We start from the raw sequence: 57671 nt of genomic DNA on the forward strand, positions 1-57671 counted from the left end.
TTCGGGGAGACCTCGACGACGCTCTTCTACGAAGCCCCCACCCTGCGCGGCATCGCCGAGCGCCTCACGGGCCCGCGGACCGGGGCCGGTCAGGAGACCTCCGCGGTCCCCGGGGCCTCCGAGGCTCCTCGGGCCGCCGGCGGACCGTCCGGCGCGCCCGACCGGGACGACGCCATCGCGATCATCGGGATGAGCGGACGTTATCCGGGTGCGCGGAACACCGACGAGTTCTGGCAGAACCTCACGGCCGGACAGGACCGTATCACCGAGATCCCGCTGGACCGGTGGCCGCTGGACGGCTTCTACGAACCGGACCGCGCCACCGCCGTCGCCGCCGGACTCAGCTACAGCAAGTGGGGCGGATTCCTGGAGGACTTCGACGCGTTCGACCCGCACTTCTTCCGGATCGCGCCGCGGGACGCGTACGCCATGGACCCGCAGGAGCGCCTCTTCCTCCAGGCCGCCTGGGAAGTGGTCGAGGACGCGGGCTACACCCGGGAGGAGCTGGCCCGCCGCCACCAGCGGCGCGTCGGCGTCTTCGCCGGAGTGACCAAGTCCGGACACGCACGGCACAGCGAAGCCATGCTGCCGTCCGGCGAGCGCATCGCGCCCGCGCTCTCGTTCGCCTCGCTCAGCGCCCGCACCTCCTACGTCCTCGACCTCCGGGGCCCCAGCCTGACGATCGACACCATGTGCTCGTCCTCGCTCACGGCGATCCACGAAGCCTGCGAGCATCTGCGCCGGGGCGCCTGCGAGCTGGCCATCGCCGGCGGCGTGAACCTGTATCTGCATCCGTCCGACTACGTCGAACTCTGCCGTTCCGCCATGCTGTCCTCGCAGTCCCGGGTGCGGAGCTTCGGCAGCGGCGCCGACGGCTTCGTCCCCGGCGAGGGCGTCGGCGCGGTGCTGCTGAAACCGCTGGCGCGCGCTCTCGCGGACGGCGACCGGGTGCTGGCCGTGGTCCGGGGGACGAGCGTCAACCACGGTGGCCGGTCCAACGGCTACACGGTGCCCAGCCCGGCCGCCCAGGCGGAACTGATCCAGGACGCGCTGACCCGGGCCGGGCTGTCGGCGCGCGAGGTCGGCTATGTCGAGGCGCACGGCACCGGTACGGAACTCGGAGATCCGATCGAGGTGAAGGGGCTCTCGCTCGCCTTCGAGCAGTTCACCGGGGACCGGCAGTTCTGCGCGATCGGCTCGGTGAAGTCGGTGATCGGGCACCTGGAGGCCGCCGCGGGCATCGCCGGTCTCACCAAGGCGGTCCTCCAGCTCCGGCACCGCACCCTGGTCCCGAGCCTGCACGCCGAGGAACCGAACCCCGGCATCAGGTTCGAGGACACCCCGTTCCGTCTTCAGCGGACCCTCACGCCCTGGGAGTCCGCAGGGCCGCGCGTCGCGGCGGTCTCGTCCTTCGGGGCCGGCGGCTCGAACGCGCACGTGATCATCGAGGAGTACGTGGAGGACACCGTCACCACCGAGCGCGCCGCCGACGAGGACGAGCAGCTCGTCGTCCTGTCGGCACGGACCTCGGAGCAGCTGAGGCACTCCGCCTCGCGCCTGGTGGCGTTCCTCGAACAGGAGGAGGCGCTCGGGCGGGCGGTCCGCCTGGCCGACCTCGCGTTCACCCTGCGGACCGGACGCGAGGCGATGAGGGAGCGCCTGGCGGTGACGGTGCGCTCGATGTCCGAACTCCGGGGGGCGCTGGGCGCGTTCGCGGAGACGAGCGACGGGACGGCGGTTCCGGGTCTGCACCGGGGCAGCGCCGCGCAGGACCGGGGCGCGGCCGCCGGGATCTGGGCCGACGACGACCTCCGGGAACTCCTGGCCGAACGGTGGGGCCGCGAGGGCAAGCACGACAAGCTGGCCGCGCTCTGGGCCGGCGGGATGGACCTGGACTGGCGGGCGCTCCCCGGAGCCACTCGGCCGCCCCGCCGGATCTCCCTGCCGACGTATCCGTTCGCGAGGGACCGGTTCTGGATCGGGGACCTGGAGCCGACGGGGAAGACCCCCCACATCGGCGTCCGCGCGGGTGCGTCCGTCGGCGCTCCCACCGAGGCCGCCGCCGCGCCGCGCGTCGCGTCCGAGGACCCGGCCGCCGTCGCGCCCCGCACCGCCCCCGGGGCGGCGCCCGAGGGCCCGGCCGCCGCGCCCGGCGAACGGGTCGCGCGGCTGGTGCGCGCGAAGATCGCGGACGTCCTGGTCATGTCGCCGGACGAGATCGAGGGCGGGCTCGCGTTCGCCGACTACGGACTCGACTCCATCCTCGCCGTCCGCCTCGTCCATGTGCTCAACGAGGAGCTGGGAGTCGACCTTTCGACCGGTGTCGTCTTCGATCACAGCTCCGCCGACCGGCTCACCGCGCATCTGCTCGCTGAGTACGGGTCCGTCGCGACTCTCAGCCCAGTCCCCCCGGCGCCCGCCTCCCCGGCGCCCGCCTCCCCGGCGCCCGCCTCCCCGGCGCCCGCGGCCTCGGCCTCCGTCCCGGCCTCGCCCCCCGTCGCGGCCCGGCCGCGGTACGGCGCAGCATCCGCCTTGCCGGCTACCGGTGGCGGCTCCATTCCCTCCGGGCCGCCTACCGGCCCCGAGCCGATCGCCGTGGTCGGGATGAGCGGGCGGTTCGCCGGTTCCGACACCCTCGACGAACTCTGGACCCATCTGGCGAACGGCGACGACCTCATCACCGAGGCGACCCGCTGGGACCTTCCGGCCACCGGGCCAGACGGAGCGGCACGCTGCACACAGGGAGGATTCCTCGACGGCATCGACCTGTTCGACCCGCTCTTCTTCGGTATCTCGGGCGTCGAGGCCGCCGTCATGGACCCCCAGCAACGACTGCTCCTGGAAGAGGCGTGGAAGGCCCTGGAGGACGCGGGCCACGCCGGACGGCAGCTGAGCGAGACCCGCTGCGGTGTGTACGTGGGCTGCTGGAACGGTGATTATCACGAGCAGGTCGGGGAGAACGGTCCGCCCCAGGCCTTCTGGGGGAACATGGCGTCCCTGATTCCGGCCCGGGTCTCCTACGTCCTCAACCTGAAGGGCCCCGCGCTGGCGGTCGACACGGCGTGCTCCAGCTCGCTCATCGCGATCGATCTGGCCTGCCGGGGCCTCCGGTCGGGCGAGACGGACATGGCCCTGGCGGGCGGCGTCTTCGTCCAGACCACCCCCCGCCTCTACGAGCTGGCGGGGCGGGCCGGAATGCTCTCGCCCACGGGCCGCTGCCACACCTTCGACCACCGCGCCGACGGCTTCGTCCCCGGTGAGGGCGCCGGCGTCCTCGTACTCAAGCGGCTGTCCGACGCGATCGCCGACGGGGACCACGTCCACGGCGTCATCCGCGCCACGGGCAGCAACCACGACGGGGCGACCAACGGCATCACCGCGCCCAGCTCCGCGTCGCAGGAGGCCCTGCTCCGGGAGGTCCACGCGTCCTGCGGCATCGACGCCGGGTCGATCCAGCTCCTGGAGGCGCACGGAACCGGCACCCCGCTCGGTGACCCCATCGAGTTCTCGGCGCTCAGCCGCGTGTTCCGGACCGGCACGGAGAGGACCGGCTTCTGCGCGCTGGGCTCCATCAAGTCGGATCTCGGGCACACCCAGTTCGCCGCCGGCGTCGCGGGGGTGTTCAAGATCCTCCTCGCGATGAGGCATCAGCGGATCCCGGCCTCACCGCACTTCGAGAAGCCCAACAGCGCCATCGACCTCGACACCAGCCCCTTCTACCTGAGCACGCGCGGCCACGGATGGGAGCCCCCGTCCGGTGGCGGGCCACGCCGGGGCGCTGTCAGCGCCTTCGGCGCGAGCGGCACCAACGCCCACCTGGTCATCGAGGAGGCGCCCGCCCCATCGCGGGCCCGCGCCCGTACACCCGGGGCCATGCGGCTGATCGTCCTCTCGGCGCATTCGCGGGAACAACTGGCTCAGCAGGCGGCCAGGCTGGCCGGACACGTCCGCCACGAGGACGCCCTCGACCTCGGCGACCTCGCGTACACGCTCACAGTCGGAAGGGACCGGTTCCCCCACCGGTTCGCCTGCGTGGCGGAGGATCCCGCCGCGCTCCTGCGGATACTCGACGAAGGGCTCGACGGAACGGAGGCGTTCACCGGCCGGGCGGAGCCCGTCGGCAACGGCCGGCAGGGCGCGGACACGAGCCGGGGCGAGGCCTGCCTGGAGCGCTGTGCGCAGTTCACCGCCGCCGGGGCGGAGCAGGACGGCGCGGAGGCCGGGGACACCGGGGCAGGCCCGGACCCGTACCACGCCGACGTGGCGAAACACCGTGCGGAGGCCGAGGCGCACCGTGCCGACCTCACCGCCCTCGCCGCGTGCTTCGTCCAGGGCGCCGCACTCGACTACGGCGCGCTGTTCCCGGCCGGAGCCCACCGGCGCATCCCCCTGCCCACCTACCCGTTCGCCCGGGAGAGCCACTGGGCCGGTCCGCCGCCCGCCGCGCCCAGGCCCGTCCCCGCCGCCCCCGGGGAACGAACGGCCGCCGGCCATCCGCTGATCCACCGGACGTCGCGGGTAGCGGAGTCTCCCGGCGCACTGCGCGTCTCGACGGTGCTCACGGGCGCCGAACCGGTCCTGCGCGACCACACGGTGCGCGGACAGCACGTCCTCCCCGGCGTCGTCCACCTCGAACTGGCACGGGAGGCCGCCGTCCGGCTCTGGGGCGCGGACGCGTCGGCCCCCCTGCTGATGCGCGACATCACCTGGGTACGGCCGGCCACTGCCGACGGCGCAGAGCCCCTGGACATCGACGTCCTGGTGAAGCCCGGCGACGACGACCGGCTCACCTTCGAGATCACCACGCGGGCGGACCGGGGCGGGGGCGCCGCCGTCCTCTCCACGGGCCGGGTGTCCCGCACCGGCACGTCCCGTCCCGATCGCGTCGACCTCACCTCGCTTCGCGCGGCCTGCACGACGACCGTGTCCGCCGAACGCGTCCGCGAGGCGCTCGCGTCCATGGGCATCGTCCACGGGCCGTCGCTCCGGGCCATCCGCGAGGCGCACGTCGACACCGGTGCCGGGACCGTCCTCGCCGAGCTGGTACTCCCGGCCGGGGCGGACCCCGCCGGCGGCGGGCTCGTTCTTCCCCCGGCGCTGCTGGACTCCGCCATCCAGGCGTCCATCGCGCTGCGCCTCACCGGCGCACCCGGACCGGCCGGCCCGGAGACCGCGGTGCCGTTCGCGCTCGACCGGTTCGAACTCCTCGCCCCGTGCCCGGCCTCGGCGTGGGCCGTCGTCCGCCTCGCGGACGGGGGCGGGCCCGCGACCGCGCTGAGCCGGCTCGACGTGGACGTCACCGACGTCCACGGCCGGGTCTGCGTGCGGATGACCGGCTACACCTCCCGCCGGCTCAAGGAGCCGGTCCCCTCCCTGTTCGCACCCGTCTGGGAACCCGTGGCCACGTACACCCCGGGCGAACACGCCCCGGACCCCACGGACCAGGTGCTCGTGGTGGGAGGCACGGCCGGACAGCGGGCCGCCCTGGCCCACCGGCACCCGGGCGCCACGCCGTGGACCCCCGCGCCGGGCGCGTCCATCGACGAGATCGCCGACCGGCTCCGGTCCGCGGCGCCGGTCGGCCATCTCGTCTGGATCGCGCCCGGTCCCGGGCCGGATGACGGGGCGGCGCTGCTGCCGACCGACACGGCCGGCTTCACCGCGGCCCAGGAAGACGGTGTCGTCGCGGCCTTCCGTACGGCCAAGGCCCTCGTCCGCACCGGACACGACGCGCGCCCGCTCCGCATCACCGTCGTCACGCGACGCGCTCTCGCCACGCACGAAGACGAGCCGACCGCACCCGCCCACAGCGGACTGCACGGCTTCTTCGGGTCGCTCGCACAGGAGTACGCGAACTGGTCCGTCCGCCGGGTCGACCTCGACACCGCTGAGCTGCCCGACGACCTCCTGACGCCCCCCGGCCGTACGGCCGACGACCCCTTGGCACACCGCGCGGGCCAGTGGCTGGCGCGCCGCTGGGCGCCGAACGAGCCCTGCGACGCACAGCCCGCCCCGTACCGGCGGGGCGGCGTCTACGTCGTGATCGGCGGCGCGGGCGGACTCGGCACCCAGTGGACCCGGCATGTCGTACGGAACCACGACGCCCACGTGGTCTGGATCGGACGGCGACCGCGGGACGCGTCGATCGACGCGCGGCTGGCCGAGGCCGGCGGCCGGGTGAGCTACCTGTCGGCCGACGCCGCCGACCCCGCGGCACTGCGCCTCGCCCACAAGGAGATCAAGCGCCGTCATCCGCGCATCCACGGCGTCGTCCACGCTGCGCTCGACCTGCGGGACCAGAGCCTGGCGCGGATGGACGAGGCGACCCTGCGGGCGAGCCTCGCCGCGAAGGTCGACGCCGGGGTGGCCACGGCCGAGGTCTTCGCGGACGAGGCGCTGGACTTCGCCCTGTTCTTCTCCTCCGTCCAGTCGTTCACGACGGCGGCGGGCCAGAGCAACTACGCGGCGGGCTGCACCTTCGGCGACGCCTACGCCCACTTCCTCGACCGGCACTGGACGTGCCCGGTCAAGGTGATGAACTGGGGGTGGTGGGGGAGCGTCGGCAGCGCCTCGACCGAGCGGCACCAGGAGCACATGGCACGCTGGGGCCTCCTCTCGATCGAGGCGCCGGAGGCGATGGACGCGCTCGACACGCTGCTCGGCGGCCCCCAGCGCCAGTTGAGCTTCATCAAGGTGAAGGACCTCGACGCCATCGAGGCGCTCGACCCGACGACGCGGCTCACCGTCCACCCCAGAGCACGGACCCGCGTCGCGCCCGCCCTCGTCTCGTCGGCCGCGACCCTGCCCGCCGGCTGGGAGGCGATGCGCGCGATCGCCGCGTGGCGCGCGGACGAACGGGATCCGCTTCTGGCGAGGTTGGTCCGAGGCCACCTGGAAGCGCTCGGCGGGCTGCGCGGCCCCGGCGCCCCCACGTCCCCCGACGGCATCGACCGGCTCCGCCGCCGCGCCGGGATCCTGGACAGGTACACGAACTGGCTCGACCACGCGCTGCGCGTCGTGCCGGATACGGCCCCCTCGCTGGACGCCCTCGTCCGCGAGTGGGACGAGCGCCGCGCCCGGTGGTCCACCGACCCCGACAAGGCGGCCGAACTCGCCCTCCTCGACGCCACGCTCCGGGCGCTGCCCGGCATCCTGACCGGCGCGACCAGACCGACCGACATCCTGTTCCCGCGCGGCTCCGTCGAGCTCGTCGAAGGCACCTACCGCGACAACCGGGTTGCCGACCTGTACAACCGCGCCATGGCCGACGCAGCGGTCTCCGTCGTCGCGGAACGGCTGCGTCTGGACCCCTCGGCACGCATCCGCATTCTGGAGATCGGCGCCGGCACGGGCGGAACGAGCGTCGGCATGTTCGCCGCGTTGCGCCCCTTCCAGGAACACATCGAGACCTACACGTACACCGATCTGTCGAAGGCGTTCCTGAACCACGCCCGTACCGCGTACGGACCGGACGTGCCGTACCTCGCCTACGCCCGCTTCGACGCCGAGCAGCCGCTGGCGGGGCAGCAGGGGGTGGAGCGCGGGAGCTACGACCTGGTTGTCGCCGCCAACGTGCTGCACGCGACGCGCGACACCCGGAACACGATCCGCAACGCGAAGGCGGCCCTGCGCGACGGAGGGTGGCTCCTGCTCAACGAGCTCGCGGCGTTCGACGTCTCCAGCCACCTCACGTTCGGCCTGCTGGAGGGCTGGTGGCTCTTCGAGGACCACGCGCTGCGCGTACCGGGTTCGCCGGCACTGTCGCCCGAGAATTGGCGGAAGGTGCTGGAGAGCGAAGGGTTCGCGGCGGTCGTTCCCGTACTGCCGGAGGCCCGGGAGCTCGGGCAGCAGATCATCGCCGCCGAGAGCGACGGGATCGCCCGGCAGTCGGTGGCCCGGCGGACCGACTCCGAGCCCGAAGCACGGAAGCCCGGACAGCGGGCACCGGCTGCCCCGGTGCCGGTGGACGTGCCACCCCTGCTCGACGCGGTCGCAGTCCCGCGGAGCCCCGCCCCTGCCTTCGTCCAGGTCCCCGCACAACTCCCGGACGCCGCGGGAGCGCTCGCCCCGCCCGCTGCCGGACGGGGGAGCCGGGCCGAGGCCCTGACCGGATACCTCCGCGACCGGGCCGCGGAGACCCTCGGCATCGAGGCCGACCGGATCGCGCCCGCCACGCCGCTCAGCGACTACGGCATGGACTCCATCCTCGTGCTCCAGCTGACGAACGCCCTGCGGGAGGACCTCGGAGAGGTCTCGTCCACCCTGCTCTTCGACGCCGAGTCCGTCGAGGAGCTCGCCGATCACTTCCTCACGAGCGGCGGACCGCACGTGGACGCCCTCGTGGCGCGCCTGGACCAGGTTGCGGGGGACGGGCCGGTCCCCGGGCCCGGCCCGCTGCCGTCCGCGGACTCCTCCCGCTCCGTCGCCGCCCTGTTCCGTACGGTGGTGGAAACGGGTTCCCCGCAGCAGGCCGGCGATCTGCTGTCGATGGCCGCCCGGCTCCGGCCGGTCTTCGCGGCCGGAGCGGGCGACGAACCGGAGCTGCTGAGGCTGTCGGACGGCCCGGGAGAACCCGACCTGGTCTGCCTGCCGTCCCTTATCGCCCCCACCGGGGCCCACCAGTACGTGAACTTCGCCGGCGCGCTCCGGGACCGCCGCAGGGTCTGGGCGGTCTCCGTACCCGGCTACCGCCCTGGGGAGCCGCTGCCCGTTGACCTGGGAGCGGCGGCGGAGCGGCTGGCCGCAACCCTGCTCCGACGCTTCGGCGGTGGTGAGTTCGCGCTCGCCGGCTACTCCTCCGGCGGCTGGCTGGCGCACGAGGTGGTGCGCAGGCTGGAGGCGGTGGGCGCACCACCCGCCGGGCTGGTGCTGCTCGACACCCCGCGTACGACCGGAGCGGCGATGGTCCGGGGCATGACCGTGATCACCCGGCGGTTGCTCGACCGGTTCCCGCGCCTGCCCCTCGACGACGAACAGGTGACGGCGATGGCCTGGTACGCGCAACTGCTCGACGGCTGGCGCCCGCTGCCGGTGGCCGCCCCGACCCTGCTGGCGGGGGCCGCGCAGGAAGGGCCCCTGCTGGAACTGCTCGGGGGGGACGCGCGGTCCGGCTGGCCGCTGGAACATCTGCGGACCGAGGTGGCGGGGGACCACTTCTCCCTGCTGGAGGAGCACGCGGGGGCGACCGCGTTCACGGTCGACCGATGGCTGGACACCCTGCGGGACCGGGCCGGGGGCGCGCGATGAGCGACGGCCTGGGCTTCAGCCTCGCGCAACTGCGGTACTTCGTCGTCTCCGCCGAAGTGGGCAACATATCGGAGGCGGCGGAGCAGCTGTGCGCCTCGCAGTCAACGGTCTCGTCGGCCGTGATGAGGCTGGAACGGCAACTCGGCGTGCAGCTCCTCCTGCGGCATCACGCCCGGGGGGTCTCCCTCACTCCGAGCGGCCGCCATCTGCTGCTGGAAGCCCAAGACCTGCTGGGGCGGGCCAGGAGCCTCAAGGCACGGGGCGACGCCCTGGCGGAGGACGCGGCCGGCCGGCTCGACGTCGGCTTCCTCTCGTCACTCGCCCCGTTCCTGCTGCCCGGTGTCCACCGGCTCACCCAGCAGCGTTACGCGGAGCTGCGGCTGGCCGTGCACGAGGAGCCGGCCGACCGGCTGGCGGTACTGCTGCGGGAAGGGCGGTGCGAACTGGCGGTCACCTACGACTTCCTGGCTGGGGACGCCCGGTTCCACGCGCTGGCCCAACTGCCCGTCCACGCCGTGCTCGCCGGCGGCGATCCCCTGGGCAGGGACGGACCGGTGGAACTGGCCGAGCTGGCCGCCCGCCCGCTGGTGACCCTCAACGCACCCGACTTCATCCGGCACGGCGAGAAGATGTTCGCCAACGCGGGTGTTCGGCTGCCACGCGTGATCGAGGTGGCGAGTGTCGAGACGATGCGAGGTCTGGTGGCGGCCGGCTCCGGATTCGCCCTGATGTACCAGCGCACCGAGGCGACGACGACCCTCGGCGGGGGGACGGTCCGTACGGTGGAGATCGCCGGAGTCCTGCCTCCCGCGGCCCTCGGGGTGGCCATGATGCCCGGCCTGGCGATGAGCGGCCGCGGCATGGCCTTTCTGGACGTGCTCGGCTCGATGGTGACGGGGTCCCGGAGCGGACCTGCCGAACCGGCGCACCCGGCCTCGGACCGAGTGCGCCCGTGACGGCCGGGGAGCGTTCCGTGGAGACCGCCCACCGCGCGACCGACGGCGCGGAACAGATCGTCGTTCTCTCGGCGAGGACCCCCGGGCAGCTCCGGGCGTCCGCCGACCGGCTGGCCGGATATCTCGACCGCCACCCGGACGCCGACCTTGCCGATGTGGCCTTCACACTCCAGGTCGAACGGGAGGCGATGGCCGCACGGTACGCCGTCGTGGTGTCGTCCGTCGCGGAGCTGAGGGCCCGGCTGCGGGCCGGTCCCTGGCGCCGGGATCCGCCGGCCGCCCCCGGGGGGCCGCTGGCGGAGATCGTGGGCGACCGGGCCCTGAAGGACGAGCTGGTACGGCGGTGGAGCGCCGCGGGCAAACTGCCCCGGCTCGCGAGTCTGTGGGAGTCCGGCGTCGACGTGCGCTGGGAGCACCTGCACCGGGGCGCCTCGCGCCGGGTGGTGCCGCTGCCGGTGCACTCCCTCCCGGGGGACGGGAGGGAGCGGCGCGACGGCCCGCCCCGCCGGTGGAACCTCTCGCGCGGCCAGCTCGCCATGTACCGCGACGAGCGGCGCTGGTCGGAGTCCGGGGCGTACAACCTGCCGCTCCTCTTCGAGATCCACGGGGATCTTGACGAGGCGGCCCTGGAGCGGGCGGTCCGCGCGCAGACGGAGATCCATCCGGTGCTGAGCGCCGTCGTCAGGGAGCGGGACGCCGCGCCGTATCTGGACCTGGACCCGGCCAGAGTGCCGTCGTTCGAACGGGTCGCCGTCCCGGCCGCCTCGCGCGAGGGACTGCTGACCGCGCTGCGGGACCTGGTCGACGCCCCGTTCGACCTGGCGGAGGGCCCGCTCGTCCGGACGCATCTGGTCCTCCTCGCCGGAGGACGGCGCCTGCTGCTGATCACCGCGCACCACATCCTGCTCGACGGTACGTCGACCGCGGTCCTGGTCCGTACGCTGAAGGAGGCGTACCGAGGCGGAGGAGGACGAGAAGGGGCGGCTTCCTACGGCGACTTCGTGGCCTGGGAGGAGGCACTTCTGGCAGGCCCGAGGGGGTGGCGGCACCAGGACCACTGGGTACGGGAGCTGGCCGGACCGCGCCCCGCGCTCGCCCTGCCCTTCGACCGCCCGCCGGACCCGGGGCGGATGCCCCGCGTCGATGTGGTGACGCTGATGGTGCCGCCCGAGCGGGCCGCCGCACTGGCCGGCATCGCGAGGGCGCACCGGGTCAGTGCCGCCAACGTGCTGTTCGCTACGTACGTGCTGTTCCTGCACCGGCTGACCGGGCAGGACGACATGATCCTGGGCATGACCGCCGCCGCCCGCTACGAGCAGCGCTTCCACGATGTCGTCGGCCAGTTCGCGAACTGTCTGCCGCTCCGCTGCCGGGTCATCGGCGGCCTCACCGAACTGCTCGGTTCGCTGCGGCGCGGGATGGTCGCCGGAATCGAGCACGGTGCGTTTCCCCTGCCGGAGATCGCCCGAGCGCTCGGAGCCGAGGAAGAACCGCTGGTCATGACGAACTTCCTCTTCCAGAACTTCGAGGGCGCGGAAATTCTCGCCCAGGAAACCGGGAGCGACCGGGATGCCTGGGAGCTACGGCCTTTCGTCGATCTTCCGTATGCCGGAGAGTTCACCCTCTCCGGCGAGATATATCGGGCGGGCGAGGGGTACAAGGTATTTCTCAAATACGACACGAACGTATTCGACCGGTCCACCGCACGAGACATGGCGGACATCTGGGAGGCGGTCATCCGGGATGTGTCCCGGGGAGACGAGGGGGGACGGGCGCGGTAGCGGCGCCCGCCCTTCTCGCGGCGCCTCGGCACCGGTGGTGCGGCTCGCCGCCGGTGCCCTCGGCTCCACCGTCCCTCAGGCCAGGGTCCGCAGGACGGACGGGTCGTAGGGGATGGCCCGGTCCAGCTCGCCCCGGAGCGCCAGCGCCGCCCAGTCCGGGTTGGCCAGCAGCGACCGGCCCACGGCGACCAGGTCGAACTCGTCGCGTTCCAGGCGGGTCACCAGCTCGCCGATGCCGGTCGCGCCGGACGGTCCGGTGAATCCCTGGGCGAACTCTCCCTCGCCGTACTGCTGGTCCATCCCGACCGAGCCGACCGTCACGGTGGGCCTGCCGGTGAGCTTGCGTATCCAGCCGGCCAGGTTGAGGGTGCTGTCGCTGTCCTCGAACTCCGGCAGCCAGTAGCGCCGGGTCGAGGCGTGGAACACGTCGACACCGGCCGAGGCCAGGGGCTCCAGCAGCAGGCGCAGTTCGTCCGGGTCCGTCGCGGTGCGGGCCCCGTACGAGCCGAGCTTCCACTGGGAGAAGCGGAAGAAGACCGGGAACCCCGGACCGACGGCCGCGCGGACCGCCCGCACGATCTCGGCGCCGAACCGGGCCCGGGAAGCCGGGTCACCGCCGTAGCCGTCGGTGCGCCGGTTGGTCCCGGTCCACAGGAAGTCGTCGATCAGATAGCCGTGCGCGCCGTGCAGTTCGACCCCGTCGAACCCCAGCCGCGCGGCGTTCGCGGCGGCGTCCGCGAACGCCGCGACCGCGGCGTCGATGTCCTTCCCCGTCATGGGCCGTCCCGCCGGGGCGCCGTCCAGGCCGATCCCGGACGGGCCCTCGGCGGGCGGATCGGTCGCGGTGCGCGCCGCCCCCGTGTGCCACAGCTGCGGAATGATCCGGCCGCCCTCCTCGTGTACCCGGCGCAGCACATGGGCCCAGCCGGCGAGTGCCTGCTCGCCGTGGAACTCGGGCACGCCGTCGTACGCGGGGGCGGCGGGGTGGCCGATATAGGTGCCCTCGGTGATGATCAGGCCGACGCGGTGGGCGGCCCGGCGCGCGTAGTACTCCGCCACGTCCGGGCCGGGCACGCCGCCCGGGGAGGCCGTCCTCGTCATCGGGGCCATCACGATGCGGTTGGGGAGCGTGAGGCCGCCCACGGTGAACGGCTCATCCAGACTGGCCATGGTGTCCTCCCGATTCGCGGGAGCCGTCGACACGGCTTCCCGCACGTCCAATGGCTGCCTATTCGGCAGGGAATTCTCAGGCGATGCCGGGAAATGCTTCGGCCGCCCGACGATTGTGCATGAACAATGGCGTCGCTGACCACCGCACCGCTGTATTGCGAAAGGCGATCCATTGCATCGTCATAATGAATTTGACCGTGCCGACCGGACCATGGATATTTGGGCCGGCGGAACAATGTGCCCGGACAGTGGAGCGCAACGCCCAGTCCATTTCGACCGTATGACGGCCCGTAAGGGAAAGAGGTGGAGCCCCATGGCGACGGAGAGCAGTCGTGTCCCCGGAACCTCAGGTGAGCTGGCGGGACGACGGGCCGTGGTCACCGGCGGCAGCCGGGGGATCGGCGCCGCCATCGCGCGCAACCTGCTCGACGCCGGCGCGACCGTCGTCACCTCGGCCCGCGGCCAGAACCCGCACACGCCGCCCGGCGCCGCGTTCGTCGCAGCCGATCTCAGCACCCCCGACGGCGTGCGGGGTTTCGCCGACACCGCGCTGGAGCTGCTGGGCGGCGTGGACATCATCGTCAACAACGCCGGCGGATGCCGCTCGTTCCAGAGCGTGCTGGAGCTGGAGAACGACTGGCAGTACACGATGGACATCAACTTCCTCGCCGCCGTCCGGCTCAACGCGGCCCTCGTGCCCACCATGCGCGAGAGCGGCGGTGCGATCGTCCATGTGTCGTCGATCGCGACCGTCGCGGCCTACCCGAACCTCCTGCACTACGCCGCCGCCAAGTCCGCGCTGGAGACCTACAGCAGGGGTCTCTCCGCCGAGTTGGCACCGGACGGCATCCGGGTCGTCTCCGTCTGCCTGGGCAACGTGGAGACACCGGCGTCGGAGATCGCCCGCACCCGGATCGTCGAACAGCACGGTGGAGACCCGGACGACCTCACCGGACAATGGGCCGCCGAGATCCCGCTCGGGCGGCTCGGTGACCCCCAGGACATCGCCGACGCCGTGAGCTTCCTGGTCTCTCCCCGCGCCTCCTGGATCACCGGGAGCAACGTCGTCATCGACGGCGGGAAGACCGCGAGCCTGTGCTGAGGCCCGGCGACCGCACCCGCGAGGCACCCGGTGCCGGAGTGCGCACCGCCGAACCACCCGCAGCCGACCGCTCGGCAGCCCGGAAAGGACGGACACGATGACCGCCGCAGGACACGAGATACGGGCCTACCCGTTCGGTCCGGTGGACCGGCTCGACCTGGACCCCACGCTGTTGGAGGTCTGCGGTGAGCACCCCGTGCTCCGGGTGAGCCTGCCCTTCGGGGGCGACGGCTGGCTCGTCACCCGGTACGCCGACGTCAGGACGGTCCTGTCGGACCCCCGCTTCAGCCGCGCCGCCGCCGCGGGCGCCCATGTGCCCCGCACCGTCGCCGTCGCCCCGCCGCCGACCTCCATCATGGGCATGGACCCGCCGGACCACAGCCGGCTGCGAGGCCGGGTGATGCGCGCGTTCACCGTACGCAGCATCGACGCGCTCCGCCCGCGCATCGAGGAGATCGTGAACGGTCTGGTCGACGCCATGACGGAAGGGGCCGGCCCGGCCGACCTGGCGGCGGTCCTCACATGGCCGCTGCCGATCACGGTGATCTGCGAGATGCTCGGCGTGCCGCCCGCCGACCAGGACCGGTTCACCGAGTGGGTGGACGGCCTGCTGATCCTCGACGACCCCGAGCAGTCCGCACACGCCCGCCGGCAGCTCGGAGACTACCTCGCGGAGCTGATCGGGCAGCGTCGCGCCGAGCCCACCGACGACCTCCTGGGCGAGCTGGCCGCTGACAGCGGGCAGGACCCGCTCAGCGAGGAGGAACTGGTCGGCCTGGGTGTCAGTCTGCTCTCCGCCGGCCAGGAGGCCACCGCGAACCAGATCGGCAACTTCGTCTACACCCTGCTGACCCGGCCCGCCCTCTGGCGACAACTCGTCGCCGACCCCTCGATCGTCCCCCAGGCCGTCGAAGAGCTCTCCCGGTACATTCCGATCAGCGCTACCGCCGGCTTCACCCGCGTCGCCACCGAGGACCTCGAACTGGGCGGGCAGCTCATCCGGGCCGGGGACGCGGTGGTGGCCGAACTCGGAATGGCCAACCACGACCCCGAGGTGTTCGACCGGCCCGAGGAGATCGACTTCCACCGCGACCAGATCCCGCACGTCACCTTCGGGTACGGCATCCACCACTGCCTCGGTGCGCAACTGGCCAGGGTCGAACTGCGCGTCGTCCTCGAAACCCTCGTCACCCGACTGCCCGGTCTGCGCCTCGCCGTCCCCGCGGACCAGCTGGCATGGCGCACCGAACGCCTCATCCGGGGCGTGGCCGCGCTGCCCGTCCGCTGGTGACGTCCGCACCGCTGCCCCAGGGCTGACTGCCGGGCCCGCGCCCCATACGCGCACCGCCCACCCCGCCGCACCCGCGCATCCCACCGCACTGCGTCCGCACGGCTCCGGCGCCGGCCGCCGGTCCGCCGCACCCGCGCACTGCCCCGCCCACCCCCGTACCGCCCGACCACGGAACCGCCAACGGAGGACCCACCATGGCCGAACCGCTGGACGCCACCACCGCGTCGGCGCACGACGCGGACCAGGGGCTCGCCGAGGCCCTGGCCTCCGTTGACCCGGGCCGGGCACTCGCCGAGGTCATGGCGTCCGTCCTGGAGAGCCACGGAGACCGGCCCGCCCTCGGCGAACGCGCCCGGGACCCGGAGACCGGGCGTCTCCTCCCGCGCTTCGATACCATCAGCTACCGCGAACTGTGGTCCCGCGTCCGCGCGCTGGCCGGCCGGTGGCACCACGACCCGCAGTATCCGCTGGGCCCCGGCGACCGGATCTGCACCCTCGGCTTCACCAGTACCGACTACGCGACGCTCGACCTGGCCTGCATCCACCTCGGGGCCGTGCCCGTGCCCCTGCAGTCCAACGCCCCCCTGTCCCAACTGGCGCCGATCGTGGCGGAGGCCGAGCCCACTGTGCTGGCCGCGAGCACCGACCGGCTGGACACCGCCGTCGAGTTGGCCGTCGCGTCGAGCACGATCCAGCGCCTCGTTCTCTTCGACCACGGCCCGGGGACCACCGGCCCGCAGGCGGCCCTGGCGGCGGCCCGGGAGCGCCTGGCCGCGGCCGGGAGCGCGGTCGCCGTCGACACCCTGGCCGAGCTGATCGACCGGGGCAGCGCCCTGCCGCCCCCGCCGCTGTACGCCGCGGCTCCGGGTGAGGACCCGCTCTCCCTGCTCATCTACACCTCCGGCAGCACCGGCGCACCCAAGGGCGCCATGTACACCCAACGGCTCCTGGGCACCGCGTGGTACGGGTTCAGCTACGGTGCGGCCGACACTCCGGCGATCAGCGTCCTCTACCTGCCGCAGAGCCATCTCGCCGGCCGCTACGCGGTGATGGGTTCGCTCGTGAAGGGGGGCACCGGATACTTCACGGCCGCAGGAGACCTGTCCACCCTGTTCGAGGACATCGCCCTGGTCCGCCCCACGGAGCTGACCATGGTCCCGCGCCTGTGCGACATGCTCCTCCAGCACTACCGCAGCGAGCTGGGCCGCCGGGCCGCCGAGCCGGGCGACACCGAGGCAGCGGTAAGGAAGGAGCTGCGAGAGGAGTTCCTGGGCGGGCGCGTCGCCAAGGCGTTCGTCGGCACCGCCCCGCTCTCCGCCGACCTCGCGGCGTTCGTCGAGTCCGTCCTCGGCTTCCACCTCTACACCGGCTACGGCTCCACCGAAGCGGGCGGAGTGCTGCTGGACACCGTGGTCCAGCGCCCGCCGGTCACCGACTACAAGCTGGTGGACGTCCCCGAACTGGGCTACTACGCGACCGATCTGCCCTATCCGCGCGGCGAGCTGCTGCTGAAGTCGAGCACGCTCATTCCCGGCTACTTCCGGCGCCCCGACGTCACCGCCGAGATCTTCGACACGGACGGCTACTACCGCACCGGTGACGTCTTCGCCGAGACCGGACCCGACCGGCTGGTCTACGTCGACCGCACCAAGGACACCCTGAAGCTGTCCCAGGGCGAGTTCGTGACCGTGTCCCGACTGGAAACGGTGTTTCTCGGCAGCCCTCTCGTCCAGCACCTCTACCTTTACGGCAACAGCGAGCGCGCCTACCTGGTCGCGGTGGTGGTGCCCACCCCGGACGCGCTGGCCGGGTGCGGCGGGGACACCGAAGCGCTCCGGCCGCTGCTCATGGAGTCGCTCCGGAGCGTCGCGAAGGAGGCCGGACTCAACTCGTACGAGATCCCCCGCGGCCTCCTCGTCGAGACCGAGCCCTTCAGCCCCGAGAACGGCCTCTTCACCGAGAGCCACAAACTGCTGCGCCCCCGCCTCAAGGAGCGCTACGGGCCCGCTCTGGAGCAGTTGTACGACCGACTCGCCGACGGACAGGAGCGGCGGCTGGGCGAACTGCGGCGCACCGGCGCGGACGGGCCGGTGGAGGAGACGGTCATCCGGGCCGCCCAGGCCCTGCTGGGATCCCCGGACACCGGTCCCCGCCCCGGCGCGCACTTCACCGACCTCGGTGGGGACTCCCTCTCCGCCCTGTCGTTCGCCGCGCTGTTGAAGGAGGTCTTCCACGTCGACGTCCCGGTCGGCGTGATCATCAGCCCGGCCAACGACCTGGCGGAGGTGGCGCGGTACATCGCAGCGGCACGCCGGCCGGCCGGGGCGCGGCGGCCCACGGCCGCCTCCGTGCACGGGGAGCACCGCTCCGAAGTCCGCGCCCGTGACCTCACGCTGGAGAAGTTCCTCGACGCACCCACGCTCGCCGCCGCTCCGGCGCGGCCCCGCCCCGACGGCGCCGTACGGACGGTCCTGCTGACCGGGGCCACCGGGTACCTCGGCCGGTTCCTCTGCCTGGAGTGGCTGGAGCGGCTGGCGTCCTCGGGCGGACGGCTGGTCTGCCTCGTCCGCGGCAGCGACGCGGCCGTCGCGGCGAGGCGGCTGGAGGAAGCCTTCGACAGCGGCGACGCCGCACTGCTCCGGCGCTACCGGAAGGCGGCCGGGAAGAACCTGGAGGTGCTCGCGGGGGACATCGGCGATGTGCGGATGGGCCTGGCGGAGGACGTCTGGCGGGAACTGGCCGAGACCGTGGACCTGATCGTCCACCCCGCGGCCCTGGTCAACCACCTGCTGCCGTACAGCGAACTGTTCGGCCCCAACGTCGTCGGCACCGCCGAAGTGATCCGGCTGGCCCTCACCGGGCGGCTGAAGCCCGTCAACTACGTCTCGACCGTCGCCGTCTGCCTCGGAACCCCGGCCGAGACGGCCGACGAGAACGCCGACATCCGGGCCACCAGCCCGGTGCGGACCATCGGCCGCGGATACGCCGACGGGTACGCGACCAGCAAATGGGCCGGGGAGGTCCTGCTCCGGGAGGCGCACGAGCGGTACGGTCTGCCGGTCACCGCCTTCCGGTCCGGCATCGTCCTGGCGCACAGCACCTACTCCGGGCAGGTCAACGTGCCCGACGTCCTCACCCGTCTGTTGTTCAGCCTGGTCGTCACCGGCATCGCGCCCGGCTCCTTCTACCGGGCGGGGGCCCGTGCGCACTACGACGGCCTGCCGGTCGACTTCACGGCGGAGGCCGTCGTCGCCCTGGGTGCGACCGCCACCGATGGCCACCGGACCTTCAACGTACTGAATCCGCACGACGACGGTGTCTCCCTGGACACCTTCGTCGACTGGCTCATCGAGGCCGGCCACCCGATCCGGCGCGTCGATGACCACGGCGCCTGGCTCACCCGCTTCACCGCGGCGCTCCGCGCCCTGCCGGAGAAGCAGCGTCAGCACTCGCTGCTCCCGCTGATCGGCGTCTACGCGGAACCCGGCGAAGGCGTCCCGGGTTCCCTGCTCCCCGCCGGTCGCTTCCACGCCGCCGTGCGGGCGGCGCGGATCGGTCAGGAGCACGACATTCCCCGGGTGTCGCCGTCCCTCATTGGCAAGTACGTCACCGACCTGCGCGCACTCGGCCTCCTCTCCCGCCCCTGACCGGGGCGCGGAGGGCTGCCGGCAGCGTGACACGTCACCACATCGAAAGGGGAACCGTCATGGCAGAGGACATCGACGACCGGGTGAATCTGTTTCTGCGGAGTCTGGAGGCGTTCGACTTCACCGCCGCCCGGACGCTGTGCACCGAGGCCGCCACGGTGCGGCAGAACGACGGCCGGGGCGAACAGCCGATCGCTGAGAGCCTGAACGGGCTCAGATCCCTCACCGCGGACACCGACTCGCTGAGTTACGACGTGCTCCGCCGGTTCCGCAACGCCGACGAGGTGCTCCAGCAGCACGTGCTCCACCTGGTCGGGAACGACGGGTCCCGCACCGACGTCCACGCCGCGGTCTACTTCCGGTTCCAGGACGGTCTCATCGACCGGATCGAGGAGTACGTCTACGCCGAACCCGTCCTGACACGGCCCCGGACGCCGGACCCGGCGTAGCCCTCCGTTCTGCGCCAGTGCTCTCTCCGGCGGCGCCTCGGCCGTCGTCAACGGGCCGGACGCCACCGAGCGCTGCCATTCGTGGCGACCGTCCCGGAGTCCGCCCCCGGGCACGGCCTGTGCGACGGGACGCGCGGGGGCTCGCTGATCAACCGGCAGTGGGTGCTGACGGCGGCTCACTGTCTGCCGGCCGAGGGACTGGAGGCGGAAGGGATCGTGCGGATCGGCGGCGACCGCCGCAAGGCCGGCGCCTCCGTCCGGAAGATCGACCGGTTCTTCCTCCACCCCGGCTATGAGAGCGGTGAGAACAGGACCGCCAACAAGAACGACATCGCGGTGATACGTCTGGACCGGCCGGTCGCCCGCCGGCCCGTCGTGATTGCCCAGCGGGCAGGCCGGTCCGGCACACCGACCCGGGTCCCGGGCCTCGGTACGACGTCCGGACATCCCGGCTGTCCGTCCGCTGCCGGCCGACCCCGGCTTCGCTGTCCCTGACCAGCCGGGACTGCGCCTACGGACCTCGGCCGACTCTTCCATGCCGATATGGAGGGTGTGACCTCGCGGTACGACAGCGTCAGGACGTTCGTCCTCCAGCCGTTCCCGCGTGAGACGCACCAGGCCCTTCTCGCGTCCCATGACCAGCCGTGGGTGTTCCTGACGTTGCAGGGCAAGCCGCTGCTGAGCACGGACTTCGACAACACCTACGGGTTCCCGATGCGGGACGGTGCCGAGAAGCGTGCGCCCCGGCCGCGGTACGAGCGGCGGGTGCGGCCTGCGCTGCAGGCGGTCGAGGAGATGGCCGGAGAGAACAACTAGCGGCGGCGGCACCGGTACGAGGCGAAGCTGGACGACGCCGACGACATTTCGCGGTCGCGGTCGAGGAGCGGATGGGGCACGAGCTACCCGGGGTGGAAGGCACTTACAGTGAGGTGACCCTTGCGATGGAGGAGCGGATCGTTGGGTATCTCCAGAGGGTGTGGGAGAAGGAGGTGGTGGGAGCCGGGCTGTGGACGCCGTCTTTTCCCGTCCGTCTCCCAGATGGTCCTGCGCATTCCGCTACGCCGCTGTTCAGCGGCCTTCCCCTCTTGGAGTACGAGTGATCGTCTGGATCAACGGTGCGTTCAGCGCGGGGAAGACCAGCGCCGCGCGCGAACTGATCGATCTGATCCCGAACAGCACCTTCTACGACCCGGAACTGACCGGCGCGGGGCTGCGGTACCTACTGCCCCAGAAGAAGCTCGCCGAGGTGACCGACTTCCAGGACCTGCCGATCTGGCGGCGTCTGGTGGTGGACACCGCGGCGGCCCTGCTCGCCGAGGTCGGTGGGGTGCTGGTGGTGCCGATGACGCTGCTGCGACAGGAGTACCGCGACGAGATCTTCGGAGGACTCGCCTCCCGGCGCATTCCGGTGCGCCATGTACTGCTCTCACCTGAGGAAACGATCCTGCGGCAACGGATCGCCGACCGAGTGGAGGCCGACGACGATCCCGAACGGAGCGAGCAGGTCCGGCAGTGGGCGTACGAGCACATCGGACCCTACCGGTCGGCGCTCGGCTGGATCACCGGCGACGCCCACGCCATCGACAACAGCGCGCTCACCCCGCGGGAGACCGCTGAACGGATAGCCGAGGCCGTGCACACCGGGGCGGCGCCGGCCTGCGGCATCGTGCAGACACCCGACCCGACCGCCGAGACCGTCGCGGCCGGGGTGCTGCTCTTCGACGAGGAGGGCCGGGTGCTGCTCGTCGACCCCACCTACAAACCCGGCTGGGAGTTCCCGGGCGGCGTCGTGGAGTCGGGCGAGGCCCCGGCGCAGGCCGGGATCAGGGAGGTCGCCGAGGAGATAGGCATACGACTCGAACAGGTGCCGAGACTCCTGGTCATCGACTGGGAGGCGCCCGAGCCGCCCGGATTCGGTGGCCTGCGGCTGATCTTCGACGGGGGACTGCTGCCGGGCCGGGACGCCGAACGGCTGGTGCTGCCCGGCTCCGAACTGCGTGGCTGGCGGTTCGTCACCGAGGCGGAGGCGGCCACCATGCTGCCGCCCAACCGCTACGAACGGCTGCGCTGGGCGCTGCGGGCGCGCGAGAAGTCAGCCGTGTTCAATCTGGAGGCCGGAGTGCCGGTCGGCTGAGCCCCGGCGCGGTCCGTGCGGCGGACGTACGCCGCACGGATCCACGCGGTGAGCGGGGCCCGGCCCGCCGGACGCGGGCCGGGCGCTCAGGCCTGCTTGGAGGCGGCGTAGTTCTGCAGGAACAGCGCCTCGGCCACCGACATCCGCTCCAGTTCCCCGGGCGACACGCTCTCGTTCACCGCGTGGATCTGTGCCTCGGGCTCGCTCAGCCCGATCAGCAGGATCTCCGCCTCCGGGTACAGCTCGGCGAGCGCGTTGCAGAGCGGGATCGAGCCGCCCATCCCGGAGGACTGCATCTCCTCGCCGGGGTACGCCACCCGCATGGCGTCCGCCATCGCCGTGTACGCCGGGCTGGAGACGTCGGCGCGGAAGGGCTGCCCCTGGCCGACCTGCTCGACCGAGACCCTGGCGCCCCACGGGGCGTGCGAGAGCAGATGCGCGGTCAGCAGCTTCGTCGCCTCGCCGGCGTCGCCGCCCGGCGGCACCCGGAGGCTGATCTGGGCCCGCGCGCTCGCCTGCACCGAGGGCGTCGCACCGACGACCGGCGGGCAGTCGATGCCGATCACGGTGACGGCCGGCCGCGCCCAGATCCGGTCCGCGACCGTACCCGTGCTGATCAGCTCCACCCCGTCCAGCACCTTCGCGTCCTTGCGGAAGTCAGCCTCGGGGTACTGGAGGCCGTCCCACTTCGCGTCGGTGGTGAGGCCGTCGACGGTCGTCGTGCCGTCCTCGGCCCGCAGCGAGGCGAGCAGCTGGATCATCGCTGCGAGCGCGTCGGGTGCGGCGCCGCCGAACTGCCCGGAGTGCAGGTTCCCTTCGAGGGTGTCGAGGCTCACCCGCAGCATCGTCATCCCGCGCAGGGTCGAGGTGACCGTCGGCAGACCGACGCGGAAGTTGCCGGTGTCGCCGATCACCACGGTGTCGGCGGCGAGCAGCTCGGGGTGGGCCTGCGCGTACTGCTCCAGACCGCCGGTGCCCTGCTCCTCGGAGCCCTCCGCTATCACCTTCACGGAGACCGGGACCCCGCCGTTCGCCTTGAGGGCGCGCAGCGCGAGGAGGTGCATGACGAAGCCGCCCTTGCAGTCGGCCGCGCCCCGGCCGAACCAGCGGCCGTCGCGTTCGGTCAGCTCGAACGGCGGGGAGAGCCAGGCGGACTCGTCGAGCGGCGGCTGCACGTCGTAGTGCGCGTAGAGCAGCACGGTGGGCGCCCCGGCCGGACCGGGCAGGAAGCCGTACACGGCCTTGCTGCCGTCCGGGGTGTCGAGCAGGGCGACGTCCTGGAAGTCCTCCTCGCGCAGCGCCCCGGCGACCCACTCGGCCGCGGCGTCGCACTCGCTCCTCGGGTACACCGCGGGATCCGCCACCGACTGGAAGGCCACCAGCTCGGTGAGCTCCGTCTTTGCGCGGGGCATCAGCGAGGCGATGGTTTCGTGAATCGGATGGGCGGTCATGGGCACGCTCCTAGCAGGTGCGACGTTATGTGTACGAATCCGCGTACTTGAACGCCGTGAACGTGGCGTTGTGGTTACGACGGAGGCACGGCCGATCCTCCCACAGCGGGGGTCGGCCCGAACGCGCCGTAGGATGCCGTGAGCAGCTTGGGCCACTGGTCGGATCGGGAGCAGAAGCACATCGTGAGCAGCGAGAACGCAGACGCCGGACATGAGCAAGAAGAGTCGTCCGTGTGGGATGTCGTCGTAGTCGGCGCCGGACCGGCGGGCGCTTCCGCGGCATACGCGGCGGCGGTAGCCGGCCGTCGGGTGCTGCTGCTGGAGAAGGCGGAACTGCCCCGTTACAAAACATGCGGCGGCGGCATCATCGGGTATTCCCGTGATTCGCTGCCGCCCGGCTTCGAACTGCCGTTGCAGGACCGGATCCACGCGGTCACGTTCTCCCTCAACGGCAGACTCTCGCGGACCCGCCGCTCCAGGCGGATGCTCTTCGGGCTGATCAACCGCCCCGAGTTCGACGCGGGTCTGGTCGAGGAGGCGCAGAAGGCCGGAGCGGAACTGCGCACCGGGGCGACGGTCTCCCGGGTCGAGCAGCACGGGGCCGCGGTGCCCGACCGGCGCACGGTCGCGGTCGTGCTGTCCGGGGGCGAGACGGTCCTGGCCCGTGCGGTGGTGGGTGCGGACGGCAGTGCCGGGCGGATAGGAGCCCACGTCGGGGTGAAGCTGGATCAGGTGGACCTCGGCCTGGAGGCGGAGATCCCCGTTCCGCAGACGGTCGCGGAGGACTGGGCCGGCCGGGTGCTGATCGACTGGGGCCCCATGCCGGGCAGTTACGGCTGGGTCTTCCCCAAGGGCGGCACCCTGACGGTCGGAGTGATCTCGGCGCGCGGCGACGGCGGCGGTACGAAGCGGTATCTGGAGGATTTCGTCGCGCGGCTCGGCCTGGCAGGTTTCGAACCCAAGATCTCCTCCGGCCATCTGACGCGCTGCCGCAGTGACGACTCGCCGCTCTCGCGCGGCCGGGTGCTCGTGTGCGGTGACGCGGCCGGTCTGCTGGAGCCGTGGACGCGTGAGGGCATCTCGTTCGCGCTGCGTTCGGGACGGCTCGCCGGTGAGTGGGCGGTCCGGGTCGCGGAGTCGCACGACGCGGTGGACGCCCGCCGGCAGGCGCTCAACTACGCCTTCGCCATCAAGGCCGGGCTGGGCGTCGAGATGAGCGTGGGGCGGCGGATGCTGAAGCTCTTCGAGCGCCGCCCGGGTCTGCTGCACGCGGTGCTGACGGGCTTCCGCCCGGCGTGGAACGCGTTCGCGGGGATCACCCGGGGGACGACTTCGCTGGCCGAGCTGGTCCGCTCGCATCCGCTGGCGCAGCGGGCGCTGTCGACGATGGACCGCAAGTAGCCGTCGCCACCCCGGGGAAGGGGAGCCGTCGGGGCCGGCCGGTCAGCCCTCGACGGTGATCCGGAAGACGGGGTGGTCGGGGCAGGCGGCAAGGAGCTCGGCATCCGTCGACTTCGCCGTGATGCCCTGGAAGTACTGATTGACCTCCCAGCCCCAGCGCTTCAGGTAGGCGCGGACGATGAGCACCTTCTGCTCGTCGTCCGCGATCTCCACGGCGGTGAAGGCGCGGTTGCTGCGGCCCTTGCGCAGCTCGCCGCCACCCGCGGCCCGCATGTTGCGCACCCACTGCGAGTGGCCGCGTGCAGAGACCAGGTACTGAGCGCCCTCGTAGGTGTGCGGGTTCACGGGGATGCGCTGCATCCGGCCGCTCTTGCGGCCTCGGACCGACAGCTCCTGCGTGCCGAGCAGGCTCACGCCGTGCCGGGCGAGCCTGCCGACGTAGCCGTTCAGACGGACGTTGAGCGGGCTTCCCTGAAGGTAGTAAGCCTGCGACATGGTGACCCCCACAGTTTTGGAGAGCGGTGCTCTCGCTTGAGATCAGTGTGCACGAGAGTGGTGCTCGAAAGCAAGAGCAGTGCTCTCGTTATTGGTCGGCGCTCTGGAATCGTGGCAGAATGCGGCCCATGAGCGCTATCCGAGGAGCCAGGGAACGGGCCCGTATCGAGGTCACCGCCGCCATCAAGGACGAAGCACGCAAGCAGCTCGCCGCCGAGGGAGCGGCGAAGCTCTCGCTGCGCGCGGTGGCACGCGAGCTCGGCATGGTCTCCTCCGCCCTCTACCGCTACTTCCCCAGCCGCGACGAACTGCTCACCGCCCTGATCGTCGATGCGTACGACTCCGTGGGCGAGGCCGCGGAGAAGGCCCACCGGACCGCTGCCCGGGACGGTTCCGCGCCCGCCGCGCATCTGGCCCGCTGGGTCGCGGTCGCCTGCGCCGTTCGCGGCTGGGCGCTGGCGCACCCCCATGAGTACGCCCTGATCTACGGTTCGCCGGTGCCCGGCTACACCGCGCCGCAGGCCACCATCGCGCCCGCTTCGCGCGTCGGTCTCGTCCTCATCGCCGTCGTCGAGGACGCGCACCGCGAGGCGGGGCTCGCGCTGCCGCCGCTCGCCGAGGAGCTGCGCCCCGAGGCCGAGCGGCTCGCCGCCGAACTGGCCCCCGGCCTGCCCCCCGCCGTCGCCGTACCGATCGTCGCCGCCTGGTCACAGCTGTTCGGGCTGGTGTCGTTCGAGATCTTCGGCCAGTTCAACCGGGTGGTGGAGGCCAGGGACAGCTTCTTCCGCCATGCCGTCGAGGAGCTGGGCCGCACGGTCGGCCTGCTCGGCACGGCGGCCCGCGGCGCGGCGGACACGGCGAGCGCGGCGAGCACGGTGGGCGCGGCCGGCCGGGCACGGCGCTGACCCCCGGCTGCTGTCCCCGGTCGCTTCCCCCGGTATCCCCGGCTGCTTCCCCCGGCTGATCCCCGGTGCCCGCCCGGCAGCCCGCCCGCCTCTCCCCGCCTCGGCCGCCCCCGCTTCGACAGCTCCCGGCCCGCCCGCCCCGTTCGCCGTACTCCACAGGGAGTACGGGTGATCGCCACGCCCGGCGGACGCCCGCGCGGTGGTCCGCGGTCTAGCGTGGCCGGCATGGAAGAGCAGCGCTCGCAGGCAAGCGGCGGCCCCCCGGGCGAACGGGGCGGACCCCCGCGGCGACGGCCCTGGGCGCACGGCGGACCGGGCGGCGGCACGGCTCCCCAGGGGCCCGGCACGCCCTGGGGCCGCAGGGAGCCGCCGCGCTGGCTGACCGGAGTACGCGGGCGGTCCGCCGCCCGGCTGCCGTGGGCGTCGACGCTGCTGATCGGCGTCGTCGTCATGGTCGGGTCGAGCGTGGCGGCCCACGGCCAGGCCGGTGAGAAGGCTCCGCTGGACCTCTTCGCCCGGCTTCTGCTCCTCGTCTCCGTGGCCGTGCTGCTGCTGCGGCACCGTCACCCCGTCGTGGCCGTCTTCGTGAGTTCGGCCGCGGCGATGGTCTATCTCGGTGCCGGATATCCCTACGGGCCGGTCTTCCTGGCCGTCGCCGTGGGCTGCTTCGGCGCTGTCGTCGCCGGGCACCGCCGGGCCGCGTGGTCGGCGGTCGCCATGGTGTGGCTCGGGCACCTGCTGGCCGCCCACTGGCTCTACCGCCGGCTGCCTCCCTCGGGCGACTCGGCCGCGCCCTGGGGGCAGGAAGTGGCGGTCGCCGCCTGGGTGGTGGCCATCGTCGCCGCCGCGGAGTTCGTCCGCGTACGCCGTGAGCAGTGGGCCGCCCAGCGGATGGAACGGGCGGCCGCGGAGAGACGGCGGGCCGACGAGGAGCGCCTGCGGATGGCGCGGGAACTCCACGACGTACTCGCGCACAGCATCTCCGTCATCAACGTCCAGGCCGGCGTCGGCCTCGCCCTGCTCGACTCCGACCCCGAACAGGCCCGCACGGCGCTCACCACCATCAAGTCCGCCAGCAAGGAGGCGCTCGGCGAGGTCAGGCAGGTCCTCGACACGCTTCGCACCCCCGGGGACGCGCCCAGGGCGCCGGTGCCCGGACTCGACCGGCTGCCCGAGCTGGTGGAGCAGGCCGCGAGCACCGGCCTGACCGTCACCCTCAGGACACAGGGCACACGCGGCTCCGTTCCGCCCGGCGCGGACCTGGCCGCCTTCCGGATCGTGCAGGAGGCGCTGACCAACGTGGTGCGGCACTCCGGTTCGCGTACCGCGGAGGTCGGGATCGGGTACGAGCCCGGCCGCATCCGGCTCCGGATCGACGACCGGGGCCCCGCGACCGGCACCGACGCGGGAGGCAGCGGCAACGGACTGGCGGGCATGCGGGAACGGGCCGCCGCGCTGGGTGGCACGATCGAGGCGGGGACCCGGCCCGACGGCGGCTGGCGGGTGCGTGCCGAGATCCCGCTGCCGGCCGGTGCGGCCGACGGGGCACCGCCCCACGACAAGGAGACACCGTGATTCGCGTACTGCTCGCCGACGACCAGCTGCTGGTCCGGGCGGGGTTCCGGGCGCTCCTGGACGCCCAGCCGGACATCGAGGTGGCCGGCGAGGCCGCCGACGGCGAGGAGGCCGTCCGGCTGGTGCGCGAACTGCGGCCGGACACCGTACTGATGGACATCCGGATGCCGCGCCTCGACGGCCTCGCCGCGACCCGCGCCATCACCGGCGACCCCACGCTGAACGAGGTGAAGGTGGTCATGCTCACGACCTTCGAGCTCGACGAGTACGTCTTCGAGGCGATCCGTTCCGGAGCCTCCGGCTTTCTGGTGAAGGACACCGAACCGGAGGAGCTGCTGCGGGCCGTACGAGCGGTGGTCGCCGGTGACGCGCTGCTGTCCCCGGGCGTCACCCGGCGGCTGATCGCCGAGTTCGCGGCCCGCTCCAAGGAACCCGTCGCGGCGACGGGACTGAGCGAACTGACGGAACGGGAGAGGGAGGTGATGGCGCTGGTCGGCATAGGACTCTCCAACGAGGAGATCGCCCGCCGGCTCGTCGTCAGCCCGCTCACGGCCAAGACCCACGTGAGCCGAACCATGGTGAAGCTCGGCGCCCGCGACCGGGCCCAACTCGTCGTGCTCGCCTACGAGTCGGGGCTCGTGCGCCCAGGCTGGCTGGGCTGAACCGCCGCTGTCGAACCGCCCGTCCAACGGCCCGCCGGCCCCGCCCGTCCGAGTTCGACAGCGCTGTCGCTTCGGCCGAACCGCCACAGCACGTCGATGACACGCCCCGTGAAGACGAGCCCCGCCACGCAGGCCGCGACCGTCGCCATCACGGACCGCAGGCCACCGCGCGGTGCGAGGAGCACAGTGGGGAGGCAGACCACGACGAAGGCCCCGGCGGCCATCACGGCCCCGGTCAGCACGGCGAAACCGGTCTCGACGGTCATGGCGTCCCGCTCGGCCCGGCTTCGGTGTCCCATGCCCGAAGTGTCACAGCCTCGGTGACGGGCGGACAACCCCGCCTCCGGCGCCTCGCGCGGCGCCGGAGGCGGGGTTGTCCGGCACGATCAGTTCACCGCGGACCTCTCGCGCCACAGGCGGGCGAGAGCGGGGTCGCCGGTCACCGTGAGGGCGGTGAGCGGCAGCCGGTTCCAGAGCGAGAGGCACAGGTCCCGGGCCGTGCCGCTCAGCTCGCAGTCCACGGCCCCCTCCGTCGGCTCCCCGGTCCCGCGCACGGTCCGGGGCGGATCCGCCGACAGTTCCACGTTCCACACCGCCCCGGTGTCGGTGGCCCGCACCCGCAGCGTGCGGGGCACCTCGGTGCGCAGCCGGCTCTTGGGGCGGGCCTGGAACCCGCGGAGCAGTTCGTCGACGCCGTCCACGGCGTGCCCGGCTGCCACCGGGGAGAGGACGCCGCCGCGTGCCGACTCCGCGTCGACCCGGTGGATGGTCGTCTCGTGCGCCTGCCGCCGCGCCCAGAAGGCCAGCGGCGAGGGCGCCGCGAAGAAGGTCCAGCACCGCAGGTCCGGCGGAGCGCCCTCCAGGGCGTCCACCAGACTGCGGTGCCCCTCGCGGTACCGGTCGAGCAGCTCGGCCCCGTCCAGGGCGGGCTCGGCCGGGCCGCGCACGTAGGAGGTATGCCCCTCGGTCACGAAGGCGGTCGCCCAGCCGTGGACCATGACGGTGTGCCGGAGCAGATCCCGCACCTGCCAGCCCGGACAGGTCGGCACGGCCGCCCCGGTGCCGGCCTCCGCAGCGGCTTCGGCCAGCAACCGGCCTTCGGCGGCCAGGGTGTTGATGTGCTCCGTGATGTCCATGGCACGGATTGTGCCGGCGCTCAGGCGCCCTGCGGGTGGGCGGGACGCGTCCGGCCGGCGCCCCCGCGCAGCAGGCGTACGAACCAGCCCAGGACGAACGACTGCACCAGCACGGACACGACCAGGGCCAGGTACATGTACCAGTCGGGTCCGGCCGCGTCCGCTCCCCACATCGCGGTTCCGAGCAGGAAGAGGAACACGGTGGGGGCCGCCAGGAAGAAGAGCCAGACGCCGGAGAACGAGGCGTCCTCGTGCGCGACGAACAGTGTGTCCACCGTGACGAACACGGCAGTGGCCGCGACGACGCCCAGATAGATCAGTGAGGCGGCGTTCCCGAAGGTCAGGCGCGCGACGTTGCGAAGGTGCTGGTTGGCCGGGACCGGCTTGTTCATCATTGCTCCCCGTTGGTGGCTGACCTCTCCATCGTGCGTCCGGGGAACCGTTTCTGCCTGAGTACGGCTACTCACGTGAGCCGGTATGCGACACATTGCGGGCGCCGTACCCCAGCGCCGCGGCCGCGGTCGCCAGCAGGGCCACCGTGGTCAGGGCCGCAGGCAGCGAGAACCAGTCGGTGAGGAACCCGATCGCGGGCGGTCCGAGCAGCATCCCGCCGTAACCGAGCGTCGAGGCCGCGGCCACTCCGCCGGGACCCGCCAGCTGACCGGCCCTGCTGATCGCCACCGGGAAGATGTTGGCCAGTCCGAGCCCGGTGACCGCGAACCCGAGCAGCGCGAGCCAGGTGGTCGGGGCGAGCGCGCCGAGCAGCATCCCCGCCGCGGCGGTCGTGCCGCCCGCGACCAGGGTCCGGGTCTGGCCAAGCCGTTCGAGCAGCGCGGTACCGGTGAGCCGGCCCGCCGTCATGGCCAGGGCGAACAGCGAGTAGCCCGCCGCCGCGATCCCCGGGTGGGCGTGCAGGTCCTGTTCCAGGTGGAGCGCGCCCCAGTCGGCCAGGGCGCCCTCGCCGTAGGCGGTGCAGAGCGCGATCATGCCGAAGAGGAGCACCACGCGGCGGCCCCGCCCGTCCAGGCGCTCGGGGCGCTCGCTGCTCGTGGACGCCTCCGCCCTGGGCTTCGTGACGGTGTGCCGCAGCAGCACGGGGCCCGCGAAGGCGGTCACCAGGAGTCCGAAACCGGTCAGGATCAGGAGGTGCGTGGAGGGGGAGAGCCCGCCCGCGACCAGTCCGCCGATCCCGGCACCGATCATGCCGCCGAGACTGAAGGCGGCGTGGAAGCTCGGCATCACGGGGCGCCGCAGGGTGTTGACGAGGTCCACCGCCGCGCTGTTCATCGCCACGTTCATGCCGCCGTACGCGGCGCCGAACACCAGCAGGACCAGGCCGAGCGAGAGTGCCGAGTGGGTCTGTGCGGGCAGCGCGATGCTGAGCGGGAGCAGGACTCCGCAGACCACGGTCACCACGTGGCTGCCGAAGCGGTTGCAGAGCCTGCCGGTGATCATCATGGTGATCACGGCGCCGGCGGACACGCCGAGGAGTGCGAGGCCGAGGGTGGCGGCCGAGGCGCCGGTCTGGTGCTTGATGGCCGGGATACGGACCACCCAGCCGGCGAAGATGAACCCGTCGAGGGCGAAGAAAACGGTCAGCGCGGTGCGGAGACGGGAGAACGAGGGTGGGGCGGGGTTGCCGCCCGGTCCCCCCGGCAGGGCCGTCCGCAGTTTGTTTAGTTGCGGCACAAAGTCAGCATAGAGGCCCGTGGACAACGGACGCAAGACGGCTGCCGGCGGTGGCCGCGCGGGGGAGGAACCCGGCCACCACGGCGTCGGCGACGCCTCCGGATCATGGGAGACTCGCCCCCATGAACGGCAAGGCGACCACCACCCGGACGAAGTTGGAGAGGGGCCGCAGCGCGCTCGGCCCCGCGCTGGAACTGGTCCATACCGGACGCGCGCCCACCCGTGCGGTCCTCACCTCCGAACTCGGCGTCACCCGTGCCACGGCAGGCGCGGTCGCCGCGGAGCTGGAGGCGCTCGGCCTGATCAGGGTGGACTCCAGCCCCGGTTCGGCCGCGGGCTCGCAGGGGCGCCCCTCGCACCGGCTGGCGGTGCGGGAGTCCGGGCCGGTGGCCGTCGCGGCCCAGGTCCACTCGGACGGCTTCCGGGCCGCCCTGGTGGGCCTGGGCGGCCGCCTCGTCGCGACCGCTCCCGGCTGCGTCACCATTACGGCCGACCCGGCGCAGGTCATCGGTGAAGTCGTCGACGACTGCGCCCGGTTGCTGCGGGACAGCGGGCTGAGGTGCGTGGGGGCGGGGCTCGCCGTGCCGTCCGCGGTGGCCGAGCCCGAGGGCACCGCCCTCAACCCGCTCCACATCGCCTGGCCGGCGGGCGCCCCGGTCCGCGAGATCTTCGCCACATGCGTGCGCGAAGCGGGCATCGCGGGACCGGCGTTCACCGGCAACGACGTCAACCTCGCCGCGCTCGCCGAGCACCGCCACGGAGCCGGGCGCGGCGCCCAGCACCTGCTCTGCGTGGCCACGGGCCACCGGGGCGTCGGCGGGGCGCTCGTCCTGGACGGCCGCCTGCACAGCGGGAGTTCGGGGCTGGCCCTGGAGGTCGGCCATCTCACGGTCAACCCGGAGGGCCGGCCCTGCCACTGCGGCGGCCGGGGCTGCCTCGACGTGGAGACCGACCCGCTCGCCTTCCTCACGGCGGCCGGGCGCCGGCCCGGCCCCGAGGAGTCGCTCCTCAAGCAGTCCGGGGACCTGCTGCGCAACGAGTACGACGACGTGGCGGTGCGCGTCGCCGCCGAGGAGCTGATCGACCGGCTGGGCCTCGGCCTCGCCGGGCTGGTCAACATCCTCAACCCGGACCGGATCATCCTCGGCGGGCTGCACCGCGCGCTGCTCGACGCCGACCCGGAACGGCTGCGGGCCGTCGTCGCCGACCGCAGCCTGTGGGGGCGCAGCGGCAGCGTGCCGATCCTGCCCTGCACCCTCGACCACAACAGCCTGGTCGGCGCGGCGGAGCTGGCCTGGCAGCCGGTGCTGGACGACCCTCTGGGCGCACTCGCCTGAGCGGACGCGCGGGCGCGCGGACGGCCGGCGGGGCCTCGGCCCGCCGGCCGTCCGCAGGCTTCGGGCCTCAGTCCTCGCGCACCGGTTCGAAGGCGAAGGCCCTGGCCGGGTTGGCGACCAGCGCCGCCTCCACGAGATCCGTCCCCAGGGACTCCTCCAGGCGCGGACGGAGCCGGCGCAGCAGGTACGGCATGCCCGGCGTCTCCGGCACGGTGGTGTCGCCGCCGAGCAGCAGCTGCCCGCCGAATCCCGCCTCGGCCAGCGCAGCCAGCTCCTCGGGCAGCCGCCAGTCCGTCGCGTGGTTGGCCCGGGACGGTCCGTCGAAGGCGAGGAACGCCCCCGCCCGTGCCGCGTCCCGCTGCACGGCGCCGTCCGGTGAGCGCCCCAGGTGCCCGAGGATCACCCGCTGCGGGGCGACGCCCAGTTCCCCGCAGAGCAGTTCGAGCACATCGAGCGCGGCGGTGCCCAGCTCCAGGTGGACGGCGATCGGCGCGCCCGTGCGGTGATGGGCCTCGGCCGCCGCGGTCATGGTGAGCCGGGCGTGCGCGTCGACCGTGTGGAAGGCGCCGGCGACCTTGATCAGTCCCGCCCGTACGCCGGAGGCGCCGATGCCCTCCGTGAGCTCCGCGACGAAGAGCGGGGCGAGCCGGTCCCGGATCCGGTCGAGTCGCGCGGGCGGATACTGCGCCGCCTGGTGCAGCCCGGTGGCCGCCACCACGTGCACGCCCGCCGAACGGGACAGCGCGGCCAGTGATCCGGCCCCGCGCCCCATCCCGTGGGGCGTCCACTGCACCACCGCGTTGCCGCCGGACTCCTTGAAGGCGCCGAGCCGCCGGGCGGCGTCCTGCGGGTCGTCCAGCTCCTGGCCCGGCAGCGAGGGGCTGCGGATGAAGAGGTGGTCGTGGGCGTCGCACACGCCCAGTCCGCCGGGGTCGACGTCCCCGAGAACGGTGCGGACCGTGGCTACCACTGGCGCCCCTCCTTGAGTTCCTCGCGTTCCGGCCGGCTGACGTGGAGTACCTCGAAGCGCTCGCCGGGTTCCCCGGGCGCGGGGTCGTCCCAGAGTGTGAAGTGGACCAGCTCCCAGTGGCGGGGGTCCACGGCGAGCGCGGTGACGACCGCGCCGGGCAGCTTCGCGCGCCGGCGGCTCTCCTCCAGTGCGGCCCCGACCGCGTCGGCCGGGGCGGTCGCCGGGGGAATGAGTGAGCGGCTCCGGGTGGCAGCGCGGGGGAGTGCGGCCGACGAGGGGCCGTGCTCGAACGACAGCCCGGTCCAGTGCAGTACCTCCGGACGCCCGAAGTCCCGCACGATGCCCTGGAATCCGGGTCCCCAGAGGAAGGAGTTCATGCCCTCGGGCGTCGACCAGAGATAGAACGGCGCGTACTGGTTGACCGGCGAGTCCTCGCCGCGCTCCCGGATCAGGTAGGCCTTGACGCCGAGGCCGGGGAAGTCGTCCAGGAGGGGGCCCTTGGCCCTCACCCGGTCCCGGATGATGCCCATGTCGTAGTCGGCGGGCAGGGTGATCTCGTACTGCATGGCGTGCATCGTCCGCTCCTCAGGCCGTCGGGTACTCGGGGACAGCGGCCTCGGGGTGCCAGTGGATGGTGGCGCCGTCGTCGGCGGCCTCGACGAGAGCCAGATGGGTCATGAAGCTGCGGGGCGCGGCGCCGTGCCAGTGCCATTCGCCGGGCTCGATCCACACCGTGTCACCGGCCCGGATCGGCTCCACCGGACCTCCCCGGCGCTGCACCAGGCCCTCGCCCTCGGTGACGTGGAGGACCTGGCCGTGCGGGTGGGTGTGCCAGGCGGTGTGCCCGCCCGGCGCGAAGTGCACGCTGAACAGCCTCAGCCGGGACGGTGGTTCGGGCGCCGCGATCTCGTCGAGCCAGACACTGCCGTTGAAGTGCTCGGGGGGTCCGGCCTGTGTGCCGGGGCGGTTCCTGGTGATGCGCATCCGTGCGGGGCTCCTTGTGCGTCGGTCGCGTGCGGCGGCGGTTCAGGCAGCGTCCGTGGCGGGGGCGAGCAGAGTGAGCAGACCGCGGACGGCGGCGTCGAAGGCATCCGTCGAGCCGGCGGCGCGGGCCAGTACGTAGCCGCCCTGCACCGTCGCGACGATCGTCGCCGCGATGTCGTCCGGTACCAGGGTGTGGCGGAACTCGCCGCGCTCCAGGCCCTCCTGGACGATGGCGGCGAGCCTGCCGCGCAGCCACGCGATCGTCTCGTCGACGGGGGCCCGCAGTTCGTCGCTCGCGATGACGTCCGGGTCCATCGTCAGCCGCCCTACGGGGCAGCCCCGCAGGACGTCGCGTTCACGCAGCAGGTAGCGCGAGACGCGCTCGTACGCCGACCCCGGCGCGTCGAAGGTGCGCCCGGCCGTCTCGCGCATCTCGGCGGACGTCTGCTGGATGGCGGTGAGGGCCAGGTCGGGCTTCCCGCTGAAGTGGTGGTACATGCTGCCCTGGCCCGCGCCCGCCCGCTGCTGGATGGCCTTGGGGCTCGTACCCACGTATCCGCGCTCCCACAGGAGCTCCTGGGTGGCTTCGATCAGACGGTCCGGAGTGCTCATGAAGACACTGTACATACTAGTAGGTACAGAATCCACGGCTCCAGGAAAGAGGCGGGAGCAGGCGTCGGCCCGCAGTCTGCTCCCGTGGGGGTACGCGCACGGCCGCCGGCCGTACGACGACGCTGACCCCCGCTCGGAGACAGGCTCGGAGGTGACAGAAGAACGTGGACGAGAACCCTCGAACGAGGAGCTGACCGAGATGAACACCCTGGCCTTCAACGGCGGACCCGGACCGTGGATCCTCTTCTTCCCGCTGATCTGGGCGGCCGTCGTCATCGGCGTCGTCACGCTCGTGCGCCGCACCGTCCGGCGGGGCGGACGTGGCGGGCGCGGCCCCTGGCAGGTCCGGGCCGCACCGGGCGGGCCCGTTGAACCCTCGCCGATCGAGTTGCTCGGACGCCGCTTCGCCGCCGGGGAGATCGACGAGGACGAGTACTGGCGCCGGCTCTCCGTCCTCGACGAGCAGTTCGGCACCCGCGGCAGGGACCGTGCGGCGTGACCGTCGCTCCCCGGGGCGAGCGACAGGAGCGGAGCGCCCCGGAGGCGCCCCGCTCCTGTCGTGTCAGCCGACCGACACGGACCGTGCCACCGAGGGCTGCACACCCTCCGGCGACATGATGCCGCTCAGGTCGAACGGTCCGTCGGTCGTCGCCCCGTACACCGAATGCGGTGGCTGGACGGCGAACAGGGAAGGGGCCGGAAGGGTGAACCACACGATCTTTCCGGCTCCGCCCCGGGGGCGGACACCCCAGCTCTCGCTGACCGCGGCGATCAGTGCGAGTCCGCGACCCGAGGTACTGGAGTCGTTGGCCTCGCGCACGGTCGGTAGCCGTGGGTCGTGGTCGTGAACGGACACCGTCAGCCGTTCGAGCAGCAACTCGACCTCGACGGTGCATGATTTGTCCGGCTGTGCATGCCGGTGGACATTGGTCAGCAGTTCCGTGACGCCCAGCGCTGCATGGTCGATCAAAGGATCGAGATGCCAGTAGCGCAATTGCGCCGAGATGATTCTGCGGACCTGACCGATTCGCGACGGCAGGGCCTGGAGCTCCACCGTGCAGTGCCTGCTTGGCTCGCTGATCACGGCTGCGACTCCCCGAAATAGGTCCGGAAGAAGACGAAGGGACGGATTCAGCAGCTGGCCGACTGCTGATTCCGGGCCGGCGGCCTGGATCACAGTGTCACCGCCGGTAAACCATGAGTGACGTGACTCCAATGTCGCTCAGGGGATACGGCTCCGCAACTCGCGGTGCCCCCGCCGCCCCGCTCCGTCAGCCACGCACGGAGGCCGCCCCGCGCAGCGCTTCGAGGAACCGGCGTGCCGGGCCGGCGTCGTCGGGCTTTCCCGGGCGCCGCGGCATCGTCAGCCGGTACCGCGTCCCGTTGACCCGGGCAACCGTCGCGTCCGAGCCCGCGAACCACGCTCTGCCCGTGCTCACGGTCCCCACCGGTGCGCTGTCGATCTCCCGGCCGTAGCTGGTCAGCAGCGCCAGCCGGCCGTCCTTGACGGTCACCTGGCCGGCCCGTGAGAGCGACCGCGCCCACCGGTCGATCCGCACACCTGTCTCACTGAACTCCGTTTCGGACATGGTCCCTTCGCCCCCTTCGTCACGCCCCCGAATGAAAGTGTGCACAACCCGGCCCCGCTGCACCAGACCGGGGCGGGGCGCAATGACGGATTTGCGCCGCGACCGCTCCCGCAGGCGCCCCGCCCGCAACACCAAGGCAGGGCTATGGAGTATCAAAGTCAATGTTTGTGCAGGTAGGGGGCATATCGTGGGGCGCGCCGAGACCGGTCGTACGAGGAGAAGCGCGCTGATGGACACGAGTGAGCACAGACACGACGGCGAAGCGGTCGCCACCGTGGACATCGACCGCACCGACCTGGCGTACCGGGCCTGGCTCAAGGAGGCCGTACGCAAGGTCCAAGCCGATGCCAACCGCTCCGCCGACACCCATCTGCTGCGCTTCCCGCTGCCCGAGAGCTGGGGCATCGACCTCTACCTCAAGGACGAGTCGACGCACCCCACCGGCAGTCTCAAGCACCGGCTGGCGCGCTCCCTCTTCCTCTACGGGCTCTGCAACGGCTGGATCCGACCCGGAAAGCCGGTGATCGAGGCATCGAGCGGTTCGACCGCCGTCTCGGAGGCGTACTTCGCCAAGCTGATCGGGGTGCCGTTCATCGCCGTCATGCCCCGCACCACCAGTCCCGAGAAGTGCCGGCTCATCGAATTCCACGGCGGCCGCTGCCACTTCGTGGACGACTCGCGCAGGCTGTACGAGGAGTCCGCCACGCTCGCCGCGGAGTCCGGTGGTCACTACATGGACCAGTTCACCTATGCCGAGCGGGCCACGGACTGGCGCGGTAACAACAACATCGCGGAGTCGATCTACCAGCAGCTGAGGCTGGAGCGGTACCCCGAGCCCGCCTGGATCGTCGCCACGGCGGGCACCGGCGGCACCTCCGCGACCATCGCGCGGTACGTGCACTACATGCAGCACGACACCCGGATCTGTGTGCCCGACCCGGAGAACTCCTGTTTCTTCGACGGCTGGACCCACCACGACCCGCTCGCCACCAGCGACTGCGGATCACGGATCGAGGGCATCGGCAGACCGAGGATGGAGCCGAGCTTCGTCCCCGGAGCCATCGACCGGATGATGAAGGTCCCGGACGCGGCCACGGTCGCGGCCGTGCGCGCACTGGAGCGCTCCATCGGCCGCAAGGCCGGCGGCTCCACCGGGACGGGGCTGTGGAGCGCGTTCAAGCTGGTCGCGGAGATGCTCGCCCAGGGCGAGACCGGCAGCATCGTCACCCTGATCTGCGACCCCGGGGACCGGTACCTCGACAAGTACTACTCCGACTCCTGGCTGGCCGCCCAGGGCCTGGACATCGATCCCTACACCCGGACCATCGACCACTTCCTGGAGACCGGCAACTGGCCGGGCCAGCAGGGGAGTACGGCCTGATCCGCCCGGGAGTGCACGCTGCGCCGCTCAGCCCCCGGCCGGATCGGAGAGCCGCCGGCCGAGGTTGCGCACCGCGTCCCGGAACGACCTGCCGACCGCCGGCCGGGCCCGCCGCAACGTGAACCGGAACAGCGCCGACCCGTCGGCGGCGAAGGTCCACCGCACCCGGGTGCCGGTGCCCGCCGGGGTCAGCAGCCACTCCTCCACCAGGGCGTGCAGCCCTGGTGCGTTGGACTCGTCGATCCGATAGGCGTACCGCCGGCCGGGCTCGGCGGCCACGATCGTCTCCCGGAACCTGATCCCGCCCCGGAGCCGTACCTCGCGTCCCGCGCCCGCGTCGACCGGCCGCGCCGCCGTCACCGGGGTGAACCACTCGGGCGTGGCCTCGACGTCATCGGCCAGCGCGCGGTACACGGCCTCGGGCGGCGCGGCCACCTCGGCGGCGAAGACCAGTCTCAGCGGAGCGGACTCGATGAAGTCGAGTTCCACCGTGCGGAGTCGGCGTGCCATGGAACGCACCTCCCGTGCGGTCGGCGGCGGACGGGCCGCTGACACCATAACTGGCATACCGTCAGATGTCTGCGGCGGTACGCCGACCGAACCGGCCGTCCGTACGAAGGGTCCCGGTCAGCGTACCGCTGTGAGTGAACCGCCCTCCCTCAGCCGGGCCTTCAGGTCAACCGAGGCGTTCCGTGCCGCCGGCACCGCGAGCGTCGTACCGGCCGCCGATTCGCGGACCGCCCCGGTGGCCTCGATCCGGTCCACCGCACGGCTCCCCGCCGCCAGCACGTACCACCGCCCGGAGGGCGCCTTCCAGTGCGTGCCGCCCAGGACGTGCTGACCGAACCTGCTGCACAGCGCCGTGTCGCGCCGGTCGCCCACCACGGTCGCCGGGGCGCTCAGCGAGGGATCGGGGGCCAGGAACTGCACCAGCACGCGTCCGGGGCCCTGCCAGGTGTCGGCCCGGGTGCAGACCCACTGGGCCGGGGCGCCGCCCTCCGGCAGGCGCTGCTCGGCGAAGTCCCAGTTGTTGACCGCACGCACACCCGTCCCGCGCAGCGCCCGCAGTGAGCACGCGGTGCGCGCCCAGCTCAGCAGCGCGGGACCGCCCGTCGCCTCCCTCGGCTGCCGTGCGGGCGCGCCGCCGCCGGGCTTCGGGGTGAAGGTGAGATGCACCGGATTAAGATCACCCAGGTCCGTGACGAGGAAGGCGTGCTTCTCCACGATGCGCTCGGAGGAGCGCAGTTGCATCACCGGCCAGGAGTCGCAGTTGCCGCCCGGCGACGGACGCGCGACGGCGGCCGTCACGCCGTCCGCCCCGACCTTCAGCGCACGGGCCGGAGTGTCCGGCCGCAGCAGATCGCGCGTCGTGGTCTGCGAGATCCAGGGAGCCAGCAGATAGCGGGCACGGTCACCGCTGCGGCTGACGACCACCGCGGCTCCCGTCGTCACGTCGGCGTCATCCGTCCGGGCGAAGTCCAGCGCGGGAGCCCCGGTCCCGGACAGCGGCTCCGCGTAGCGCACCACCCGTACCCCGCCGTCGTGGAACAGCACCACGGCGGCACCGTCCACCTCACCCGCGTACAGCAGCCGAGGCGGCTGGGCCGGGGGCACCGGGAGGGCCCCCGGGGTGGTCGAGACCGAGGTGCCTCCCGGGGTACGGCCCCAGGCCCGCAGCGCCCGGCCGAGGAGTTCCCGGTCGTCGGTGCGGTCGCCTCGGGCCGGCCACGCGGTGAAGTCGACACGTGAAGTGTCCGCCCACTCCTCGGCGGCGGTGCGCAGCAGCGCCGCCGGATCGAGGGCGGGCGCGAGCGTGCTCCGGGCACCGGGGACGCGGACCGCCGAACCCTCCTCGGCCAGCGCGACCACACCGCCCGCCACCACACACAGCGCCGCCACGCCCGCCACCACCCTCATCCGGTGCCGGCGTCGCAGCAGATCGCTCGGCCGGGTCTGGACCACGCACGGGTCGAACTCCCCGGAACGCAGCAGTGCCTCGGCCCCCGCCCGGTCGCCGGCCCCGAGCTGCCTGGCCGCCCGCACCGCACGCGCCGGGTCCCTCGCGTCCGCACGGGCGAGCAGGGCCTGCGCCTCGGGTTCGTCCAGCTCCTCCAGCAGCCGCAGCGCGAACGCCGCCCGGACGGCCGCGGACACCGCCGACAGCTCCTGGTCCAGCGCCAGTTCGGCCGCTCCGCCGGCCCGCGGGAAGAGCCGCAGACCCCAGACGGCCGGGAGCGAGGGGCGCAGCGCCGCCGGGGCCGGCAGCCGCCCCGGCCACCAGCGCGGCCGCCGCTCGTGGGCCAGCGCGGTGCGCAGTACCCGTAGCCGCATCCAGGCGTAGGCGGAGGTGACACCGACGGCCGGTGCGGGGCCGGGGGACGCCCCGCGAGTCTGGGCCGGAACCCGGGCGGGCGCCGGTGTTTCGGGCGCCGTACCCACCCCCGGCAGCGCACGCTGCACCGAGGCGTGGGCGGCCAGCACCCTGCGGTGCCGGCCGAGGGCGGGCGGCAGCACCAGATAGGCGAGCCGGACGAGACGCGGATAGTGCTCCACGAGCGCGGCCTCGGCCTGCGGGACGCCGGGGCGTTCGCTGCTGCCGGAGGACCGCTGCTGCGGTTGGTGGATCGGCATGAATTCGGTGCTTCCTGAGCCGTAGGCGGAAACCGTCACACCGACAAACGACTCGATCGTGTGACGGTCACATCACCTGCTCAGGGCACCCGTCAGCACCGTGCGGACCGCCCCACCTGTCACCGATAGCCCTGCGCCGGCCGGTCGAGCATGGAGTCGAGCACCCGGCCGAAGACCCGCCGCCCCGCACCGGAGATCAGCGGATCACCCCACCTCGGCAGCAGCCGGACACTCAGCTCCTCCACCCACACCACGTGGGAGCCGGCATGGGTGGGATACACGTCGATCGACGCCCGGCCCAGCACCACCCGGCCGCGCTTCTCCAGACGGCACATCCCCGCCCGGCCGCCGGACGGCGGCGACCACCGGACCACTTCCATCGGATCGTCGAACGCCAGCGGCCCGAGGCCGGTACGCGCCACGAAGACCGTCCCGGTCCGGGTCGGCAGCCCGTCGGGCACCGTGATCGTGGTCAGCGGGACATGAGCGGCGTGCCGTTCCCAGTCCGTCACCCGGCGCCAGGACTCGGCTGCGGGAAGAGGAGTGAAGCGCTCGATCCGGAAGACGGCCACAGCACGATCCTAGGCCGTCACGCTCCTCCCGCGAGCTGAGCGGAATCCGAGGCCGCCGAGGGCCCGGCCGATCCGCCGCTCAGACCTGCGCGGGTCCGCCGTCCGCGTCCCGGCCCGCGACGACCAGACCGGGCAGGTGCTCCTCGATCTCCTCGCGGGCCTCCCCGGACAGGCCCGCGTCCGTGACGAACGTGTTCACCTGCTCGAGCGTCGCGAACGAACTCAGCCCCACCGTTCCCCACTTGGTATGGTCCGCGACCACCACCACGCGCCGCGCCGACTGCACGAAACGCCGGTTCGTCTCGGCCTCCGCCAGGTTCGGCGTGGACAGACCGGCCTCGACGGAGATGCCGTGCACGCCGAGGAAGAGCACATCGAAGTGGAGCGAGACGATCGCCTGGTCCGCGACCGGGCCGACCAGCGAGTCGGACGGCGTCCGCACCCCACCGGTGAGCACCACCGTCGCGGCACCCGGCCGGGCGCCCGGCGACCCCGGACGCTGCGCCGCGTGGAACACATCGGCGACCCGCACCGAGTTGGTCACCACCGTCAGGTCCGGCACATCCAGCAGGTGCTGGGCGAGCGCGTAGGTCGTGGTGCCGCCGGAGAGGGCGATCGCACTGCCGGGCACGGCCATCGCGGCGGCAGCCCGTGCGATGTCCTCCTTGGCGGTCAGCTCCAGCGTCGACTTCGCCTCGAACCCGGGCTCGTGCGTACTCGCCTCGACCACCGGTACGGCGCCGCCGTGCACCTTCTCGATGACACCCAGCCGGGCCAGCGCGTCCAGGTCCCGGCGGACGGTCATGTCGGAGACGCTCAGCTTGCGGGTCAGCTCATTGACCCTGACCCCGCCGCGCCTGCGCACCTCGTCGAGGATCAGCGCACGCCGCTGCTCCGCGAGCAGATTCTGATTCTCGCTCAACGCCGGGTCCGGTCCTTCCCTGTGGCCGTGCAGGAGTCCGTTCGGACGGGCTCATCCTGCCACGCGGTGTCGCGGGCCGCCGCACTGGGGAGATTTCGTAAGAGCGGCACGGATTCCGCCACCCGGCCGCGAGTCTGGTGACCGGCCATCAGCCGGCCTCCCCCCTGCGAGAGCGAGTCACCCCAGTGCCACCTCCCACCCAGGCCCCGCAGAGCACCGGACCAGCGCTGGAACTGCTGGTCCACGGTGTGGGCGGAACCACGCCCCAGGAGATGCTCCTCGACCCGCGCACGGTGCGCGTCACCGGCGACGCCACCGCCGCCATATACCGGCGCTCCGGCGACGTCGACGCGGAGCAGCACCCCGAGCGGTACCGGGACCAGCCCATTCCCGAGGCCTACTGCTGGTCCAATCTCACGTCCGGCAACGGCTCCCGTGCACTGTGGCTCCTGCTGCTGCCGTTCATGGTGATCAACCTCGCCCACTGGATGCGCCCGGCCGCCACCGGCCGCCCCCGCACGATCCGGCTCTACGGGGCGCTCGTCCGGCTGGTCGCGCTGAGCCTCACCGTCCTGCTGACCGCCGCGGCCTGCGAGGTCGCGCTCGATCTGACCGCCTGGCAGTGCGCCGGTGTGCACGCCTGCTCCGACCAGCGCTCGTGGCTGGGATTCCTGTCCGCCGCCCAGGGCGGCTGGTGGTCCCAGCCCGGCCGACGGCTCGCCCTCGCGGCGCTGGTGCCGACCGCCCTGGTGGGACTGCTCTGGTACCTGTCCAACCGTACCTGGAGCGCCTACGAGTCCCAGCGCCCGCTGACCGGCTCGGTCCCGGACGACGACGGCGGCGGGCCGGTGGCCGGCGCCCCCGCCGAGCCCCTGCGGCCCGCGCTCGGGCGCCCCGGATTCTGGTTCGGCCGCCGGCTCGTCGCCCGGCTGCGCGCCGCCCACACCGCCGCCGGCTTCCTGACCGTCACCGCCTCCGTCGCGGGCGCCGCCGCCAGGCACGACCGGGCCGCCGACGGCGCGGTCCCGGCCCTGTACGGACGGCTGATCGAGGCGCTGCTCGTCCTGGGCATGCTCGTCGTGCTCTGGGTCGTCTGCCGGCGCGGCCGCAGCGAACGGCGCCTCGACAACCGGCTCGACCGCGCCGTCATCACCTACCTGCCGGGGGCCGCGCTGACCCTGCTCGTCCTCGCCTCGGTGCACGCCGCCTGGTCCCGCCCCGGCTGGGCGTCGGCGGGCACCCTCCCCGGCGACATCACCTTCCGCGTGGTCACCCTCGCCCAGGGCGCCCTCGTCGTCGTCCTCGCCGCCGTGGCGTGGCTCCTGTACCGGCGCAGCCCGGAGCCGCGCACCGTGATGCACGGACTCGGCGGCCCCGCGGTCGCGATGCTCGCCTGCGCACTGGGCGGCGTGATGACCGGCGGGGTGGCCCAGCGGGTGGCCGACTGGCTCGACGGGCCCGGCAGCCCAGGTATGGGCCGCAGCGCCGTCATCGACGGACCACCGGTCCTGCTCAGCTGGCAGGCCTCCGTCATCCCCGTGCTGCTGTTGCTGCTCCTGCTCCCCGGCATCGCACTCGGCGTACGGACCTACCTCACTGCCCGCCGCCTGGAGCCGGCCGTCGACGCGGAGTACGAGGAGCGGCGGCCCGACCCAGCCCGTACCAGGCAGATCGCCCTGACCCGCGCCACGGCCGCGCTCACCGACTCGGCGCCCGGCATCGTCGGCCTGGTCTCCGGCGCCACCCTGCTGCTCGGCGCCGCGGCGGTCGGCGGGGCCTGGGCGAGCGGACAGGTGCCGGGACTCGCGATGGACGGCAGCAGCCCCTTCGTCGAATCGATGGCCGAGGCGGCGCAGTCGACCGGCTCCTGGATGATCGGCTTCGGCTTCCTGGTCTTCGTCGCCTGCGGCCGGCGCGCCTACCGGGACGCCTCCGCCCGGCGCACGATCGGCATCCTCTGGGACGTCGGCACCTTCTGGCCGCGCGCCGCGCACCCCTTCGCACCGCCCTGCTACGCCGAGCGCGCCGTCCCCGACCTGGCCTCACGCATGTCCGGCTGGACGGCACGGACCAAGGGCCGGCTCGTCATCTCCGGCCACTCCCAGGGCAGCGTCCTGGCCGCGTCCGCGGTCTGGCAGCTGCCCGCCGCCACCCGGCGCAGGGTCGCCCTGCTGACCTACGGCTCACCGATCGAGCGGCTCTACGGACGCTGGTTCCCGGCCTACTTCGGCCCCGCCCAGCTGCACGGGCTGCACCGCTCCGTGCACTGCTGGCGCAATCTGTGGCGGGCCACCGACCCGATCGGCGGCGAGGTCCGCCTGGGTGAGGAGTCCGGCCCCGAGGTGGACCGGGGCCCGCTGAAGGACCCGCTGGTCTACGGGCGCACCCCCGAGCACCCGCTGCCCGAGCCGGTGCTGGGCCACTCCGACTACCAGGCCGACCCGGTCTTCGCCCGGGAGCGGGCCGCACTCCTGGAACGGCTTTCCCCGGTCCTGCCCCAGCAGGCCGACGAGCCCCGGCACGAACTCAGGGAAGTTCCGGGAGGTCCTCCGGATACAGCAGGGTGAGGTCGTCCGTGCTCGTCTCCGCGAGCTGGGCGACCCGGCCCGCATGCCGCTCCACCATCGACTCGAAGGTCTGACGGGCCGTCCGGCCGTTGCCGAAGGCGGGCCCCTTGGGCAGCTCCGTGAAGTACTTCAGCAGCGCCTCGTCCGTCCCGGAGGCCAGGCTGTACTCCTGCTCCTCGGTCTGCTGCTCGACGATCCGCAGCAGCTCCCGGGGCTCGTAGTCGCTGAAGGTGATCGTCCGTGAGAACCGGGACGCCACACCGGGGTTGACGGTCAGGAACCGCTCCATCTCGTTGGTGTATCCGGCGACGATGACGACCACCGCGTCCCGGTGGTCCTCCATCAGCTTCACGAGGGTGTCGATCGCCTCGCGGCCGAAGTCCCGCCCGGAGTCCTCGGGGGACAGGGCGTACGCCTCGTCGACGAACAGCACGCCGCCGCGCGCCCGGTCGAAGGCCTCCTGGGTACGGATGGCGGTCGAGCCGATGTGCTCGCCGACCAGATCGACCCGGGACACCTCGACCAGATGGCCGCGCTCCAGCACACCGAGGGAGGCCAGGATCTCGCCGTACAGCCGGGCCACGGTCGTCTTGCCGGTGCCGGGGGAGCCGGTGAAGACGAGGTGGCGGCGGACGGACGCGGCCTTCAGGCCGGCCTGCTGCCGTCGCCGCCCCACCTCGATCATGTCGGTGAGGGCGCGCACCTCGCGCTTGACGCTGTCGAGCCCGACCAGCGTGTCCAGCTCGCCCAGGACCGCCCCCGAGGTGCGCACCGGCTCGGCCGGCGCCTGGGCGGCGACGGGCCCGGCCGCACGCGGCGCGGGGACCGCCCCGAGCAGTCCGGGTGTCGTCTGGGTCGCCGTCAGGACGGCCGGCGGCGGGGGAGTTGCGGTGCGCAGCGCGCTCTCGTCGCTGGTGCAGTCCTCCACGACCGGACCGGTGCCGGACCCGTCGCCCTGGGCGCCGCCGTCCGGGAACTCGTAACCGCCGCGGGCACAGCGTTCGGTGCGGCACCGGGTCAGCGTCGTGCGGCAGCCCTCCATCACATGGAAGCCGTAGCCCTCGCTGCCGGTGACCCGGCAGCCGTGGAAGGTGCCTCGGCCCTCGGCCGACACGTAGAAACCGGCCTCGGCGGGCGAGGTGACCGTGCAGCGCTCGATCGTCGGGTCGGCGCCCTTGGTGACGATCACGCCGGTCTGGGCGGCGTCGATGGTGCAGTTGTTCAGGGTGCCGCCGCTCCCGTGGTCGCGGAACCAGGCGCCGGTCGATGTCTCACGGATCCGGCAGTCGTCGAGCTGCGCGGTCGCCCCGTCGCTCACGGATACCGCCGTGTTGCGGATCTGGGAGAGGTCGCTGTCCACGACGTCGGCGCGCGAGCCCCGGTCGAGCACGAAGATGGCGTCCGGAACGTCGTGGACGCGGCAGGAATCCAGTATCACCGTCGCGCCGTCGCTGACCCAGACCGCCGGGTAGTCGCCCGTACTGTCGTGGATCTCGCACTGGTTGGCGTCGACCCGGGTGCCAGGGTCCCAGACCGAGAGCCCGTTGCGGCCGAACCGGCGCACCGTGGAGCGGGTGAGGGTGAGGACCGAGCGCGAACGCAGGTCGACCGCGTTCTCCGGGATGTCGTGGATGTCGCAGTCGGCCAGGGTGAGCACCGCGTCGGTGTCGAGGGTGACCCCGTCGGCCGACGTGCGGTGGACCGTGCAGTCGGTGAGATGGGCGGAGGCGCGGGCGGCCACCTGTATTCCGCTGCCCTTGATCTCGTAGATCTCGCAGCCGACCGCTTCCAGCCCGCTGCCCTCGCCCGTCACGGACAGTCCCGCGCCCGAGGAGTGATGGACGCGGCAGCGCTCCAGGCGGGGGTGTGCGCCGTCGCGCACCGAGACACCGGACTGTCCGGCCGAGACGACCTCGCACTCCTCGAACACACCGCCCGCTCCGTCGAGTACGGCGATGCCGACTCCGGCCGGATTGTCGACGGTGCAGCGGCGCACGGTCGGCCGGGCCGCACCGCGCACCTCCAGACCGGCGGCCGAGCGGGTCACGATCCGCAGGTCCGCGAGTTCCGGGGCGCCTTCCTCGATCAGCAGGGCGGGGGCCGCGGAGTCCTGGCCCTCGATGTGGAGGTCCTGGACCACGGCGGAGGCGCGCAGCGTCAGCGGTACGCCGTCGGCCGGGGCGATCCGGACGGATCCAAGGGAGCCCTCGGGCCCGCGCAGCGTCACCGCGCGGGCGATGACGAGGTTCTCCCGGTAGGTGCCCGGCGCGACGGTGAGCACATCACCGTCGGCCGCGGCCTCCAGGGCCGCGGTGAGGGAGGCGTATTCGCCAGTGCGGCGCCGCCACCGCGATGTGCCGGTGTGCGTCACCTGGACCGTGCCCTGTGCCATGGCGCTGACGTGCCCCCGCCTCGTGCGTGTGTGATGCCCTGGTCACCGGCCTCACGGCGATGACCACCCAGAAGTCCGCCCGCCGCAGTGACGGGCGGGCCGGTCCACCGTAGCGCGCGCGGAGGGCGGGAGTTGACCTGATCGGCACCCTCCCGGTGCCGTGACGGGCAAAGCCTGCCGGGCGGGGCGCACCCGGCTCAGCTGCCGGTGCCCGTCCTGCCCCAGTCGGGACCGGCCCTGGCCCATGCCCGGTCGAGCCGCTCGTACCGTGCCCGCACCATGCGCCATACGATCAGGCGCCGTCCGGACTCGATCAGCAGGGCGGTGAGCATCGCGGCGCCGAGCCCGGCCAGTGCGGCATGGGTGTGCGCCGTCGGAGCGTCCATGGGGCGCAGTGCGGGATGCCCCTCCGGGTCCGTCCAGATCCTCACCCGGGTCCCCGGCGCGGTGTTGCGTGCGGAGGTCGTCACCGTGGCGCTGCGGGCCGTGCCGTCCGGTGCGCGCCAGCGGGCCAGCACCGTGACCATGGCCGCGCGGTCGGTGGAGATCTCCGGGTCGGCGACGAAGTGCCGTGAACCCGAGGCCCGGTGCACCACGACGGCGGTGGTGAGATGGGTGCGCGCCTGCTGGGCGCGCACCGATTCCTGCAACGCGTCATCGGCGAGCGAGCCGAAGAACCAGCCGAGCGCCGGTGACGCCACCACGAGCAGCACGAACGCGGCCAGGGCCACCCACGCCTCGCGCCGGTCCGTGGCACGGCGCAGAGGGTTGTGCCGCCAACGCCAGACTCCCGAAAGTGCCCGCACAGTCCTGCACCCCCTTCCGTATCCGTCTTAACCCGATACGGTGCGGTCCGCGCGCCGGAGCGGCGAGGAGAGAGCAACCTCACCCCGTCCAACGCATCGGCCGGCTCCGGGAGTTCCCGCCCACTGGGGGCCGTTCGCCACGGACACCCGTGCGGGGGGCGGCTGCTGACCTCCTGAGGCCCGCGCGCCCGCGGCGGAGGCGGGCGACCGGCGAGGGCGGCCGTCGAGTCCCCATGGCTCGACTGCACTCTCGCCGGTCGTCTGTGCCGTCGGCACTCCGAACGGACGGCTGAGGACGGCACTCGGTACGGCAGGGCGCATGCGCCCATTCTGCCAGCAGCAGCCGACAGGCCGCCGTCCGCGGGGCGGTGTACCCCCTCAGGGCCCCTGAATGCCCCCGGACGGTTTTCCCGGTCCTAGTACCCTCGGCCGCCCTGGTACGGGCGGTTGTACGGGTCCTCGTACGGCGACTGCGCGGGAACCGGCCGCGGGGACGCGGGACGCATCGACTCGTAGCCGGTACCGGGTGCGGGCCGCGGCTGCTGGTGCTGTTGCGGCGGCGGCTGGTAGCCACCGCGGCTCGCGGCGGGCTGCTGCGGGATGTACGGCGCCGGGGCGTGCTGCAGATGGGCCGGCTGCATCGGCGCGTAACCCTGCTGGGCGGCCGGCTGCGGGTAGCCGTACGACGGGGTGGGCTGGGAGGGCGCCGAGGGGAGGGCCGGCAGGGCCGACGGAAGCGCCGGCAGATAGCTGTTGCCGGTGTCGTAGGCCGCAGGCACTCGGATCGGCGCGATCTGGGGGGTGCCCCGCTCCGCGACCAGGGAGTCGTAGATCGGAGTGTCGGGGAACGACGGCGCGGCGTAGTAGCCGCCACCGTAGGTGGAGCGAGGGGAGGTCATGCCACCTAAGTTAAGCCCACGATGTGCTGATTGGGGAGTCCCAATCCTGGGGTTATCCGTTTTACGCGGATTCTGCCCCCCTGACCTGCCAGAACATTGTTAAAGCCTTCGTTAACAGAGGGGGCTTTTCAGTCGGGGGTTCCGCAGGACGCGAATAGGTCTTGGTCAAATCCGGATAAGCGAGCCGGCCGCCCGGCTAAGGGAGTTCGGCGCCGAGCCGATCATGAACACGGAAAGAAAGGGAGGGAGCGGGCCGCCCGCTGTCCGGCGGTCCGCTCCCTCCCCTTTTCCTCCTCCGCGCCCGGTCAGGCGGCGGGCTCGCGCCGCAGCGCCACCACGTCGATCTCCACGAGGATGTCCATCAGGTCCGAACCGACGGTCGTGCGCACCGGGCGCGGATCGCTGAAGTGCTCCCGGTAGACCTCGTCGTACGCCGCGAAGTCCCGGCGCAGATGCTGGAGGTGGACCGTCGACTTCACCACGTCGTCCAGGTCCAGGCCGTCCGCCCGCAGCAGCGCGCGGAGGTTCGCCAGGACCTGGCGGGTCTGCTCCTGGACGGTGTCGGCCACCGCCCCGGTGTCCGGGTCCTGCGGGCCGAGGCCCGAGGTGAACAGGTACGGGCCGGCGGCGATCGCCTTGCTGTAGCCGCCGGCCGGCGGCGGTGTGCGGTCGCTGTGCACCGCGCGCTTGACGGGGGCCGCGCCGGGCCGGGAAGCGGTGCTCATCGGGTCAGGTCCCCCTCGCGCTCGTTGACGCCGGCGTAGTGGCGCAGCTTGTCCTCGTCGACCGTGACACCCAGTCCGGGACCCTCCGGCACCCGGAGCCGGCCGTTCTCCAGCGTGAGCGGCTCGATGATGTCGTCCGCGTGCAGGTAGTACATGGAGTCGATGGCGCGCGACAGCACCGGGGTGGACGCGACCACCGCGAGGTGCGCGGCCGTCGCGATGCCGAGCTCGCCGCCGCTGTGCAGGTTCATGCCGAGCCCGAACGTCTCGCAGTGTGCGGCCAGCGCCTTCGTCGGGGCTATGCCGCCCCACTTGTACACGTCACCGTGGATCACGTCGACGGCGTTCAGCCGCATCGCCGGCGCGAAGTCCTCGAAGCGCACCACGCACATGTTGGTGCACAGCGGGATGCGGACCTTCTGCCGGACCTGGCTCATGCCCTCGATCCCGACGCACGGGTCCTCCAGGTACTCCAGGTCCAGCTCCTCCAAAGCGATGCCGGCCCGGATGGAGTCCGGCACCGACCAGGCCGCGTTCGGGTCGACGCGCAGGTTCACGTCGGGCAGCGCCTCGCGCACCGCGCGCAGGATGGCGACGTCGCCCTCCACGTCCTTGGTGCCCTTGAGCTTCACGGCCGTGAAGCCGCCCTCGGCCACCACCCGCACGGTGTGCTCGGCCAGGGCGCCAGGCAGCTCGGCGGGGCGGGCACCGGGCGCGTCGGCGCGGGTGATCAGCGCGGTCAGCGGAACCTCGTCGCGGACCCGGCCGCCCAGCAGGTCGGTCACCGACTGGCCGGTGGCCTTGCCCATGGCGTCCCAGCAGGCGACGTCGAGCGCGGCGAGCGCCGCGTAGCCGAGGTAGCCGTGGAAGAACGGCACCATGTGGTGGCGGCGGTGGAAGGACTCCAGGGCGAACGGGCTCGTCCCGATCAGGTCCTTCGCCAGGTCGCGGACGATCGCGGCGACCGGCCGGCCCCACATCGTCTCGCCCCACCCCTCGACGCCGGAGTCGGTCCTGATGCGCACCACGGTGCGCGTCTCCCCGGTCTTCGTCTCGAAGGAGCTGGTGAACGGGTTGACCAGAGGCAGGTTGACGACCTGGACGTCGACCTCGGTGATCTTCATGCGGTGCGGGTTCCTCTCGGTGGGGGCGGGTCGGGGGCGGTTCACGCGGCGGGGCGGGTGGCGGCGTCGAAGGCGAGTACCGCGCGCGTCAGGCCGAGGACGCGGCGCTCCAGCAGACGGGCCCCGCTCCCGGCGTCGGCGCCGGACGCGTCGTCGGTGGAGCCGCCCACCCGCTCCCACTCGCCGTGCCGCTCCACGGTCAGACCGGGGTAGGGCGGCGTGTCGAACAGCGGCGGCGGATCGACGGGCTCGCGCCCGGCCGGCCCGGTCCGCACCAGCTCGGGACGGGCGGCCAGCATCAGCGAGGTCTCGAACCAGCCGGCGTGCCCGGGGATCAGCCCGGCGTGCTCGGCGTCCTCCGGGTCCGTCCCGGCCTCCCCGGTGTCGGTGAGGGTCCAGTACGAGCAGGCCGCCGCGGTCACGTCGGCGCGCAGTGCGAACCGCTTGACCGCGAGGCGCATGATCTCGTCGTTGCCGCCGTGGCCGTTGACGACGAGGACCCGGCGGTAGCCGCAGGCGGCCAGCGAGTCCAGCAGTTCGTCCAGGACGGTGCCGAGCACCGGGGCCGACAGGGTCAGTGCCGCGGCGAACAGGTGGTGCGGGCTGTGCCCGTACGGCAGTGTCGGCAGCCGGATCAGCTCCGGCACGTCCTCACCGGCGGCGGCTCGCTCCGCCAAAAGGGCCAGGGCGCGGGAGACCACCGCGTCCGCGAGCATCGTGTCCGTGCCCATCGGCAGGTGCTCGGCGTGCTGCTCCTGCGAGCCGATCGGCAGGATCGCGATGCCGCCGGCGGCCGCGGCGCGGGTCTCGCGCCAGGTGCTCTCGGTCAGATTCCGGTGGGTCATGCCGCTGTCTCCCCGGATCGGGGGCATGACAGAGTCGGCGCATGGCGCATGAACGTATTCCTTTGCGGTTGGTACCCGATCCGCAGCCGGACGAGCCGGCCGGGCGGGACATCGGTGTGCTGGGCGCCGTGGAGGTGCTGCCCGGCCTGGTGCGGTCCGCGCTGCTGGAGCGCACCGGGGTCGTACGGGAACGCGCGCAGGCCCGCTTCGACGCGGGCAGCGGCGACCCGCGCGTGGTCGACGCGGCGCTGCGGGAGGCGGCCGGAGTGTTCGCCGGCCTGACCCCGCTGGGCGTCGGTGTGGCCGCTGCCGGGGTGGTCGACCCGGTGGCCGGCCGGATCGTCGAGGTCAACGACGCGCCCGCGCTGCGCGGCTACCCGGTCGCGGACCGGCTGACGGAGCTGACCGGTGCGCCGGTCCGGGTCGAGCACCGCGCCCGCGTCCAGGTCCTCGGGGACCGCTGGTTCGGCGCGGGTCGCGGGCGGCGCTCCTTCGCGTCCGTCGCGACCGGTGAGGTGCTCGGCGTCGGCATCCTCTACGACGGTCAGGTGCTCGCCCCGGTCGGCGGCCGCAGCGGCGCCCACATGACGGTCACCGCCAGTGGCGACGTCTGCACCTGCGGCCGGCGCGGCTGCTGGAAGACCGTGGCGACGACCCGCTGGCTGCGCGAGCGCGTCGCGGAACTCGGCATGGACCCGCGAGCCGTCTCGCCGGGCACGCTGCTCGCCTCGGCCGACCCCGCGGCCCGCGACCTCGTCGTGCGGTACGCGGAGAACCTGGTGCTCGGCCTCGCCACCGTCCAGCAGCTTTTCGCCTGCGGCCTGTTCGTCCTGCACGGCGAGGCCCTCGAGGGCGGTGAGCCGTTCCGGGAGCTGATCGAGAACCTGCTGCGCGCCGACGGGCTCGGCGGCGGGGAGGCCCCCACCGTGGTGCTCGGCGAGCCCGCCGACACCGGCGCGCTGCTCGGTGCGGCGGGTCTGGTCCTGTCCGGGCGCTAGGCCGTGTCCGCAAGGTCTCGCCTGGTCCGCGACGCCTGGCACGCGCACTCGCCGCGTTGTCGGACTCGCCCTCGTACACCCGGTACGAGGGCGATCCTCCGCCTCGCGATTGCACGCACCGGACGCCGCGGACCACGCCCTCCGGGTGTACGACGGGACTTTACGGACACGGCCTGGGGTCCGGACAGGCGGTCGCGGGCTCATGCCGCCTCGTCCTGTACCGCCGCCCGGACGCGGCGGCCCCGCGACGGGTCGGGGACCGGCACCGCGTCCAGGAGGCGCCGGGTGTACGCGTCCTGCGGGTCGGTGAAGACCTGCCGGGCGGCGCCGCTCTCCACGATGCGGCCCCGGCGCATCACGGCGACCCGGTCCGCGATCTGCCCGACGACGGCCAGGTTGTGCGAGATGAAGAAGTACGTGAGCCCCAGGCGTTGCTGGAGCTCCGCGAGCAGGTCCAGGACCCGTGCCTGCACGGACACGTCGAGTGCGCTCGTCGGCTCGTCCAGGACGACCAGGCGCGGCTCCAGGGCGAGGGCGCGTGCGATCGAGATGCGCTGGCGCTGCCCGCCGGAGAACTCGTGCGGATAGCGGTCCAGGATGTTCGCGTCCAGGCCCACGGCGTCCAGCAGCTCACCCGCCCGCTCGCGTACCGCCGCCCGGCCGCGCCGCCCGCGCGCCCACTCCTCGTGCGTGACGAGCGGCTCCCCGACGATGTCCGCGATGCGCATCCGCGGATTCATGCTGGAGTACGGGTCCTGCAGGACGACCTGCATCTGCCTTCGCAGCGGGCGCAGTTCGGCACCGGTCAGCGACAGCAGCTCCGTACCGTCGAAGCGCACACTGCCCGCCGTGGGCTCCAGGAGGCGCAGCAGGAGCCGGGTCAGCGTCGTCTTGCCGCAGCCGGACTCCCCGACCAGGGCGAACGTCTCGCCCTCGCGGACCGTGAGGGAGACGTCGTCGACGGCGACGCTCGGCGGCCGGCCGGGGAACTCCTTGCGCAGTCCGCTGATTTCCAGAAGGTCGCTGGTGGTCATGGGGCGGGCTCCAGTCGGGGAGTGGCGGCCAGCAGGTCGCGGGTGTACTGCGCGGCGGGACGGGCGAAGACCTGCTCCACGTCCCCGGTCTCGACGACCTCGCCGTGCCGCATGACGGCGACGCGGTCGGCGGTCTCCGCGACCACCCCGAGGTCGTGGGTGATGAGCAGGACGGCCATGCCGTGCCGGCGCTGCAGCGTCACGAGGAGTTCGAGGATCTGCCGCTGCACGGTCACGTCGAGCGCCGTCGTCGGCTCGTCCGCGATCAGTACGCGCGGCCGGGCCACGAGCGCGGAGGCGATCATGACGCGCTGGCGCAGCCCGCCGGACAGTTCGTGCGGGTACTGCCGGTAGCGGTGCTCCGGGTCGGGGATGCCGACCTCGTCGAGCGCGGTGAGCGCCGCCAGCCGTGCCTCGGCGCGGCTGTGGCCGCCGTGCAGCCGCAGCGCCTCGGCGACCTGCGCACCGACCCTTTGCAGCGGGTCGAGGCTGGTCATCGGGTCCTGGAACACCATGGAGATCCCGGCGCCGCGCACCTTGCGCAACTCCCGCTCGCGCAGGGCCAGTACGTCCACTCCGTCGAGGAGCACCCGGCCGCCCGCGTACACGCACGGCGGCTCGGGGTTGAGGCGCATCGCGGACAGTGCGGTGGCCGACTTTCCGCTGCCGGACTCACCGACGACGGCGAGGGTCTCACCGGCGGCGACGGACAGGCTGACACCGCGCACCGCGTGCACGGTGGAGGCGGCGAGTTCGAAGTCGACGCGCAGGTCCCGGAATTCGAGGACGGGCGCGGTGTCGGGGGAGTGGGTCATCGGCGGTACGCCTTCGGGTCCGCGACGTCGCGCAGCGCGTCGCCCAGGATGTTGATGGCCAGGGAGGTGAGCATCAGGGCGACGCCCGGGAACACGGCGATCCACCAGGACGTGCCGAGGTACAGCTGTCCGTCGGCGAGCATGCCGCCCCAGGTCACCGTCTCCTTCGGCACGCCCAGGCCCAGATAGCTGAGCGAGGCCTCCGCGACGATCGCGGCCGCGATGTGCAGGGTGCCGATGGTGGCGAGCGGCGCCATGACGTTGGGCAGCAGGTGCCGCCGCATGATCGTCAGGTCGTTGACGCCGATGGCCCGCGCCTCGGTGATGAAGTCGCGGGTGCGCAGCGACAGGACCTCGGAGCGCACCACGCGGGCGTAGGAGACCCAGCCGGTGATACCGAGGACGACGATCACGTAGCCCAGTCCCGAGCCGACGAAACCGACGACGGCGAGCGCCAGCAGGATCGCGGGGAAGGCGAGCTGGACGTCGGCGACGCGCATCACGACACGGTCGGTCCAGCCGCCGAGGTAGCCGGTGGCGAGGCCCGCGGCGGTGCCGATGACGCCCGCGAGCAGGGCCGCGCCGGCGCCGACGAGGAGCGAGACGCGGGTCCCGTACACGATGCGGGAGAGCAGGTCACGGCCGAGCTGGTCGGTGCCGAGCAGATGGGCGCCGCTGCCGCCGGACTTCCATACGGGCGGCTGGAGGCGGGCGAGCAGGTTCTGCGCGTTCGGGTCGGCGGGCGCGATCAGCGGTGCGCACAGCGCGCACACGACGATCAGTGCGAGGAGGACGAGCGCGACCGCGGCGAGGCGGTTGCGCAGCAGGGAGCGCCATACGGACGGCTGCTTCGCGGCGGCCGGGGCGACGGCGGCGGTGGGTGCGGGGGCGGTCGTGGTCATCGGGAGTTCCTCACCCTCGGGTCGAGGAGGCCGTAGGACAGGTCCACGAGCAGGTTGACCACGACGAACGTGGCGGCGAAGAGCAGCACCGTGCCCTGGACCAGGGGGAAGTCGCGGTTGGCGATGGCCTGCACGGTCAGCTGGCCGACGCCGGGCCAGGAGAAGACCTGTTCGGTGAGGATGGCGCCGCCGAGCAGGCTGCCGACCTCCAGGCCGACGACGGTCACCACGGGCAGCGACGCGTTGCGCATACCGTGCCGCAGCACGGTGCGCACCGGGCCCAGGCCGCGGGCGCGGGCGGTGCGGATGTGGTCGGAGCCGAGCACGTCGATCAGGGACGAACGCAGCAGCCGCGCGACGACGGCGACCGAGTAGACGGAGAGCGTGACCGACGGCAGGACCAGGTGAGCGAACGTGCCGTACCCGGAGGCGGGCAGCGCGTGCAGGCCGACGGCGAACACCAGGATCAGCAGGATGCCGATCCAGAACGGCGGCGTGGACTGGCCGACGAGGACGGCCGTGATGACGCCGCGGTCGGCCGGCTTGCCCCGGCGCATCGCCGCGATCGTCCCGGCGGGCAGCGCGATCAGCAGCGTCACCACGAAGGCGCCGGCCGCGAGCAGCAGGGTGGCCGGGATGCGGTCGGCCAGCACCTGGCGCACCGGCTGGTTGTAGAAGAGGGAGTCGCCGAAGTCGAAGCGCGGCAGGCCCCACAGATAGTCGAGGTACTGACTGAACAGTGACTTGTCCAGGCCCAGGCTGTGCCGCAGCACGTTCTCCTGCTGGGCGGTGGCGTCCGGCGGCAGCATCACCTTCACCGGGTCGCCGGACAGCCGCACCAGGAAGAAGACGACGGTCGCGGTGCACAGCAGCACCAGGACCGCGGTCCCCAGGCGGGCGGCGGCCGGGCGCAGTACGGCGACGAGGCGCCGGCCCGGTGCTTCGGCCGTACCGGCGGACCCGGCGGGCAGGGTCAGGGACTCGCTCATCACACGGCCACCTTCGCGCTCGCCATGTCGAGGATTCCGGCGGCGCCGGGCGTCCAGCTCGGCCGGGTGTTCTGCACGTAGATGTTGTCGATCTGGTACAGGGACACGAACGGCGCCTCGTCCTTGATCAGTTGCTGGAGACCGGAGAAGGCGCGGCGCCGCACGGCGGGATCCACGGACAGTTCCTCGGCGTCCACGAGCTTGTCGGCACGCCTGTCGTGCCAGCGGCTCTGGCGCCGGTCGCTGCGCACGTTGGACTGGAGCATGCTCTCGCCGTCCAGCGTCCACACGGTCGAGGCGGCCAGGTACATCGGGCCCAGCGCGCCGTGGTTGTCGGAGGTCAGACGCTGCGCGTAGGTGCCCGGGTCGAGCAGATTCACCTTGGCGTGCACCCCGGCCTGGGCGAGCAGCCCCGAGATGGCCTCGGCGACGTTCGCGTCGATGTTGGAGGCGGTGAGCGAGGTGCTGATGCCGTCCGGGTGTCCGGCCTCCGCGAGCAGCGCGCGCGCCTTGGCGGCGGAGCGGACGTAGGGCTTCACGGCCTCGTCGAAGCCGAACGCCCCGCGCGGGATCATCGCCGGAACCTCGGTGGCGTTGCCGCCGAGCACCGCCTTGATGAGCAGTGGTACGTCGACGGCGTGGTTGATCGCCTGACGGACCCGGCGGTCGCGCAGCGGCCCGGCGGACAGGGTGTCGAGCGACAGGTACGAGGTGCGGACGCCGGTGTGGTGGCCGATCGTCACACCCGGGTAGCCGGCCAGCTGCTGTGCGGCGTCCGGGGTCATGCCGGCCACGATGTCCACGCCGCCGCTCTGCAGGGCGGCCAGCGCGGACGAGGAGTTGGGGGCGGGTACGAAGACGAGTTCGTCGACGTGCGGGCGGCCCTGCCAGTGGTCCGCGTAGGCGCGCAGCCGCAGTTCGTGGTCGCGCTGCCAGCTCCTGAACGCGAAGGGGCCGCTGCCCACGGGGTGTGCGGCGAAGCCCTCGTCCCCGACCTTGTCCAGGTAGTGCGGGGGCACCACGACACCGCCGAACAGGGACAGCTTCGCGGGCAGGATCGGGTCGTGCACCGAGGTGTGCAGGTCCACCGTGTACCGGTCGACGACGCTGACGTCCTCGACGTAACGCAGTTCCACGATCGGTGACTTGGTCGCGGGGTCGAGCAGCCGCTTGATGCTGAACCGGACGGCCTGCGCGTCGAACGGCTCGCCGTTGTGGAACGTGACGCCGCGCCGCAGCTCGAACCGCCAGACCGTCGGTTCGACGGCCTTCCAGGAGAGCGCGAGCCTCGGCAGCAGGGTGTTGTCGCGGCCCAGGGTGGTGAGCGTGTCGAAGATGTTGATCAGGGCGTTCATCGACGTCATGTCGCCCTGCTTGTGCGGGTCCATCGTCTTGGGGTCCCCGGTCTGGGAGACCCGCAGGACGTTGCCGGCGGCGTCCGCGGGCGGCGCCCCGCATCCGCTGAGCAGCGCGGGGACGGTCAGGGC

The 57671-nt window shown here is 72.8% G+C and carries 47 protein-coding genes (2 of these 47 running past the window's edge); 19 read left to right on the top strand and 28 right to left on the bottom strand.

The features are described from left to right. The 3 genes in view from EDD93_RS30695 to EDD93_RS30705 are tightly spaced (at most 17 nt apart) and all read left to right on the top strand, a layout consistent with a single transcriptional unit that may run on beyond the window. Window positions 1–9246: the final stretch of an SDR family NAD(P)-dependent oxidoreductase gene (locus EDD93_RS30695; RefSeq protein ID WP_123528739.1), read on the top strand. It extends 11289 nt beyond the left edge of the window; only the last 9246 of its 20535 coding nucleotides appear in the window; the start codon falls outside the window, past its left edge; it ends in the stop codon at window positions 9244–9246. Then, window positions 9204–10202, top strand: a complete 999-nt coding sequence (locus EDD93_RS30700) for a LysR family transcriptional regulator (protein ID WP_260256006.1) — start codon at window positions 9204–9206, stop codon at window positions 10200–10202. Before EDD93_RS30695 ends, EDD93_RS30700 begins: the two co-directional genes overlap by 43 nt. Before the next feature lie 17 nt (window positions 10203–10219). Beyond that, window positions 10220–11983 (top strand): condensation domain-containing protein, encoded by a 1764-nt coding sequence (locus EDD93_RS30705; protein WP_148083916.1) that lies wholly within the window; start codon window positions 10220–10222, stop codon window positions 11981–11983. 75 nt (window positions 11984–12058) lie between these two features. Here the strand turns inward: EDD93_RS30705 and EDD93_RS30710 are convergent, their stop codons facing one another. Beyond that, window positions 12059–13153: an NADH:flavin oxidoreductase gene (locus EDD93_RS30710; protein ID WP_123528742.1), complete on the bottom strand. Its 1095-nt coding sequence runs from the start codon at window positions 13151–13153 to the stop codon at window positions 12059–12061. A gap of 313 nt (window positions 13154–13466) precedes the next feature. On the opposite strand from EDD93_RS30710, the gene EDD93_RS30715 reads away from it, so the two are divergent. From EDD93_RS30715 to EDD93_RS30750, 7 genes are all read left to right on the top strand, one after another. Continuing rightward, entirely contained in the window at window positions 13467–14255 is a 789-nt protein-coding gene (locus tag EDD93_RS30715; protein WP_123528743.1) for an oxidoreductase, read from the top strand. Window positions 14256–14352: 97 nt separating this feature from the next. Beyond that, on the top strand, window positions 14353–15546 hold the full coding sequence (locus EDD93_RS30720) for a cytochrome P450 (protein WP_123528744.1): 1194 nt from the start codon (window positions 14353–14355) through the stop codon (window positions 15544–15546). Window positions 15547–15740: 194 nt separating this feature from the next. After that, the gene (gene car, locus EDD93_RS30725; RefSeq protein ID WP_123528745.1) at window positions 15741–19193 is read left to right on the top strand and encodes a carboxylic acid reductase; all 3453 of its coding nucleotides are present in this window, start codon (window positions 15741–15743) and stop codon (window positions 19191–19193) included. A 59-nt stretch (window positions 19194–19252) separates the two neighbouring features. Continuing rightward, complete coding sequence (locus EDD93_RS30730) at window positions 19253–19642, top strand: nuclear transport factor 2 family protein (protein WP_123528746.1); 390 nt, start codon at window positions 19253–19255, stop codon at window positions 19640–19642. An 81-nt stretch (window positions 19643–19723) separates the two neighbouring features. Beyond that, window positions 19724–20137: a trypsin-like serine protease gene (locus EDD93_RS30735; protein WP_123528747.1), complete on the top strand. Its 414-nt coding sequence runs from the start codon at window positions 19724–19726 to the stop codon at window positions 20135–20137. Between the two features lie 48 nt (window positions 20138–20185). Next, window positions 20186–20458 carry a hypothetical protein gene (locus EDD93_RS30740; protein WP_123528748.1) on the top strand — a complete coding sequence of 91 codons (273 nt, stop codon included), beginning with the start codon at window positions 20186–20188 and terminating at the stop codon, window positions 20456–20458. 280 nt (window positions 20459–20738) lie between these two features. After that, window positions 20739–21776, top strand: a complete 1038-nt coding sequence (locus EDD93_RS30750; protein WP_123528750.1) for an NUDIX hydrolase — start codon at window positions 20739–20741, stop codon at window positions 21774–21776. An 86-nt stretch (window positions 21777–21862) separates the two neighbouring features. Here the strand turns inward: EDD93_RS30750 and EDD93_RS30755 are convergent, their stop codons facing one another. After that, on the bottom strand, window positions 21863–23227 hold the full coding sequence (locus tag EDD93_RS30755; RefSeq protein WP_123528751.1) for a dipeptidase: 1365 nt from the start codon (window positions 23225–23227) through the stop codon (window positions 21863–21865). Window positions 23228–23410: 183 nt separating this feature from the next. On the opposite strand from EDD93_RS30755, the gene EDD93_RS30760 reads away from it, so the two are divergent. Beyond that, window positions 23411–24628, top strand: a complete 1218-nt coding sequence (locus tag EDD93_RS30760; protein WP_123529462.1) for a geranylgeranyl reductase family protein — start codon at window positions 23411–23413, stop codon at window positions 24626–24628. Between the two features lie 42 nt (window positions 24629–24670). Here EDD93_RS30760 and EDD93_RS30765 read toward each other — a convergent pair whose 3' ends face one another. Next, a complete protein-coding gene (locus tag EDD93_RS30765) occupies window positions 24671–25123 on the bottom strand; it encodes a nitroreductase/quinone reductase family protein (protein ID WP_123529464.1) in 453 nt (150 codons plus the stop codon). 128 nt (window positions 25124–25251) lie between these two features. On the opposite strand from EDD93_RS30765, the gene EDD93_RS30770 reads away from it, so the two are divergent. From EDD93_RS30770 to EDD93_RS30780, 3 genes are all read left to right on the top strand, one after another. After that, entirely contained in the window at window positions 25252–26028 is a 777-nt protein-coding gene (locus tag EDD93_RS30770; RefSeq protein ID WP_123528752.1) for a TetR/AcrR family transcriptional regulator, read from the top strand. A gap of 225 nt (window positions 26029–26253) precedes the next feature. Beyond that, window positions 26254–27603, top strand: coding sequence for a sensor histidine kinase (locus EDD93_RS30775; protein WP_123528753.1), 1350 nt, complete (start codon window positions 26254–26256; stop codon window positions 27601–27603). Beyond that, window positions 27600–28265, top strand: a complete 666-nt coding sequence (locus EDD93_RS30780) for a response regulator transcription factor (RefSeq protein ID WP_123528754.1) — start codon at window positions 27600–27602, stop codon at window positions 28263–28265. Before EDD93_RS30775 ends, EDD93_RS30780 begins: the two co-directional genes overlap by 4 nt. On the opposite strand, the gene EDD93_RS30785 is transcribed toward EDD93_RS30780, so the two are convergent. From EDD93_RS30785 to EDD93_RS30800, 4 genes are all read right to left on the bottom strand, one after another. Continuing rightward, complete coding sequence (locus EDD93_RS30785) at window positions 28226–28564, bottom strand: DUF6332 family protein (RefSeq protein WP_123528755.1); 339 nt, start codon at window positions 28562–28564, stop codon at window positions 28226–28228. The two genes, EDD93_RS30780 and EDD93_RS30785, sit on opposite strands and share 40 nt — an antisense overlap. 87 nt (window positions 28565–28651) lie before the next feature. Then, window positions 28652–29401 carry a maleylpyruvate isomerase family mycothiol-dependent enzyme gene (locus EDD93_RS30790; protein WP_123528756.1) on the bottom strand — a complete coding sequence of 250 codons (750 nt, stop codon included), beginning with the start codon at window positions 29399–29401 and terminating at the stop codon, window positions 28652–28654. Window positions 29402–29421: 20 nt separating this feature from the next. Further along, the gene (locus EDD93_RS30795; protein ID WP_123529466.1) at window positions 29422–29793 is read right to left on the bottom strand and encodes an SCO4225 family membrane protein; all 372 of its coding nucleotides are present in this window, start codon (window positions 29791–29793) and stop codon (window positions 29422–29424) included. Between the two features lie 67 nt (window positions 29794–29860). Then, window positions 29861–31090 carry an MFS transporter gene (locus EDD93_RS30800; protein WP_123528757.1) on the bottom strand — a complete coding sequence of 410 codons (1230 nt, stop codon included), beginning with the start codon at window positions 31088–31090 and terminating at the stop codon, window positions 29861–29863. A 122-nt stretch (window positions 31091–31212) separates the two neighbouring features. On the opposite strand from EDD93_RS30800, the gene EDD93_RS30805 reads away from it, so the two are divergent. Beyond that, the gene (locus tag EDD93_RS30805) at window positions 31213–32427 is read left to right on the top strand and encodes an ROK family protein (RefSeq protein ID WP_123528758.1); all 1215 of its coding nucleotides are present in this window, start codon (window positions 31213–31215) and stop codon (window positions 32425–32427) included. A gap of 67 nt (window positions 32428–32494) precedes the next feature. Here the strand turns inward: EDD93_RS30805 and EDD93_RS30810 are convergent, their stop codons facing one another. Genes EDD93_RS30810 through EDD93_RS30825 form a run of 4 tightly spaced genes read right to left on the bottom strand, consistent with a single transcriptional unit; the run spans window position 32495 to window position 34993 of the window. After that, window positions 32495–33397, bottom strand: a complete 903-nt coding sequence (locus EDD93_RS30810; protein ID WP_123528759.1) for a phosphotriesterase — start codon at window positions 33395–33397, stop codon at window positions 32495–32497. Continuing rightward, window positions 33391–33972, bottom strand: coding sequence for a DUF4865 family protein (locus EDD93_RS30815; RefSeq protein ID WP_123528760.1), 582 nt, complete (start codon window positions 33970–33972; stop codon window positions 33391–33393). The genes EDD93_RS30810 and EDD93_RS30815 overlap by 7 nt, the downstream gene beginning before the upstream one ends. A 10-nt stretch (window positions 33973–33982) precedes the next feature. Continuing rightward, window positions 33983–34381 (bottom strand): cupin domain-containing protein, encoded by a 399-nt coding sequence (locus tag EDD93_RS30820; RefSeq protein WP_123528761.1) that lies wholly within the window; start codon window positions 34379–34381, stop codon window positions 33983–33985. A gap of 42 nt (window positions 34382–34423) precedes the next feature. Continuing rightward, window positions 34424–34993: a TetR/AcrR family transcriptional regulator gene (locus EDD93_RS30825; protein ID WP_260256007.1), complete on the bottom strand. Its 570-nt coding sequence runs from the start codon at window positions 34991–34993 to the stop codon at window positions 34424–34426. 199 nt (window positions 34994–35192) lie between these two features. On the opposite strand from EDD93_RS30825, the gene EDD93_RS30830 reads away from it, so the two are divergent. Then, window positions 35193–35492 (top strand): SHOCT domain-containing protein, encoded by a 300-nt coding sequence (locus EDD93_RS30830; protein WP_123528763.1) that lies wholly within the window; start codon window positions 35193–35195, stop codon window positions 35490–35492. 63 nt (window positions 35493–35555) lie between these two features. Here EDD93_RS30830 and EDD93_RS30835 read toward each other — a convergent pair whose 3' ends face one another. Both EDD93_RS30835 and EDD93_RS30840 read right to left on the bottom strand, forming a co-directional pair. Further along, window positions 35556–36077 carry an ATP-binding protein gene (locus tag EDD93_RS30835; RefSeq protein ID WP_185092594.1) on the bottom strand — a complete coding sequence of 174 codons (522 nt, stop codon included), beginning with the start codon at window positions 36075–36077 and terminating at the stop codon, window positions 35556–35558. A 187-nt stretch (window positions 36078–36264) separates the two neighbouring features. Then, complete coding sequence (locus EDD93_RS30840; RefSeq protein WP_123528765.1) at window positions 36265–36582, bottom strand: hypothetical protein; 318 nt, start codon at window positions 36580–36582, stop codon at window positions 36265–36267. A gap of 229 nt (window positions 36583–36811) precedes the next feature. Here EDD93_RS30840 and EDD93_RS30845 point away from each other — a divergent pair, with 229 nt between their 5' ends. Then, window positions 36812–37963 carry a PLP-dependent cysteine synthase family protein gene (locus EDD93_RS30845; protein WP_123528766.1) on the top strand — a complete coding sequence of 384 codons (1152 nt, stop codon included), beginning with the start codon at window positions 36812–36814 and terminating at the stop codon, window positions 37961–37963. A gap of 27 nt (window positions 37964–37990) precedes the next feature. Here EDD93_RS30845 and EDD93_RS30850 read toward each other — a convergent pair whose 3' ends face one another. From EDD93_RS30850 to EDD93_RS30865, 4 genes are all read right to left on the bottom strand, one after another. Further along, complete coding sequence (locus EDD93_RS30850) at window positions 37991–38473, bottom strand: SRPBCC family protein (RefSeq protein WP_123528767.1); 483 nt, start codon at window positions 38471–38473, stop codon at window positions 37991–37993. 117 nt (window positions 38474–38590) lie between these two features. Further along, complete coding sequence (locus tag EDD93_RS30855) at window positions 38591–40594, bottom strand: hypothetical protein (RefSeq protein ID WP_123528768.1); 2004 nt, start codon at window positions 40592–40594, stop codon at window positions 38591–38593. 119 nt (window positions 40595–40713) lie between these two features. Continuing rightward, window positions 40714–41166 carry an SRPBCC family protein gene (locus EDD93_RS30860; RefSeq protein ID WP_123528769.1) on the bottom strand — a complete coding sequence of 151 codons (453 nt, stop codon included), beginning with the start codon at window positions 41164–41166 and terminating at the stop codon, window positions 40714–40716. 79 nt (window positions 41167–41245) lie between these two features. Further along, window positions 41246–42088: a DeoR/GlpR family DNA-binding transcription regulator gene (locus tag EDD93_RS30865; RefSeq protein ID WP_123528770.1), complete on the bottom strand. Its 843-nt coding sequence runs from the start codon at window positions 42086–42088 to the stop codon at window positions 41246–41248. Between the two features lie 185 nt (window positions 42089–42273). On the opposite strand from EDD93_RS30865, the gene EDD93_RS30870 reads away from it, so the two are divergent. Beyond that, window positions 42274–44655, top strand: coding sequence for a hypothetical protein (locus tag EDD93_RS30870; RefSeq protein WP_123528771.1), 2382 nt, complete (start codon window positions 42274–42276; stop codon window positions 44653–44655). Here EDD93_RS30870 and EDD93_RS30875 read toward each other — a convergent pair. From EDD93_RS30875 to EDD93_RS30900, 6 genes are all read right to left on the bottom strand, one after another. Next, complete coding sequence (locus tag EDD93_RS30875; RefSeq protein ID WP_123528772.1) at window positions 44615–47047, bottom strand: right-handed parallel beta-helix repeat-containing protein; 2433 nt, start codon at window positions 47045–47047, stop codon at window positions 44615–44617. The genes EDD93_RS30870 and EDD93_RS30875 overlap by 41 nt on opposite strands. Window positions 47048–47244: 197 nt before the next feature. Continuing rightward, window positions 47245–47853 (bottom strand): hypothetical protein, encoded by a 609-nt coding sequence (locus tag EDD93_RS30880; protein WP_123528773.1) that lies wholly within the window; start codon window positions 47851–47853, stop codon window positions 47245–47247. Window positions 47854–48269: 416 nt separating this feature from the next. Continuing rightward, entirely contained in the window at window positions 48270–48752 is a 483-nt protein-coding gene (locus EDD93_RS30885; protein ID WP_123528774.1) for a DUF6643 family protein, read from the bottom strand. A gap of 305 nt (window positions 48753–49057) precedes the next feature. Continuing rightward, window positions 49058–49477 (bottom strand): RidA family protein, encoded by a 420-nt coding sequence (locus EDD93_RS30890; RefSeq protein WP_123528775.1) that lies wholly within the window; start codon window positions 49475–49477, stop codon window positions 49058–49060. Next, on the bottom strand, window positions 49474–50601 hold the full coding sequence (locus EDD93_RS30895; RefSeq protein ID WP_123528776.1) for a mandelate racemase/muconate lactonizing enzyme family protein: 1128 nt from the start codon (window positions 50599–50601) through the stop codon (window positions 49474–49476). The genes EDD93_RS30890 and EDD93_RS30895 overlap by 4 nt, the downstream gene beginning before the upstream one ends. A 41-nt stretch (window positions 50602–50642) precedes the next feature. Then, entirely contained in the window at window positions 50643–51446 is an 804-nt protein-coding gene (locus tag EDD93_RS30900; RefSeq protein ID WP_185092572.1) for a creatininase family protein, read from the bottom strand. Between the two features lie 41 nt (window positions 51447–51487). On the opposite strand from EDD93_RS30900, the gene EDD93_RS30905 reads away from it, so the two are divergent. Further along, complete coding sequence (locus EDD93_RS30905) at window positions 51488–52444, top strand: ROK family protein (RefSeq protein ID WP_185092573.1); 957 nt, start codon at window positions 51488–51490, stop codon at window positions 52442–52444. 200 nt (window positions 52445–52644) lie between these two features. Here EDD93_RS30905 and EDD93_RS30910 read toward each other — a convergent pair whose 3' ends face one another. The 5 genes in view from EDD93_RS30910 to EDD93_RS30930 are tightly spaced (each overlapping or abutting the next) and all read right to left on the bottom strand, a layout consistent with a single transcriptional unit that may run on beyond the window. Continuing rightward, complete coding sequence (locus EDD93_RS30910) at window positions 52645–53478, bottom strand: ATP-binding cassette domain-containing protein (protein WP_123528779.1); 834 nt, start codon at window positions 53476–53478, stop codon at window positions 52645–52647. Next, window positions 53475–54293 (bottom strand): ABC transporter ATP-binding protein, encoded by an 819-nt coding sequence (locus EDD93_RS30915; protein WP_123528780.1) that lies wholly within the window; start codon window positions 54291–54293, stop codon window positions 53475–53477. The genes EDD93_RS30910 and EDD93_RS30915 overlap by 4 nt, the downstream gene beginning before the upstream one ends. Beyond that, window positions 54290–55195 carry an ABC transporter permease gene (locus EDD93_RS30920; protein WP_123528781.1) on the bottom strand — a complete coding sequence of 302 codons (906 nt, stop codon included), beginning with the start codon at window positions 55193–55195 and terminating at the stop codon, window positions 54290–54292. Before EDD93_RS30920 ends, EDD93_RS30915 begins: the two co-directional genes overlap by 4 nt. Next, window positions 55192–56184: an ABC transporter permease gene (locus EDD93_RS30925; RefSeq protein ID WP_123528782.1), complete on the bottom strand. Its 993-nt coding sequence runs from the start codon at window positions 56182–56184 to the stop codon at window positions 55192–55194. The genes EDD93_RS30920 and EDD93_RS30925 overlap by 4 nt, the downstream gene beginning before the upstream one ends. Beyond that, window positions 56184–57671: the 3' portion of an ABC transporter substrate-binding protein gene (locus EDD93_RS30930; protein ID WP_185092574.1), read on the bottom strand. It continues 87 nt past the right edge of the window; the window shows 1488 of its 1575 coding nt (coding positions 88–1575); its start codon lies beyond the right edge, outside the window; its stop codon occupies window positions 56184–56186. The genes EDD93_RS30925 and EDD93_RS30930 overlap by 1 nt, the downstream gene beginning before the upstream one ends.

It is taken from the genome of Streptomyces sp. 840.1 (assembly GCF_003751445.1).
GTDB lineage: Bacteria > Actinomycetota > Actinomycetes > Streptomycetales > Streptomycetaceae > Streptomyces.

Excerpts from the sequence above, each read along its gene's own strand:
- EDD93_RS30700 (WP_260256006.1), top strand. The coding sequence starts at position 9,204 with ATGGCTGGACACCCTGCGGGACCGGGCCGGGGGCGCGCGATGAGCGAC.
- EDD93_RS30710 (WP_123528742.1), bottom strand. The coding sequence starts at position 13,153 with ATGGCCAGTCTGGATGAGCCGTTCACCGTGGGCGGCCTCACGCTCCCC.
- EDD93_RS30715 (WP_123528743.1), top strand. The coding sequence starts at position 13,467 with ATGGCGACGGAGAGCAGTCGTGTCCCCGGAACCTCAGGTGAGCTGGCG.
- EDD93_RS30720 (WP_123528744.1), top strand. The coding sequence starts at position 14,353 with ATGACCGCCGCAGGACACGAGATACGGGCCTACCCGTTCGGTCCGGTG.
- car (WP_123528745.1), top strand. The coding sequence starts at position 15,741 with ATGGCCGAACCGCTGGACGCCACCACCGCGTCGGCGCACGACGCGGAC.
- EDD93_RS30730 (WP_123528746.1), top strand. The coding sequence starts at position 19,253 with ATGGCAGAGGACATCGACGACCGGGTGAATCTGTTTCTGCGGAGTCTG.
- EDD93_RS30740 (WP_123528748.1), top strand. The coding sequence starts at position 20,186 with ATGGAGGGTGTGACCTCGCGGTACGACAGCGTCAGGACGTTCGTCCTC.
- EDD93_RS30755 (WP_123528751.1), bottom strand. The coding sequence starts at position 23,227 with ATGACCGCCCATCCGATTCACGAAACCATCGCCTCGCTGATGCCCCGC.
- EDD93_RS30765 (WP_123529464.1), bottom strand. The coding sequence starts at position 25,123 with ATGTCGCAGGCTTACTACCTTCAGGGAAGCCCGCTCAACGTCCGTCTG.
- EDD93_RS30770 (WP_123528752.1), top strand. The coding sequence starts at position 25,252 with ATGAGCGCTATCCGAGGAGCCAGGGAACGGGCCCGTATCGAGGTCACC.
- EDD93_RS30775 (WP_123528753.1), top strand. The coding sequence starts at position 26,254 with ATGGAAGAGCAGCGCTCGCAGGCAAGCGGCGGCCCCCCGGGCGAACGG.
- EDD93_RS30785 (WP_123528755.1), bottom strand. The coding sequence starts at position 28,564 with ATGGGACACCGAAGCCGGGCCGAGCGGGACGCCATGACCGTCGAGACC.
- EDD93_RS30790 (WP_123528756.1), bottom strand. The coding sequence starts at position 29,401 with ATGGACATCACGGAGCACATCAACACCCTGGCCGCCGAAGGCCGGTTG.
- EDD93_RS30795 (WP_123529466.1), bottom strand. The coding sequence starts at position 29,793 with ATGAACAAGCCGGTCCCGGCCAACCAGCACCTTCGCAACGTCGCGCGC.
- EDD93_RS30805 (WP_123528758.1), top strand. The coding sequence starts at position 31,213 with ATGAACGGCAAGGCGACCACCACCCGGACGAAGTTGGAGAGGGGCCGC.
- EDD93_RS30815 (WP_123528760.1), bottom strand. The coding sequence starts at position 33,972 with ATGCACGCCATGCAGTACGAGATCACCCTGCCCGCCGACTACGACATG.
- EDD93_RS30820 (WP_123528761.1), bottom strand. The coding sequence starts at position 34,381 with ATGCGCATCACCAGGAACCGCCCCGGCACACAGGCCGGACCCCCCGAG.
- EDD93_RS30825 (WP_260256007.1), bottom strand. The coding sequence starts at position 34,993 with ATGAGCACTCCGGACCGTCTGATCGAAGCCACCCAGGAGCTCCTGTGG.
- EDD93_RS30830 (WP_123528763.1), top strand. The coding sequence starts at position 35,193 with ATGAACACCCTGGCCTTCAACGGCGGACCCGGACCGTGGATCCTCTTC.
- EDD93_RS30840 (WP_123528765.1), bottom strand. The coding sequence starts at position 36,582 with ATGTCCGAAACGGAGTTCAGTGAGACAGGTGTGCGGATCGACCGGTGG.
- EDD93_RS30845 (WP_123528766.1), top strand. The coding sequence starts at position 36,812 with ATGGACACGAGTGAGCACAGACACGACGGCGAAGCGGTCGCCACCGTG.
- EDD93_RS30850 (WP_123528767.1), bottom strand. The coding sequence starts at position 38,473 with ATGGCACGCCGACTCCGCACGGTGGAACTCGACTTCATCGAGTCCGCT.
- EDD93_RS30855 (WP_123528768.1), bottom strand. The coding sequence starts at position 40,594 with ATGCCGATCCACCAACCGCAGCAGCGGTCCTCCGGCAGCAGCGAACGC.
- EDD93_RS30875 (WP_123528772.1), bottom strand. The coding sequence starts at position 47,047 with ATGGCACAGGGCACGGTCCAGGTGACGCACACCGGCACATCGCGGTGG.
- EDD93_RS30885 (WP_123528774.1), bottom strand. The coding sequence starts at position 48,752 with ATGACCTCCCCTCGCTCCACCTACGGTGGCGGCTACTACGCCGCGCCG.
- EDD93_RS30890 (WP_123528775.1), bottom strand. The coding sequence starts at position 49,477 with ATGAGCACCGCTTCCCGGCCCGGCGCGGCCCCCGTCAAGCGCGCGGTG.
- EDD93_RS30895 (WP_123528776.1), bottom strand. The coding sequence starts at position 50,601 with ATGAAGATCACCGAGGTCGACGTCCAGGTCGTCAACCTGCCTCTGGTC.
- EDD93_RS30900 (WP_185092572.1), bottom strand. The coding sequence starts at position 51,446 with ATGACCCACCGGAATCTGACCGAGAGCACCTGGCGCGAGACCCGCGCC.
- EDD93_RS30905 (WP_185092573.1), top strand. The coding sequence starts at position 51,488 with ATGGCGCATGAACGTATTCCTTTGCGGTTGGTACCCGATCCGCAGCCG.
- EDD93_RS30910 (WP_123528779.1), bottom strand. The coding sequence starts at position 53,478 with ATGACCACCAGCGACCTTCTGGAAATCAGCGGACTGCGCAAGGAGTTC.
- EDD93_RS30915 (WP_123528780.1), bottom strand. The coding sequence starts at position 54,293 with ATGACCCACTCCCCCGACACCGCGCCCGTCCTCGAATTCCGGGACCTG.
- EDD93_RS30920 (WP_123528781.1), bottom strand. The coding sequence starts at position 55,195 with ATGACCACGACCGCCCCCGCACCCACCGCCGCCGTCGCCCCGGCCGCC.
- EDD93_RS30925 (WP_123528782.1), bottom strand. The coding sequence starts at position 56,184 with ATGAGCGAGTCCCTGACCCTGCCCGCCGGGTCCGCCGGTACGGCCGAA.